Source organism: Massilia polaris, from assembly GCF_012927275.1.
GTDB classification, from domain to species: domain Bacteria; phylum Pseudomonadota; class Gammaproteobacteria; order Burkholderiales; family Burkholderiaceae_D; genus Telluria_A; species Telluria_A polaris.
In genome coordinates this window covers 337,661-394,819 of record NZ_JABBGG010000002.1, presented here as the reverse complement: position 1 = coordinate 394,819, position 57,159 = coordinate 337,661, and the positions used below count along the sequence as shown (strand labels likewise).

51 protein-coding genes and 2 pseudogenes (2 of these 53 only partly in view) are annotated in these 57,159 nt (G+C 62.8%); 24 read left to right on the top strand and 29 right to left on the bottom strand.

Annotation, left to right across the window (positions count from 1 at the left end; genetic code table 11):
- The 7 genes from HHL21_RS05645 to HHL21_RS05615 form a co-directional block, all read right to left on the bottom strand.
- Positions 1-2,558: the 5' portion of a glutamate synthase-related protein gene (locus HHL21_RS05645; RefSeq protein WP_169464263.1), read on the bottom strand. It extends 2,158 nt beyond the left edge of the window; the window shows 2,558 of its 4,716 coding nt (coding positions 1-2,558); it begins with the start codon at positions 2,556-2,558; its stop codon lies off the left edge, out of view.
- 247 nt (positions 2,559-2,805) lie between these two features.
- Positions 2,806-3,900, bottom strand: a complete 1,095-nt coding sequence (locus tag HHL21_RS05640; RefSeq protein WP_229496064.1) for a sensor histidine kinase — start codon at positions 3,898-3,900, stop codon at positions 2,806-2,808.
- A gap of 160 nt (positions 3,901-4,060) precedes the next feature.
- On the bottom strand, positions 4,061-4,759 hold the full coding sequence (locus HHL21_RS05635) for a transposase (RefSeq protein WP_169464261.1): 699 nt from the start codon (positions 4,757-4,759) through the stop codon (positions 4,061-4,063).
- Between the two features lie 105 nt (positions 4,760-4,864).
- On the bottom strand, positions 4,865-5,548 hold the full coding sequence (locus HHL21_RS05630) for a response regulator transcription factor (RefSeq protein ID WP_169464260.1): 684 nt from the start codon (positions 5,546-5,548) through the stop codon (positions 4,865-4,867).
- Positions 5,549-5,617: 69 nt separating this feature from the next.
- Complete coding sequence (locus tag HHL21_RS05625) at positions 5,618-6,739, bottom strand: PAS domain-containing sensor histidine kinase (RefSeq protein ID WP_169464259.1); 1,122 nt, start codon at positions 6,737-6,739, stop codon at positions 5,618-5,620.
- A gap of 100 nt (positions 6,740-6,839) precedes the next feature.
- Positions 6,840-8,024: a YbfB/YjiJ family MFS transporter gene (locus HHL21_RS05620; RefSeq protein WP_169464258.1), complete on the bottom strand. Its 1,185-nt coding sequence runs from the start codon at positions 8,022-8,024 to the stop codon at positions 6,840-6,842.
- A gap of 108 nt (positions 8,025-8,132) precedes the next feature.
- The gene (locus HHL21_RS05615; protein WP_169464257.1) at positions 8,133-11,240 is read right to left on the bottom strand and encodes a DEAD/DEAH box helicase; all 3,108 of its coding nucleotides are present in this window, start codon (positions 11,238-11,240) and stop codon (positions 8,133-8,135) included.
- A gap of 266 nt (positions 11,241-11,506) precedes the next feature.
- Between HHL21_RS05615 and HHL21_RS05610 the strand changes: the two genes are divergently transcribed.
- The 3 genes from HHL21_RS05610 (at position 11,507) to HHL21_RS05600 (ending at position 14,827) form a co-directional block, all read left to right on the top strand.
- On the top strand, positions 11,507-13,849 hold the full coding sequence (locus HHL21_RS05610) for a Tex family protein (protein WP_169464256.1): 2,343 nt from the start codon (positions 11,507-11,509) through the stop codon (positions 13,847-13,849).
- Positions 13,850-13,926: 77 nt separating this feature from the next.
- The gene (gene grxD / locus HHL21_RS05605; RefSeq protein ID WP_169464255.1) at positions 13,927-14,238 is read left to right on the top strand and encodes a Grx4 family monothiol glutaredoxin; all 312 of its coding nucleotides are present in this window, start codon (positions 13,927-13,929) and stop codon (positions 14,236-14,238) included.
- Positions 14,231-14,827: a UbiX family flavin prenyltransferase gene (locus HHL21_RS05600; protein ID WP_169464254.1), complete on the top strand. Its 597-nt coding sequence runs from the start codon at positions 14,231-14,233 to the stop codon at positions 14,825-14,827. Before grxD ends, HHL21_RS05600 begins: the two co-directional genes overlap by 8 nt.
- A gap of 37 nt (positions 14,828-14,864) precedes the next feature.
- Here the strand turns inward: HHL21_RS05600 and HHL21_RS05595 are convergent, their stop codons facing one another.
- From HHL21_RS05595 to HHL21_RS05585, 3 genes are all read right to left on the bottom strand, one after another.
- Positions 14,865-15,035, bottom strand: a complete 171-nt coding sequence (locus HHL21_RS05595; protein WP_169464253.1) for a hypothetical protein — start codon at positions 15,033-15,035, stop codon at positions 14,865-14,867.
- A 337-nt stretch (positions 15,036-15,372) separates the two neighbouring features.
- Complete coding sequence (locus HHL21_RS05590) at positions 15,373-15,783, bottom strand: hypothetical protein (RefSeq protein WP_206085595.1); 411 nt, start codon at positions 15,781-15,783, stop codon at positions 15,373-15,375.
- A 273-nt stretch (positions 15,784-16,056) separates the two neighbouring features.
- Positions 16,057-17,109, bottom strand: a complete 1,053-nt coding sequence (locus HHL21_RS05585; protein ID WP_169464252.1) for an MBL fold metallo-hydrolase — start codon at positions 17,107-17,109, stop codon at positions 16,057-16,059.
- Between the two features lie 128 nt (positions 17,110-17,237).
- Here HHL21_RS05585 and HHL21_RS05580 point away from each other — a divergent pair, with 128 nt between their 5' ends.
- From HHL21_RS05580 to HHL21_RS05550, 8 genes are all read left to right on the top strand, one after another.
- Positions 17,238-17,630, top strand: a complete 393-nt coding sequence (locus HHL21_RS05580; protein WP_169464251.1) for a MerR family transcriptional regulator — start codon at positions 17,238-17,240, stop codon at positions 17,628-17,630.
- Positions 17,631-17,721: 91 nt separating this feature from the next.
- Complete coding sequence (locus tag HHL21_RS05575) at positions 17,722-18,906, top strand: isovaleryl-CoA dehydrogenase (protein WP_169464250.1); 1,185 nt, start codon at positions 17,722-17,724, stop codon at positions 18,904-18,906.
- Between the two features lie 58 nt (positions 18,907-18,964).
- Positions 18,965-20,788: a bifunctional isocitrate dehydrogenase kinase/phosphatase gene (gene aceK, locus HHL21_RS05570; RefSeq protein WP_169464249.1), complete on the top strand. Its 1,824-nt coding sequence runs from the start codon at positions 18,965-18,967 to the stop codon at positions 20,786-20,788.
- Complete coding sequence (locus HHL21_RS05565; protein ID WP_169464248.1) at positions 20,781-21,980, top strand: acetyl-CoA C-acyltransferase; 1,200 nt, start codon at positions 20,781-20,783, stop codon at positions 21,978-21,980. Before aceK ends, HHL21_RS05565 begins: the two co-directional genes overlap by 8 nt.
- A gap of 99 nt (positions 21,981-22,079) precedes the next feature.
- Positions 22,080-22,748 (top strand): SDR family oxidoreductase, encoded by a 669-nt coding sequence (locus HHL21_RS05560; protein ID WP_169464247.1) that lies wholly within the window; start codon positions 22,080-22,082, stop codon positions 22,746-22,748.
- Positions 22,749-22,769: 21 nt separating this feature from the next.
- Positions 22,770-23,897 carry an acyl-CoA dehydrogenase family protein gene (locus HHL21_RS05555; protein ID WP_169464246.1) on the top strand — a complete coding sequence of 376 codons (1,128 nt, stop codon included), beginning with the start codon at positions 22,770-22,772 and terminating at the stop codon, positions 23,895-23,897.
- Positions 23,894-24,112, top strand: a complete 219-nt coding sequence (locus tag HHL21_RS22100) for a hypothetical protein (protein ID WP_370659675.1) — start codon at positions 23,894-23,896, stop codon at positions 24,110-24,112. The genes HHL21_RS05555 and HHL21_RS22100 overlap by 4 nt, the downstream gene beginning before the upstream one ends.
- Complete coding sequence (locus HHL21_RS05550; RefSeq protein WP_370659674.1) at positions 24,030-24,383, top strand: GNAT family N-acetyltransferase; 354 nt, start codon at positions 24,030-24,032, stop codon at positions 24,381-24,383. Before HHL21_RS22100 ends, HHL21_RS05550 begins: the two co-directional genes overlap by 83 nt.
- A gap of 3 nt (positions 24,384-24,386) precedes the next feature.
- On the opposite strand, the gene HHL21_RS05545 is transcribed toward HHL21_RS05550, so the two are convergent.
- The 4 genes from HHL21_RS05545 to HHL21_RS05530 form a co-directional block, all read right to left on the bottom strand.
- Positions 24,387-24,779, bottom strand: a complete 393-nt coding sequence (locus HHL21_RS05545) for a YciI family protein (RefSeq protein ID WP_169464245.1) — start codon at positions 24,777-24,779, stop codon at positions 24,387-24,389.
- 38 nt (positions 24,780-24,817) lie between these two features.
- Positions 24,818-25,885, bottom strand: coding sequence for a S66 peptidase family protein (locus HHL21_RS05540; RefSeq protein ID WP_169464244.1), 1,068 nt, complete (start codon positions 25,883-25,885; stop codon positions 24,818-24,820).
- Between the two features lie 98 nt (positions 25,886-25,983).
- On the bottom strand, positions 25,984-28,827 hold the full coding sequence (locus HHL21_RS05535) for a TonB-dependent receptor domain-containing protein (protein WP_169464243.1): 2,844 nt from the start codon (positions 28,825-28,827) through the stop codon (positions 25,984-25,986).
- A 166-nt stretch (positions 28,828-28,993) separates the two neighbouring features.
- Entirely contained in the window at positions 28,994-30,787 is a 1,794-nt protein-coding gene (locus tag HHL21_RS05530) for an ABC transporter substrate-binding protein (protein WP_169464242.1), read from the bottom strand.
- 195 nt (positions 30,788-30,982) lie between these two features.
- Between HHL21_RS05530 and HHL21_RS05525 the strand changes: the two genes are divergently transcribed.
- From HHL21_RS05525 to HHL21_RS05515, 3 genes are read left to right on the top strand one after another with little or no spacing between them, the layout of a single operon-like run.
- On the top strand, positions 30,983-32,218 hold the full coding sequence (locus tag HHL21_RS05525; protein WP_169464241.1) for a spore maturation protein: 1,236 nt from the start codon (positions 30,983-30,985) through the stop codon (positions 32,216-32,218).
- Between the two features lie 8 nt (positions 32,219-32,226).
- Complete coding sequence (gene dacB / locus HHL21_RS05520) at positions 32,227-33,690, top strand: D-alanyl-D-alanine carboxypeptidase/D-alanyl-D-alanine endopeptidase (RefSeq protein ID WP_169464240.1); 1,464 nt, start codon at positions 32,227-32,229, stop codon at positions 33,688-33,690.
- The gene (locus HHL21_RS05515) at positions 33,680-34,045 is read left to right on the top strand and encodes a translation initiation factor Sui1 (RefSeq protein WP_169464239.1); all 366 of its coding nucleotides are present in this window, start codon (positions 33,680-33,682) and stop codon (positions 34,043-34,045) included. Before dacB ends, HHL21_RS05515 begins: the two co-directional genes overlap by 11 nt.
- A 56-nt stretch (positions 34,046-34,101) precedes the next feature.
- Here HHL21_RS05515 and HHL21_RS05510 read toward each other — a convergent pair whose 3' ends face one another.
- The 3 genes from HHL21_RS05510 to HHL21_RS05500 form a co-directional block, all read right to left on the bottom strand.
- Positions 34,102-34,491, bottom strand: coding sequence for a hypothetical protein (locus tag HHL21_RS05510; RefSeq protein WP_169464238.1), 390 nt, complete (start codon positions 34,489-34,491; stop codon positions 34,102-34,104).
- 62 nt (positions 34,492-34,553) lie between these two features.
- Positions 34,554-35,024, bottom strand: a complete 471-nt coding sequence (locus HHL21_RS05505) for a type II TA system antitoxin MqsA family protein (RefSeq protein WP_169464237.1) — start codon at positions 35,022-35,024, stop codon at positions 34,554-34,556.
- A gap of 18 nt (positions 35,025-35,042) precedes the next feature.
- Positions 35,043-35,435 carry a hypothetical protein gene (locus HHL21_RS05500; protein WP_169464236.1) on the bottom strand — a complete coding sequence of 131 codons (393 nt, stop codon included), beginning with the start codon at positions 35,433-35,435 and terminating at the stop codon, positions 35,043-35,045.
- 218 nt (positions 35,436-35,653) lie between these two features.
- Between HHL21_RS05500 and HHL21_RS05495 the strand changes: the two genes are divergently transcribed.
- Positions 35,654-35,833 carry a translation initiation factor gene (locus HHL21_RS05495; RefSeq protein WP_370659673.1) on the top strand — a complete coding sequence of 60 codons (180 nt, stop codon included), beginning with the start codon at positions 35,654-35,656 and terminating at the stop codon, positions 35,831-35,833.
- Here the strand turns inward: HHL21_RS05495 and HHL21_RS05490 are convergent.
- Positions 35,830-36,747 carry a LysR family transcriptional regulator gene (locus tag HHL21_RS05490; protein ID WP_169464235.1) on the bottom strand — a complete coding sequence of 306 codons (918 nt, stop codon included), beginning with the start codon at positions 36,745-36,747 and terminating at the stop codon, positions 35,830-35,832. The genes HHL21_RS05495 and HHL21_RS05490 overlap by 4 nt on opposite strands.
- A gap of 132 nt (positions 36,748-36,879) precedes the next feature.
- Between HHL21_RS05490 and HHL21_RS05485 the strand changes: the two genes are divergently transcribed.
- The 7 genes from HHL21_RS05485 (at position 36,880) to HHL21_RS05455 (ending at position 45,045) form a co-directional block, all read left to right on the top strand.
- Positions 36,880-37,077, top strand: coding sequence for a hypothetical protein (locus tag HHL21_RS05485; protein WP_169464234.1), 198 nt, complete (start codon positions 36,880-36,882; stop codon positions 37,075-37,077).
- The gene (locus tag HHL21_RS05480) at positions 37,074-37,922 is read left to right on the top strand and encodes an alpha/beta hydrolase (protein WP_169464233.1); all 849 of its coding nucleotides are present in this window, start codon (positions 37,074-37,076) and stop codon (positions 37,920-37,922) included. Before HHL21_RS05485 ends, HHL21_RS05480 begins: the two co-directional genes overlap by 4 nt.
- 129 nt (positions 37,923-38,051) lie before the next feature.
- Positions 38,052-39,254 (top strand): efflux RND transporter periplasmic adaptor subunit, encoded by a 1,203-nt coding sequence (locus tag HHL21_RS05475; protein ID WP_169464232.1) that lies wholly within the window; start codon positions 38,052-38,054, stop codon positions 39,252-39,254.
- A gap of 3 nt (positions 39,255-39,257) precedes the next feature.
- Complete coding sequence (locus HHL21_RS05470) at positions 39,258-42,434, top strand: efflux RND transporter permease subunit (protein WP_169464231.1); 3,177 nt, start codon at positions 39,258-39,260, stop codon at positions 42,432-42,434.
- Positions 42,434-43,864, top strand: coding sequence for an efflux transporter outer membrane subunit (locus HHL21_RS05465; RefSeq protein WP_169464230.1), 1,431 nt, complete (start codon positions 42,434-42,436; stop codon positions 43,862-43,864). The genes HHL21_RS05470 and HHL21_RS05465 overlap by 1 nt, the downstream gene beginning before the upstream one ends.
- 294 nt (positions 43,865-44,158) lie before the next feature.
- Positions 44,159-44,668 (top strand): DUF1697 domain-containing protein, encoded by a 510-nt coding sequence (locus HHL21_RS05460; RefSeq protein WP_169464229.1) that lies wholly within the window; start codon positions 44,159-44,161, stop codon positions 44,666-44,668.
- 2 nt (positions 44,669-44,670) lie between these two features.
- Positions 44,671-45,045 (top strand): NUDIX hydrolase, encoded by a 375-nt coding sequence (locus HHL21_RS05455; protein ID WP_169464228.1) that lies wholly within the window; start codon positions 44,671-44,673, stop codon positions 45,043-45,045.
- Between the two features lie 142 nt (positions 45,046-45,187).
- Here HHL21_RS05455 and HHL21_RS05450 read toward each other — a convergent pair.
- Both HHL21_RS05450 and HHL21_RS05445 read right to left on the bottom strand, forming a co-directional pair.
- A pseudogene (locus HHL21_RS05450) lies at positions 45,188-45,987 on the bottom strand (pirin family protein).
- On the bottom strand, positions 45,984-46,568 hold the full coding sequence (locus tag HHL21_RS05445; protein WP_169464227.1) for an NADPH-dependent FMN reductase: 585 nt from the start codon (positions 46,566-46,568) through the stop codon (positions 45,984-45,986). The pseudogene HHL21_RS05450 and the gene HHL21_RS05445 overlap by 4 nt, the downstream one beginning before the upstream one ends.
- Before the next feature lie 44 nt (positions 46,569-46,612).
- Here HHL21_RS05445 and HHL21_RS05440 point away from each other — a divergent pair.
- A pseudogene (locus HHL21_RS05440) lies at positions 46,613-47,341 on the top strand (substrate binding domain-containing protein); the annotation flags it as partial.
- Positions 47,342-47,436: 95 nt separating this feature from the next.
- Here HHL21_RS05440 and HHL21_RS05435 read toward each other — a convergent pair.
- The 9 genes from HHL21_RS05435 to HHL21_RS05395 form a co-directional block, all read right to left on the bottom strand.
- A complete protein-coding gene (locus tag HHL21_RS05435; protein WP_169464226.1) occupies positions 47,437-48,054 on the bottom strand; it encodes a M15 family metallopeptidase in 618 nt (205 codons plus the stop codon).
- The gene (locus HHL21_RS05430) at positions 48,045-48,947 is read right to left on the bottom strand and encodes a LysR family transcriptional regulator (RefSeq protein ID WP_169464225.1); all 903 of its coding nucleotides are present in this window, start codon (positions 48,945-48,947) and stop codon (positions 48,045-48,047) included. Before HHL21_RS05430 ends, HHL21_RS05435 begins: the two co-directional genes overlap by 10 nt.
- A gap of 82 nt (positions 48,948-49,029) precedes the next feature.
- On the bottom strand, positions 49,030-49,911 hold the full coding sequence (locus tag HHL21_RS05425; protein ID WP_169464224.1) for an N-acetylmuramoyl-L-alanine amidase: 882 nt from the start codon (positions 49,909-49,911) through the stop codon (positions 49,030-49,032).
- A gap of 18 nt (positions 49,912-49,929) precedes the next feature.
- On the bottom strand, positions 49,930-50,844 hold the full coding sequence (locus tag HHL21_RS05420; protein ID WP_169464223.1) for an N-acetylglucosamine kinase: 915 nt from the start codon (positions 50,842-50,844) through the stop codon (positions 49,930-49,932).
- A 115-nt stretch (positions 50,845-50,959) separates the two neighbouring features.
- Positions 50,960-52,573: a glycoside hydrolase family 10-like protein gene (locus HHL21_RS05415; RefSeq protein ID WP_229496060.1), complete on the bottom strand. Its 1,614-nt coding sequence runs from the start codon at positions 52,571-52,573 to the stop codon at positions 50,960-50,962.
- 37 nt (positions 52,574-52,610) lie between these two features.
- Positions 52,611-53,750 (bottom strand): acyltransferase family protein, encoded by a 1,140-nt coding sequence (locus tag HHL21_RS05410; protein WP_169464221.1) that lies wholly within the window; start codon positions 53,748-53,750, stop codon positions 52,611-52,613.
- 3 nt (positions 53,751-53,753) lie between these two features.
- Positions 53,754-55,022: an MFS transporter gene (locus tag HHL21_RS05405; RefSeq protein WP_169464220.1), complete on the bottom strand. Its 1,269-nt coding sequence runs from the start codon at positions 55,020-55,022 to the stop codon at positions 53,754-53,756.
- A gap of 38 nt (positions 55,023-55,060) precedes the next feature.
- Complete coding sequence (locus tag HHL21_RS05400; protein WP_169464219.1) at positions 55,061-55,942, bottom strand: N-acetylmuramic acid 6-phosphate etherase; 882 nt, start codon at positions 55,940-55,942, stop codon at positions 55,061-55,063.
- 139 nt (positions 55,943-56,081) lie between these two features.
- Entirely contained in the window at positions 56,082-56,822 is a 741-nt protein-coding gene (locus tag HHL21_RS05395; RefSeq protein WP_169464416.1) for a GntR family transcriptional regulator, read from the bottom strand.
- 201 nt (positions 56,823-57,023) lie between these two features.
- Between HHL21_RS05395 and HHL21_RS05390 the strand changes: the two genes are divergently transcribed.
- Positions 57,024-57,159: the 5' end (the start) of a serine hydrolase domain-containing protein gene (locus tag HHL21_RS05390; protein ID WP_169464218.1), read on the top strand. Its footprint extends 1,211 nt past the window's final position; the window shows 136 of its 1,347 coding nt (coding positions 1-136); it begins with the start codon at positions 57,024-57,026; the stop codon falls past the right edge of the window.

Sequence of the window (57,159 nt, the reverse complement as noted above, 5' to 3'; positions counted from 1 at the left end):
AGCTGCGCGTACTCCTTATAAGTCGAGAAGTTGTTGCTGCGGGTCGAGTGCTGCAGCTTGGCGATCGCGTCCGGCGTCCACATGTGGTCTTCGCCACGCACGCGGAAGGCGTATTCGCCGCCGGTGTCGAGCGATTCGGCCAGCAGCGGATCGTCGCCGAAGGCCAGCGCGTGCAGGCGCAGCGCTTCGTCGGCCACGTCGAACAGGCCGATGCCTTCGACATTCGACGAGGTGCCCTTGAAATACCTGTCGACCAGCGACTTGTTGAGACCGACCGCTTCGAAAATCTGCGCGCCGCAATACGACATGTAGGTCGAGATGCCCATCTTGGACATCACCTTCAACAGGCCCTTGCCGACTGCCTTGGTGTAGTTGTAGATCGCGGTCTCGCCCGACATTTCGCCGGTCATGCCCTGCGCCAGTTCGACCAGGGTTTCCATCGCGAGGTAAGGGTGGACGGCTTCGGCGCCGTAGCCAGCCAGCAGCGCGAAGTGGTGGGTTTCGCGCGCCGAGCCGGTCTCGACGACCAGGCCGGTGGACGCGCGCAGGCCGCGCATCACCAGGTGCTGGTGGATGGTCGAGGTGGCGAGCAGGGCGGGAATGGCCACCTGCACCTCGGACACGTTGCGGTCCGAGACGATGAGGATGTTGTGACCGGACTTGACTGCATCGACCGCTTCCGCGCACAGCGAGGCCAGCGATGCTTCAATACCTTCCTTGCCCCACGATACCGGGTAGCAGATGTTCAGTTCGTACGACTTGAACTTGCCGCCGGTGTGCTGGCTGATATTGCGCAGGCGGATCATGTCGTTGAAGCCGAGTACAGGCTGGGACACTTCGAGGCGCATCGGCGGGTTGACGTTGTTGGTGTCGAGCAGGTTCGGCTTCGGTCCGATGAAGGACACCAGCGACATCACCATGCTTTCGCGGATCGGGTCGATCGGCGGGTTGGTCACCTGGGCGAACAGCTGCTTGAAGTAGTTGTACAGCGGCTTGAGCTTGTTGGAAGTCACGGCCAGCGGCGAATCGTTGCCCATCGAGCCGGTTGCTTCCTCGCCCAGCAGCGCCATCGGCGCCATCAGGAACTTCAGGTCTTCCTGGGTGTAGCCGAACGCTTGCTGGCGATCCAGCACGGAGGCCATTTCCTTTTCACCCTGGGCGGCCATGTCCTTGCCGCGGTTGCGCAGCAGTTCGCTTTCGGCCAGCTTGATTTCGCCCAGCTTGATGCGTACGGAATTGATCCACGCCTTGTACGGCTTGGCGTTGGCGTAGGTGTCCTTGAGTTCCTTGTCGTCGATGATGCGGCCCGCTTCGAGGTCGATCAGGAACATCTTGCCCGGCTGCAGGCGCCATTTCTGGATGATTTTCGATTCCGGGATCGGCAAAACACCCGATTCGGAGGCCATCACCACCAGGTCGTCATCGGTGACGATGTAGCGCGCCGGGCGCAGGCCGTTGCGGTCAAGCGTGCCGCCGATGTGGCGGCCGTCGGTGAACGCCATCGCGGCGGGGCCGTCCCACGGCTCCATCATCGACGCGTAGTACTCGTAGAACGCCTTGCGGTTGTCGTCCATCATGGTGTGGTTTTCCCATGCTTCGGGAATCATCATCATCATGGCCTGGGCGATCGGGTAGCCCGACATGATCAGCAGTTCGAGCGCGTTGTCGAAGCAGGCGGTGTCGGACTGGCCTTCATAAATCAGCGGGAACAGCTTCCGCAGGTCGTCACCCAGCACGGCGGATTTCATCACGCCTTCGCGCGCGCGCATCCAGTTGAAGTTGCCCTTGACCGTGTTGATCTCGCCGTTGTGGGCGATCAGGCGGTACGGGTGGGCCAGCGGCCATTCCGGGAAGGTATTGGTCGAGAAACGCTGGTGCACCAGCGCCAGCGCCGAGATGCAGCGCGGATCCTGCAGGTCTTTGTAATAGACGCCGACCTGGTCGGCCAGCAGCAGGCCCTTGTACACGATGGTGCGCGCCGACATCGACGGCACGAAGAATTCCTTACCGTGGATCAGCTTGAGCGCCTGGATCGCGTGGCCGGACGACTTGCGAATCACATACAGTTTGCGCTCGAGCGCGTCGGTCACCATGATGTCCGGGCCGCGGCCGATGAAGATCTGGCGGATGACCGGTTCCTTGTCGCGCACGGTGGGCGACATCGGCATGGTTTCGTCCAGCGGCACATTGCGCCATCCGAGCACGACCTGGCCTTCGATGCGCACGGCGCGTTCGATTTCCTGTTCGCAGGCGATGCGCGACGCGTTCTCCTTCGGCAGGAACACCATGCCGACGCCATATTCGCCCGGCGGCGGCAGGGTCACGCCCTGTTTCGCCATCTCATCACGGAAGTACTGGTCGGGAATCTGGATCAGGATGCCCGCACCGTCGCCCATCAGTGCATCGGCGCCGACCGCGCCCCGGTGGTCGAGGTTTTTCAGGATCATCAAGCCTTGCTCGATGATCGAGTGGCTCTTGTTGCCTTTGATGTGGGCAATGAATCCGACGCCGCAAGCATCGTGTTCGTTGGACGGGTCGTACAAACCTTGGGCAATCATGAGCGTTCTCCGCAGCTTTTTTTGAAGTCGAGGGACAAGATTAGTGCAATGCACAAGAAACTTCAATGAGAACAATTAGGGTCGGAGTCGCATTAATTTTATTTGCGTCTCCCATAAAAGCAAATAGGGACATAGTCATGCCGGTTTTACTGAAAGTGCGGCATCGATGCCCTGCACGCAGGATTTCGTCAATGTCGGAGCGAAAAAAATGCCCTTGCGGGCATCTTTTGGAACGATTTGGTTCGGACTAGGGGTGCGGCAACTTGACGGTAAAGGTCGTCCCGGCGCCCTCGGCGGATTCGACCTCAATACTGCCGTGATGCGCGTGGATGATCTCGCGCGCGATAAACAAGCCAATGCCAAGGCTGCCGTGAGCGGGATACTCCTCCGCGTCCTCGCGCGCGAGGCGCACCAACGGTTCGAAGATGGACACCAGTTTCCTCGCGTCGATCAGCGGCCCCGGATTGTTCACCGTAATGACGATCCCGTCGTCCTCGTCAGCCAGCGTCACCACCACCGGACCGTCGGCGGCGCCATACTGAATCGCATTGCCGATGACGTTAGACAGCACTTGTGCGATACGGTCGCTGTCGAACCGCGTGTACAGGGTATGCGGGCCGGACAAACGAATCACCCGTTCCGGATGGAAGGTGCGTAACTCATCAACAACATTGGTGCAGAGCTGGCCGATATCCGCGTGCTTGGGCCGGACCGGCAGGCCGGCGCCGAGATGGGTCCGCGTGAAGTCGATCAGGTCATTGATCAGCTTGGTCATGCGCTGTCCGCTGTTAAAGATGCGGGTCGCCACGACGATGTATTTCGACGGAATGTCGATCGCCCGCGTAATGACGCTGGCGCCGGTAATGACAGTGCCGAGCGGATTGCGCAAGTCGTGTCCCAGTATCGCCAGGAACATGTTCTGCGACCGCTTGACCATTTTTGCGTAGCGCGCGACCGACTCGGCCAGCGCCTGGTCGACGGCTTCATTGAAGCGGGTGACGTCGCCCATATCGGAAATCATCCCCGTCTTCGCGCTTGCCGCCCAAAGCCCCAGTACGCTGGAGCGCACTGCCCGGTACTCGGAGACCAGTTGCTCGACCGTGTAGCCCGACTGCAGGCGCGCTTCGGCATGGACTTCCGCGGCCGTATCGCGGGACGTGCGCGGACCGTTGCCCTTGGATTTCTCCACCTGCTGGTGGTCGCTCTGCGGCGTTTGCAGGTCCGCCGCGATAACCTGGAGCATCTGGCGCGCGTGGTCGCGCAGCTCGACGTCGTCCATCGTCAGCGCGGGAGGTTCGATTGTCCGGGCGAACTCTTCCCACGCCTGGAGGATCACCTCCATATTGTTTAGTATGAAATCAGATAGCCGTACTGTGTCGTTCTGTGGCATATATCCCTAATTGACCCACGCGGCAAACCGCGCATGGATTCAGGCAGCTTACCACCATACCCCCGCGCGCCTGGCACACGCTGCTAATTGAGAGACGGACAGCAACAAAGGTCTAAGCGACCGGCTTCGCCTTGAACGGCCGGCCGCGCTTGGCCGGAAGCACCTGGCGTTTGGCTTTCTGCTGCAACTGGGTCTTGAAGGCATCCGATCCCAGCGGCCAGCCTTTCAAAACGGCCTGGTTAATGCTGTCGAGTTCTTCGGACGACAGAGGCTGCCGGGCCAACTCGATGTAGGCGGCTTCGCGCTGGAACGGAGTATTGCCCAGCCCCCAATAGAGGGCGTGGTCGATGATCAGCGAATCCTGGCGCACGCCGGCATGGTGGGCGTAGCTGGACCATTGATAGTCGGCAGGATCGCTGGCGACGCCGTTTCGGACCGGATTGAACTCGATATAACGGCTGCACACCATGAAATAGCGCTCGGAATCGATCAGCGAGGTCTTGAAGCGCCCGCGGAACAGGCCGCCCAGACGTTCGTATTTCTGGTTGAACCAAGGCACGTAGTAGCGCCCAACCCTTTGCATCATGCGCGCCAGCCCGTCTTCTGTCGTCGGTGACGCCAGCAGGTGCAGGTGGTTCGGCATCAGCGCATAGGCGTGGACGGACACCTTGAATTCGCGCGCGCTTTCCTTCAGCCAGCCCAAAAAACGCTGGTAATCCTCATCCTCGCGGAAGATCAGCTGGCGATCGTTGCCTTCCTGGATGATGTGGTGAGGATGATTGGGAAGGACAAGGCGGGGCAGGCGGGCCATAAACAGGGCGAAAATGATCGGGATCTGCGTATTCTAGCGGATTCCCGTCACTCTGTCCCTATTTAAAAAATGCAGAGGCCGATGCGCGTTTGACTCTGTCCCTTTTCACGAAGACAGGTTGAATCCGGCAGACAGGCTGTAGCCTTCGCCATAGGCGCTGCGCAGCGGCAGGTCTTGCCCGAGGCCGAGGCGGGCCTTCTTGCGCAGGCGGTAAACCAGCATGTCGACCCGGCGGCTTGCCTCAGGATCATCGCCGCCCATGCGGGCCACGATCACCTGGCGCGGCACCGGGCGCGTGTTCATGGTCAGCAAGTGCAGGAAGTTCCACTCTTTTTCCGTCAGGTCGATGACCTCGCCCATCAGTTCGAGTTGGCGGGCGGTCACTTTCAAGGTCCACTTGCTCAGGGCCGGCGCCGGTTCCTGCGGACGGACGCGGCGGTCGAGCGCCTCGATGTGCGCGGCCAGCTCGGGAAACTTGATCGGCTTGGTCAGGTAATGGTCGGCGCCAAGGCGCAGGCCCATGATGCGGCTGTCGAAGGCGACGCGGCCGGTCAGCACCAGCAAGCCGATTTCAGGATACAGCTGGCGCATGCGCGGGATGACGTTGAAGCCATCCTCGTCAGGCAGGCCGAGGTCGAGCACGACAACTGCATGGGGATTGCGCGTCAACGCGGCCCACATGTCGGCCGCGGAGGTGGCAACTTCCACCTGGTGGTCGAGTCCCACAAGGAACTCGGCCATGTCGGCGGCATAATCGCCGTTGTCTTCAACGATAAGAATTTGCGTCATAGGGCGCGCCATTGTTGGTGATTCATTAAAACAGGCTAGTGTTACTTACAGTCGAGCGCATACCCTTGGTTAATCGGGTGAATTATCACTGCTGCCCCCGCCCGGTGCAACCTTTTTCCCGGGGAAGTCCTTGTGCGGCAGCCACAACCTGAAGATGGCGCCACATTCATCGTGGTTATTTACCGACAGGCTGCCGCCGTGGACTTCGACCACCGAGCGCGCCATGTACAGGCCTAACCCGGAGCCGGGCCGTGTGCCGGCATTACTGCCACGATAAAATTTGCCGAATACGCACGCGAGGTCGGCATCCGGCACGCCCTCGCCTTTATCGCGCACCAGCAACGCAATGCCGCCCTCGGCAGGTGCGCCGGACAGCTCGATAACGGCATCCTCCGGCGAATACTGAATGGCGTTTTCCACTAACACTTTCAGGGCCAGCCGCAAACCATCGGGCGCGCAGCGGATCTTAACCGGCAAGCCGGCGGCGGCAACAGTTGCGGTGCGCCCGGCGGCTCGCGCAATCCCGGCCGCCTCATCGAGCAGGCGCAGCGGCTCGGCCTGGTGTTCCTTGCGCTTGTGCCCGGTGGCGTCCAGGCGGTCGGGTGACAGGTATTCGTCCAGCATGGCGATCATCCGGTCGACTGCGCCGGCAATCTTGCGGTAACGCTGGCGCGTGGCGTCGTCCGCATCAGTGCCGGCCGCTTCAAGGCGCTGGATGGCGCCGTCGATGGTGGACAGCGGCGTGCGGAACTCGTGATTGAGCATGCTGGCGAAACGGCGCTGGCCAGCCTCGAGCTCGCGCCGCGCGCTGAGGTCGCGGATGGTACCGACGACGGAGTGCGCCGCGCCGCCAGCGGTCACCAGCAAGGTCGAGGCAACTTCGACCGGCACCGGACGCGGGCGCGTGGCGTGGGGGATGTCGAATTCGCGGGTGATGCTCAGCCGGGTGCTGTCGCCGGAAGCGAAACGGCGCAGCCGTTCGTCCAGTCCTTCGCATAGCCGCGCCAGCGGACCGTCACCGCCATTGGCCAGCTGCGCTCGGAAACGGGAAGGAGGATAGCCAAGCAAGCTAGCGGCGGATGGGCTGATATATTCCAGTACGCCGGTACTGCAGTCGACAATCCACACGATATCGCCACGCAGCTCGGCAATGGTGCGGAAGCAATCGGCCAGGGTGAAACTGCTGGGCATTACAAGCTTCCCGTTGAAAAGAACCGGGCAAGTATAAGCCTTGCATTGTCAGTCTGTATATATAACTTGGACGTATGCATGATGCATTGGCGCAACGTCGTCACGCGCGGCCGGGAGCCGCTTCCGGTTCGACCAGCTTCAACGCCAGCAGCAATAATGTCCCAATCACCATGACACCCGCCGCCAGGTAGAGCCCGACTTCATAGCTGCCAAAATTCGTGGCAAGCGCGGCGGTGACGAGCGGGGCGGCGATTTGCGCGGTGCCGTAGGACAACGTCATCTTCCCCATCATCTTGGCGGGACGGGTCGGATAGTAGCGGCCCGCCATTGTCATGACCAGGCTGACCATGCCGACAAAGGTGGCGCCGAAAAGCAGCGCGCCGACGAGGGTCATCGCCAGGCCGCCGGCCAGGACCGGCAGCAGGATCCCGATCACCTGCAGGCCGGCGGCCAGGATCAGCGCGTTCACGTCGCCGATACGGCGCGCGACGAAATCCCAGGCGATGCAGGCCGGCGCCGCGCCAATACCGATGGCAAGGAAAGCGAGGTTTCCCTGTCCAGCCAGGTTCGGCAACTTGTTGACGATGGCCACGATGAAGGTGGTGCTGATGACGAAACCGACACCCGCGCAGAAATAGGCGGCCGTAAAAATCCGCAGGTACAACTTGCCCGGAGGATGGTCGGCCATTTGCTGGCTGTTGGTCGGCAGGCCGCTGGTGTCCGGCCTGGGGAGCCAGCGCAGCGCGGGAACCAGCAGGAAGAATCCGACGGCGGTAAAGGCGAACCATTGCTCACGCCAGTCCAGCCACGGCGTCATGAACTCGACCAGCATGGCGCAGCCGGCGATGCCAAGGCCGATCCCCGCGAAGTGGATGCCGAGTTCGCTGCGATGGCCATGCCGCATCAGCCAGTTGAGGATCAGCCCGGTTCCGAGCAGCATGCTGGCCGCGCTGCTGAGGCCGGCGAAGAAGCGCGACACCGCCCAGACGGCCACATCGGTGCTCAGGCCCATCACGACCGTGCTGGCCAGCGCCACCACCATCCCGATCCGGTAGAGGCGGTCCTTCAGGACCAGGTCGCTGATCAGGGAAGCGGTCAGTGCGCCGCCCAGGTAGCCGGCGTAGTTGATGGCCGCCAGCCAGCCCGCCTCGGCGATACCGAGTCCGGCCTGGCTCTGCATCAGGGGCAGCAGCGGCGTGTACGCGAAGCGGGCGACGCCGAGCGCCAGCAAAAGGCTGAAGATCCCCGCGCTGAGCACTTTGACACGCTGTCCCTGATCATGCATTGACCGACTCTCCAAACATGGATGAAAGCCATCCTTGCTTGAAGAGTAACATGTGGGGGAAAAGTTGGTTCCCGACAGGCGATGAACCTGCCGGGAGTGCTTGGGTCCTTACTCTTCCAGCGGCGCGAAGATCGCTTGCAGGTCTTCCTGCGTCAGCGCCAGCTTGTGCGACTCGCCTTCGGCCAGGATCGAATTGGCGAGGTCCGACTTCTTCTGCTGCAGCAGCTGGATCTTTTCTTCCAGCGTGCCCTTGGCGATCAGCTTGTACACGAACACCGGCTTGTCCTGCCCGATGCGCCAGGCGCGGTCGGTGGCCTGGTTCTCGGCCGCCGGGTTCCACCACGGGTCGTAGTGGATCACGGTGTCGGCCGCGGTCAGGTTCAGGCCGACGCCGCCCGCTTTCAGGCTGATCAGGAAGATCGGCACCGCGCCTTGCTGGAATGCCGCTACCTGCGCGGCGCGGTCGCGCGTCTCGCCGGTCAGCAGCGCGTACCGGATGCGGCGCGCGTCCAGTTCGATCTGGATCAGTTCGAGCATGCTGGTGAACTGCGAGAACACCAGGATCTTGCGGCCTTCCTCGAGCAGGTCGTCGACCATCTGCATCAGGTCGATCAGCTTGGCAGATCCGCTGTCCTTCTTGCGCGCAGGCAGCGCCTTGACCAGCCGCGGGTCGCAGCAGACCTGGCGCAGCTTGAGCAACGCTTCGAGGATGACGATCTGGCTGCGCGCCACGCCCTTCTTGTCGATTTCATCGCGCACCTTCTTGTCCATCGCGAGGCGCACGGTTTCGTACAGGTCGCGCTGGGCGCCCGCCAACTCCACCTTGCGCACCATCTCGGTCTTGGGAGGCAATTCCTTCGCGACATTGTCCTTGGTCCGGCGCAGCAGGAACGGGCGGATACGGCGATTCAACAGGGCGCGGCGGAGCGGATCGTCCTGGCGCTCGATCGGGTGGCGGAACTGGCTGTTGAAGGTCTTTTCGTCACCCAGCAGGCCCGGCAGCAGGAAGTGGAACTGCGACCACAGCTCGCCCAGGTGGTTCTCCAGCGGCGTTCCCGACAGGCACAGGCGGTGGCGCGCATTGAGCAGGCCCGCGCTTTGCGCCGCCTTCGAGCGGGTGTTCTTGATGTAATGCGATTCGTCGAGGATGACCAGGTGGTATTCGTGCTCGCGCAGCTTTTCCTCGTCGCGCGGCAACAGCGCGTAGGTGGTCAGCACCAGGTCGTGCTCTTCGATCTTGTCGAACAGGTCCATCCGCTCTTTGCCCTGCAGCAGCAGCACGCGCAGGCTCGGCGCGAAGCGGGCGGACTCTTCCTGCCAGTTGGTCATCAGGCTGGTCGGCGCGATCACCAGCGCCGGCTTGGTCATGCGGCCCGATTCCTTCTCGACCAGGATGTGGGCCAGCGTCTGCACGGTCTTGCCCAGGCCCATATCGTCGGCCAGGATGCCGGCCAGGTTGTATTCGCGCAGGAACTGCATCCACGCCAGGCCGTCGGCCTGGTAGTCGCGCAAGGTTGCCTGCAGGCTGGCCGGGGTCGGCACTTTCTGCACCGAACCAAACTGGCTCAGCTTGCGGCCGGTTTCGCGCAGCTGCTCGCCGCCGGTCCAGCGCAGCTCGGTGCCGCGCGCCAGTTCCTCGAGGCGCGCAGCATCCAGCGTCGACAGCCGAACCCTGGTCTTGATCTTGTCGTTGAAATACAGCTCACCCAGCGTGCCGAGGATCGGTTTCAGGCGGCCCCACGGCAGCGCCACGCGCACGCCATCCGGCAAGGTGGCCAGCATCTGGTCGATGTCGGCATGCGCGGCCAGCACCTCGGCGTCGAAATCGCTCGGTGCGCTGCGGATCAGTTGCACCAGGACCGGCAGCAGCGGCACCCGCACCTGGTTGACCACGATGCCCAGTTCAAGTTCGAACCAGGCGTTGCCTGCTTCGGCAGGCTCGTCGATGTCGGCGTACCAGTCTTCGACTGCGACCACGTCGTAACGGTATTTCGGTGACCTGACCACTTGCCAGCCGTGATCGGGAAGGGTATCGAGGCCATCTGCGGCGAAGCGCAGCCAGTGCGCCTGGCTTTCAAGCTGAAGCGCGCCGGCCAGTCCGTTCAGGGGCGGCGTGGCTGGCTTGTGGAAACCAAGTCCGGTGAGTTCGGCCAGTACGGCGGCTTCGGCGGCGGAGTCGCGCGCGATGATTTCGGTAACCTCGCCAATCTGGCGCACCACGCGCTGGGCCGGGTCGAACGAGACGCGCTCGCCATCGTAATCATAGGAAAGCACGGCGAAATCGTGCCAGCGCGTGGTGGTGCCATCCGCCAGCGAGACGCTGTCCAGCAACAGGACAGGTCGCGGCTTGACGTCGTCGCGCAGGCGCTGGGTCAGCGGCTGCGGCAGCGGCATCAGCTGTTGCAGGCCATGCGCCAGCAGCAGCTGGGACACGCGTTTCTTGTCGTTGCCGGCCAACGCGGGCGCCTGGGCAACCAGCGCCTGCAACTCGGCCAGCGAGATGTCGACGCCGCCGCGGTTCAGCGCCAGCGGCCCGCACGACAGGTTGTCGATGTACCACGGCGGGTCGGTCGGCAGCATGTAGTCGATCTGGTCGGCGGCCGTGTGGGTCGCGCCGGATGCAGGCTGGACCTGCCAGCCGAGGCGGGCCGTGCGGCCTTCGTCGCGCCACACCAGGTTGGCTTCACGCACCGCGCCGGCGTTCAGCGGGTAAATCAGGCCGTTGGCCATGTCGGTCCACGAATTTGCCCACAGCAGTTTGTCTTGTTCAAGCAACATTTGAAGCAGGATCGCGCCAACCTTGCCCTTGGGCTCGGTCGCGCCGCCGCCGGCCGAGGCCGCGCCGCTGCGCATTGCGATAAAGAAGCGCACCAGGTCTTCGTCGTCGCCTTCCAGGTAGGCCGGTGGCGCCGACAGCAGCGAGAACACTTCGCTGACCGGGCTGGCCGCGGCCACGTCGCCGGTCGGGCGCAGGCGCGCCTTGCACAGGCACAGGGCGACATGGCGGCCGCCGCTGGTCGGGGCGAGCACGTACACGAAGCGGTACTGGGTGACCTTCGGATCCTTGAGCTCCGCCGTCAGCGTCGGCTGCGGGTGGGCGGCAGCCTCGACCCGCTGCAGCCAGCTGGCCACAGGCGCAGGAAGGCCGGGCGCCGGGCTGGCGGCGCGGGGGGCCGCCGTCGATATTTCGCGGTGTTCTTCGCGCGTGAATTCCATCGTCTGTATTGTTCTGAAAAGGCCGTATCAAAAACGACAACAACCGATATTATCTAACATCGGAGCAATTGTGGTCTGTTCTCTTTCACACCTATAAATCGTTGACGCAGGCAATTCCTTGCCTTAGATCAATCGATGTTAAATCAAATCGGGAAGATCGTGTTGCTCGATTGACAACCGTGCACACGCACCCGACCCTGTCAAGACTGGCGCATTCGCGGCGATTGCGTAATCATTCCGGGCTTGACTCACCTAAGACTGTCCCAATGCTGCCTTCTATCGAACAACGTCTCGCCCTCGAACTTGCCGCCAAGCCGGTGCAGGTTGCCGCCGCCATCGCCCTGCTCGACGAAGGCGCAACTGTCCCATTTATCGCACGTTACCGAAAGGAAGCGACCGGCGGGCTGGACGACATCCAGCTGCGCCTGCTCGAAGAACGCCTGCGCTACCTGCGCGAGCTGGAAGACCGCCGCGCGGCGATTATTTCGTCGATCACCGAACAGAACAAGATGACCCCGGCGCTGATGCAGGCGATCGCGATGGCCGAGGACAAGACCCGTCTGGAAGATTTGTACCTGCCATACAAGCAGAAGCGCCGCACCAAGGCCCAGATCGCCATCGAGGCGGGCCTGGCGCCATTGGCCGACGCGCTGCTGGCCGACCCGGCCCTGACGCCCGATACCGAGGCGGGCAAGTTCCTGCGCGAAGCATTTTCCACCGACGATGGCAACAATCCTGGCGTGCCGGACACCAAGGCGGCGCTCGATGGCGCGCGCCAGATCCTGATGGAACGCTTCGCCGAAGACGCGGCCCTGCTGCAGTCGCTGCGCGAATACGTGCAGGAACACGGCGTGGTGGAATCGAAGGTTGTCGCAGGCAAGCAGGATGAAGGCGAGAAGTTCGCCGATTACTTCGATTACTCGGAAACCATTTCCACCGTGCCGTCGCACCGCGCGCTGGCGCTGCTGCGCGGCCGCCGCGAAGGCATGCTCGATGTGACGCTGCGTCTCGACACCGAAGCCGAAAAGCCGAAGTGGGACGCGCCCCACAACCCGTGCGAAGGCCGCATCGCCGCCGCCGCCGGCATCAAGAACCTGGGCCGCCCGGCCGACAAGTGGCTGGCCGACACCGCGCGCTGGACCTGGCGCGTGAAGAGCTTCATGCACCTCGAAACCGAACTGATGGGCGCCCTGCGCGAAAAGGCCGAGCTCGACGCGATCAACGTGTTCGCACGCAACCTGAAGGCGCTGCTGCTGGCGGCCCCGGCCGGTCCACACGCGACCATGGGCCTCGACCCTGGCCTGCGCACCGGCGTCAAGGTCGCGGTGGTCGACGCCACCGGCAAGGTGGTCGACACGGCCGTCATCTACCCGCACCAGCCGAGAAACGATTGGGATGGGTCGCTGCACCTGTTGGGCAACCTGGCTGCCAAGCACAATGTGTCGCTGATTTCGATCGGCAACGGCACCGCGTCGCGCGAGACCGACAAGCTGGCCCAGGACCTGATCAAGCAGCGCCCGGAACTGACACTGACCAAAATCGTTGTCTCCGAAGCAGGCGCATCGGTGTACTCGGCGTCCGAGTTCGCTTCGCGCGAATTGCCGGACATGGACGTGTCGCTGCGCGGTGCGGTGTCGATTGCGCGCCGCCTGCAGGACCCGCTGGCCGAACTGGTGAAGATCGATCCGAAGTCGATTGGCGTCGGCCAGTACCAGCACGACGTGTCGCAAACCCAGCTGGCGCGCTCGCTGGACGCCGTGGTGGAAGATTGCGTGAACGCGGTCGGCGTGGACGTCAACACGGCGTCGGCGCCGCTGCTGGCGCGTGTGTCGGGATTGTCCGGCAGCGTCGCGCAGGCGATCGTGTCGTACCGCGACATGAAGGGCGCGTTCACCTCGCGCGCGTCGCTGAAGTCGGTGCCGCGCCTGGGCGACAAGACGTTTGAACAGGCGGCAGGTTTCTTGCGCGTGATGAACGGCGACAATCCGCTGGACGCCTCGGCGGTGCACCCGGAATCGTACCCGGTGGTCGAGAAGATCCTGGCCGACATCAAGAAAGAGATGAAGGCGGTGATTGGCGACGCTGCGCTGCTCAAGACGCTGACGCCGTCGCGTTATGCGGATGAGAAGTTCGGCGTGCCGACCATCACCGACATCATCAAGGAACTGGAAAAGCCCGGCCGCGACCCGCGTCCTGAATTCACCACCGCGACCTTCAAGGAAGGCGTGGACGAGATCGGCGACCTGCGTCCGGACATGATCCTGGAAGGCGTGGTGACCAACGTGGCGGCGTTTGGCGCCTTCGTCGACATCGGCGTGCACCAGGACGGCCTGGTGCATATTTCGGCGTTGTCGAACACCTTCGTCAAGGACCCGCACACGGTCGTCAAGGCGGGGCAGGTGGTCAAGGTGAAGGTGCTGGAGGTCGATCCGAAGCGCAAGCGCATTGCGTTGACGATGCGTTTGACCGACAGCGCGCCGCAGGCCGGTTCGAAGCCGGAGCAGCGCGGCGACCGCACCGACGGAAAGCGCTTGTCGCAGCATCAGAACAAGCAGCCGGCGCCGATCGCGGGCAGCATGGCGGCGGCGTTTGCGAAGTTGAAGGGCTAAGACGCCGGTTCGCGGTCACGTTCGTCAATTTCTTATAAAATGCACGCCATCCATTCATTTTTTTCACTGAGGCAGCCATGAGCGACGTACAAACCTGGATTAAAGAAACCGTGACCAGCACCCCGGTGGTGCTGTTCATGAAGGGCACCGCCCAGTTCCCGCAATGCGGCTTTTCCGGCCGTGCAATCCAGATCCTGAAGGCGTGCGGCGTCGAGAACATCGCCACCGTCAACGTGCTGGAAGATCCTGAAGTCCGCCAGGGCATCAAGGAATATTCGAACTGGCCGACCGTTCCCCAGCTCTACATCAAGGGCGAATTCATCGGCGGTTCCGACATCATGAACGAGATGTTCGAATCGGGCGAACTCAAAGCCCTGATCGATGGCTGATAAGCCCCGGCGGCTGGTCGTCGCCATCACCGGCGCCACCGGCGCGGTGTATGGCGTGCGCCTGCTTCAGCAGCTGGCCGCCACGCCCGGCGTCGAGACCCACCTGGTGGTCACCGACGCCGCGGCACTCACTTTGCACCAGGAGATGGGCATGCAGCGGCGCGATGTCGAGGCGCTGGCCCACGTGGTGCACAAGAACCGCGATATCGGCGCCTCGATCGCCAGCGGTTCGTTCCAGTCCGACGGCATGATCGTCGCCCCTTGTTCGATGAAAACGCTGGCCGCCGTGGCCCACGGCTTGTCGGACAACCTGGTGGCGCGCGCCGCCGACGTGGTGCTCAAGGAGCGCCGCCGGCTGGTGCTGATGGTGCGGGAAACGCCGTTCAACCTTGCGCACTTGCGCAATATGACGGCGGTAACGGAAATGGGCGGGATTGTGTTCCCGCCGCTGCCGAGCTTCTATCACAAGCCGGCGAGCATCGAGGAGATGGTCGACCACACCGTGGGACGGGTCATCGACTTGTTTGGCCTTGAACATGGCCTGGCGCCACGCTGGGGCGGGATGAAGGCGTCCACCGACGCCGAATAAGCCCGGCAGGCGCGCTCCCGCGCTGATTGGTACAGCCTCAGCGTTTGTCGTACTGCCAGGCCTCCGCTTTTTTCAAATCTTTCGCTTCTTCAACCATACGACGGTGCTGGATCCGCTTGCGCATGACTTCGGCATGCTGCTCGGCGGTCATCGGCGGAGCGGTCATCAGGTCCTTCAGTTGCGCGGTATTGGCGTAGTTGCTTTTCATAAGACGGCTAATCCTCGGCTTCGTTGCAGAACAAGGTGAAAATACGGCGCGGTGCTGTTTGATTATGAGCCACTATCACCGTTTTGTGCACTTTCTACGTGCAAAAAATTGCTCGAAGGTATTTACGTGCAGGGGGCGACCCGGACATTGTGCATGACGGCGCCTGTTTCGGCATGACAAATGCTAATCCCACATCCGGGAGGACGTGGTATCGGAGCGGTTCGAAAGGGGTTCGAAGGTCGGGTCAGGCCCGGGAAACAGGCACGCGGGGCAACAAAATGAACGGCAAAAGTACCGGCGCGGGGACGCCGGCCTGGCTGCAACAATATGAAAAAGGCTACTTCTGGTTATTCATCCGGACCAGCATGCGGATAAATTCTCGCGCAATCTGTCGATGATGTTCGTCCAATCTTTGCAAATCGGCGATCAATTTAACGTCCGCCGACTCAAACCGGGCCGTGCCGCTGGCTGGTTCGCCATGGCTGCCGGCGTCGCCGTCGGTGCCGCCGAAGCGCAGCCACTCGGCAGGAACGCCGAGCCAGTGGGCAATCATGCGTAACTTTTCCTGGGTAGGAATCGCCTCGCCTACCAGCCATTTCCGAGCGGCATGTACTGTAATCGGGCGTCCGTCAAAGCGAATGTTAAATTCGCGGGCCAGCCGGGTAGGACTATCGGGAGAGTAATGGGCGTTCTTCAGGGCCGTTTGAAGGCGCTCGCTAAAGCTTTCCCGTTCGTTAGATGAATTCATTATGGCACTATTTCATGCTAAGCCATGAAAGTCAGTCTCTGGGAAGATGAGACCATATGTGACGAAACTGGAAATTATCCGTAACAATGTTTCCAGACGGTTCTCCCGCGATCGCGAGTAATGGAACTTTCGACAACAATGTTACATTCTTTGCCACAAGGTCAATGGTCCGGCATTGGCTCCGGCATTCGTTCCCGCGCTTAGCCAGCTTTTCGCCTACCCTTCCAGCTTAGTATATCGACAGCGGCGGCACACGGGAAGCGTGTCATTGGCCTAGCTCAGACGGAAGCGGATCACGCCATCGGCCCCGATTGTGCGGTGCAAGGCGCCGTCGTACCAGAGGAAATGCAGGTGGGCCAGCGCCTCGCCCAGCGCGAAGGTCAACTGGTGGGTGTCGAGCTTCCTGCGGAACATGACTGGAACGATCTCCGCCGCCGACTGCGGTTGCTGGCAGGCCTCAAGCACTTCGGCGAGGCGGGCGGCATGATGCGCGCGCAACTGCGCGATACGCGTATGCAAGCCGCGGAACGGCCGGCCATGGGAAGGCAGCACCAGCGTATCGGCAGGCAAGCTGGCGAATTTGTCGAGCGACGCCAGGTACTGGGCCAGCGGATTTCCCTCCGGCTCGACGGCGAACACCGACACGTTGGTGGAAATGCGCGGCAACACCATGTCGCCCGAGATCAGCACGTTCAGGGATTCGCAGTACAGGGCTGCATGTTCCGGCGAATGGCCGAAGCCGGTGATCACGCGCCATTGTTGCGGGCCGACCTGGATCAGGTCGCCATCCTGCATCCGCGTGTAGGCCTGCGGTACCGCAGGTACCAGCGACGGGTAATAATTGCGGCGCTCGCCCATGCGTTCGATCAGCTCCGGGTCGAGCAAGCCGTGACGCTGGAAATGCGGCAGCGCGGCAGGCCCGTCGACACCCGGCAGGGCCGCGGCCATCATGCGCGCGAAGCCATATTCGCCCGTCGTCATCCACAGCGGCGCGCCGAAACGGGCGCACAGCCAGTCCGACAAGCCCATGTGATCCGGATGGCAATGGGTGGCGAAAACGCGCAGCAGGGGTTCGGAGCCGGCGCCCTGCGCCAGCACCTGGTCCCAGGCCGCGCGGGTCGTGTCGTTGGCCACGCCGCAATCGACCGTGGCCCAGCCGCTGCGGCCCTGGAACTCATCGCGCAGCAGCCACAGGTTGATATGGTCGAGCGCAAACGGCAGCGGCATGCGCAGCCAGCACAGGCCGGGTGCCAGTTCAGCCAGGGCGCCCGGCGGGGGCAGCATGTCGCCAAGTGGATAGTCCAGCTGCGATTCGGAATGATTCATCAAGCTCTTTCATGGCCGTACGGCCAGTGGCGCGCTACAATACACTTTACGTTGACGTAAACGGAAACCACAGCGCTGTACGCGATTCGTGTGAGCGCATTTTACCAATAGCAGACAGAAACCTGATCATGGTCACATATACGATCGCCGAGCTGGCGCGTGAATTCGACATCACCGCGCGCGCCATCCGTTTTTACGAAGACCATGGGTTGCTGAGCCCGTCACGGGAGGGCGCGGGCGGACGCAACCGCGTCTACACGGCGCGCGACCGCACCCGCCTCAAGCTGACCCTGCGCGGCAAACGGCTCGGGCTGACCCTGTCCGAAATCAAGAGCATCGTCGACATGTACGAATCGCCCAAGGACACCGTCGCCCAGACCAACCGTTTCCTCGCCGTGCTCGCCCACCAGCGCGAAACGCTCGAGCAGCAACGCGCCGACATCGAGATGGCGCTGGCCGAAGTGGCCGCCCACGAAGACGAGTGCCGCCGCATGCTGGCGCACAGCACCGAAACGGCCTGAGCCGGCCTGGCCCGGGCCACCTTACGTTTACGTAAACGTCAAACATGCGTATGATTGACGATTCCAATTCCGCACTTTCCATGAGGACGACATGCTGCATCTTCCAGGCTTGACCTTTGACCACGGCGAAGACATCGCCGCGCTGCGCGAAGCAGTCCAACAATTTGCAGCTGCCGAAATCGCGCCGCGCGCTGCCGAGATCGACCGCAGCGACCAGTTCCCGATGGACCTGTGGCGCAAGATGGGCGACCTGGGCGTGCTCGGCGTCACCGTTGGCGAAGAATACGGCGGCGCCGGCATGGGCTACCTGGCCCACATCGTCGCGATGGAAGAAATCTCGCGCGCCTCGGCGTCGGTCGGCCTGTCGTACGGCGCCCACTCGAACCTGTGCGTCAACCAGATCAAGCGCAACGGCACCGAAGAGCAGAAGCAGAAATACCTGCCGAAGCTGATCTCGGGCGAGCACGTCGGCGCGCTGGCGATGTCCGAACCGAACGCCGGCTCCGACGTCGTCAGCATGAAGCTGAAAGCCGAATTCAAGGGCGACCGCTGGGTGCTCAACGGCACCAAGATGTGGATCACCAACGGCCCGGACGCCGACACGCTGGTTGTCTACGCCAAGAACGACCTCGAAGCGGGCCCGCGCGGCATGACCGCCTTCCTGATCGAAAAAGGCTTCAAAGGCTTCTCGATCGCGCAAAAGCTCGACAAGCTCGGCATGCGCGGCTCGCACACCGGCGAACTGGTGTTCGAAGACTGCGAAGTACCGGCTGAAAACGTGCTGGGCGGCTTGGGCAAGGGCGTCAATGTGCTGATGTCCGGCCTCGACTTCGAGCGCACCGTGCTGTCGGGCGGCCCGCTCGGCATCATGGCTGCGTGCATGGACGCGGTGCTTCCCTATGTGCATGACCGCAAGCAATTCGGCCAGCCGATCGGCGAGTTCCAGCTCATGCAAGGCAAACTTGCCGACATGTACTCGACCATGATGGCCTGCAAGGCCTACGTCTACGCGGTCGGCCAGGCCTGCGACCGCGCCACGTCGCCGGAACAGGTCCGCAACCTGCGCAAGGACGCCGCCGGCGCGATTTTGTACAGCGCCGAGAAAGCGACCTGGATGGCCGGCGAAGCGATCCAGACCTTGGGCGGCAACGGCTACATCAACGAATACCCGGTCGGCCGCCTGTGGCGCGACGCCAAGCTGTACGAGATTGGCGCCGGCACCAGCGAAATCCGCCGCATGCTGATCGGCCGCGAACTGTTCGCCGAAACCAAGTAATTCCAGAAGCGGGGACAGACCGGGTCTAGAACTTTTGGTGGAGTTTAGGTCCTATACGATGAAACAAGCTGCGTTTCCTAAGCTGCTGTCTTCGCAGATCGCGTTCGATATCGCGCGCACGATCCTCGATGGCTTCGATAAGCACTATCGCTTGTTTCGCCAGGCTAGCCAGGTCGCGCGCCGCCATTTTGAAACCGCCAACTGGTCCGTCGCCCAGCAGGCCGCGCGCGAACGCATCGACTTCTATGACAAGCGCGTGCTGGAGTGCGTCCAGGTGCTCGAGGACGAGTACGACGACAGTGAACTGACCGACAGCGTCTGGCGCGAAACCAAACTGCATTACATCGGCCTGCTGTCCGGCCATAAGCAGCCGGAGCTGGCGGAGACCTTCTTCAATTCGGTTTGCTGCAACATCTTGCACCGGACATATTTCCACAACGATTTCATCTTCGTGCGCCCGGTCATCTCGACCGAGTACATCGAAAACGACGAGCTGCTGCCGGCCTACCGCGTGTACTACCCGGCCACCGATGGCCTGATGTTCGCGCTCAAGCGCATCGTCACCAACTTCCAGCTCAACTGCAAGTTCGCCAACCTCGACCGCGACATCGCCCAGCTCGAAACCTGCCTGCTGCAGAAGCTCGGCGACGATGCGTTCGAGCCGAACTACCAGATCCAGGTGCTGTCGAACCTGTTCTTCCGGAACAAAGGGGCGTACGTCGTCGGCAAGGTCATCAACGGCACCCAGGAATTTCCTTTCGTCGTGCCGATCCTGCACAACGGCAATTGCCAGCTGGTGATGGACGCGGTCCTGCTCGACCACGCCCAGATCACGATCCTGTTCTCGTTCACGCGCGCCTATTTCATGGTCGACATGGAGGTGCCGTCGGCCTATGTGCAGTTCCTGCGCTCGCTGTTGCCGCGCAAGCCGCGCAGCGAGATCTACACCATCCTCGGCTTGCAGAAGCAGGGCAAGACGCTGTTCTACCGCGATTACCTGCAGCACCTGAAGCACAGCGCCGACCGTTTCGACAGCGCGCCCGGCATCCGCGGCCTGGTGATGCTGGTGTTCGCGCTGCCCTCGTTCCCGTACGTGTTCAAGGTGATCAAGGATTTCTTCCCGGCGCCAAAGGACACCACGCGCGCGCAGGTCAAGGAAAAATACCTGCTGGTGAAGCACCACGACCGCGTGGGACGCATGGCCGATACGCTCGAGTATTCGAACGTCGCTTTCCCGGTCGAACGCTTCTCGGAAGAGCTGATCGCCGAGCTGCTGCACCACGCGCCATCGCTGGTCGAGTTCGAAGGCGACCGCATCGTCATCCGCCACCTGTACATCGAGCGCCGCATGGTGCCGCTGAACCTTTTCCTCGTGAGCGCGGAAGCGGCCGGCAACGATGCGTTGATCGAGCACGGCATCATCGAATATGGCAACGCCATCCGCGAGCTGGTCGCGGCCAACATCTTTCCCGGCGATATGCTATACAAGAACTTCGGCGTGACACGTCAAGGACGCGTGGTGTTCTACGACTACGACGAGATCGAGTACATCACCGACTGCAATTTCCGCGACATCCCGCAGCCGCGCAACGAGGAGGACGAGATGTCGGCCGAGCCGTGGTATTCGATCGGCAAGCACGACGTGTTCCCCGAGCAGTTTGGCGCCTTTTTGCTGGGCAATGCCAAGATCAAGAAATATTTCATGAAGCATCATGCCGAGTTGTTGACCAAAGATTTCTGGCAGTCGTGCAAGCAGCGCATCATGGACGGCTTCATCGACGACGTGTTCCCGTATCCGCAGCACATCCGTTTCCGTAACCAGGCACCGGCATCCGCGCCGGCCTATACCCCACCTCTTTTGGAGAACCTTAACAATGAATGATCCAGTCGTAATCGTCGGCGCCGCGCGCACTCCGATGGGCGCCTTCCAGGGCGATTTCTCCTCCAAGACCGCCAGCGACCTGGGCGCCGTTGCGATCGCCGCGGCCGTCGCGCGTGCGGGCGTCGATCCGAAGCTGGTCGAACACGTCTACTTCGGTAACTGCCTGATGGCGGGCCAGGGCCAGGCGCCGGCGCGCCAGGCTGCAATCAAGGGCGGCCTGCCAATGTCGACCGGCGCCGTGACCCTGTCGAAGATGTGCGGTTCGGCGATGCAGTCGGCGATCTTCGCGCACGACACGCTGATGGCCGGCAGCGCCGACGTCGTCATCGCGGGCGGCATGGAGTCGATGACCAACGCGCCTTACCTGATCCCGAAAGCACGCGGCGGCTACCGCATCGGCCACGGCATGATGTTCGACCACATGATGTACGACGGCCTCGAAGACGCTTACTCGCGCAACGAGAAGACCGGCGAAGGCCGCTCGATGGGCACCTTCGCGGAAGAATGCGTGACCACCTACTCGTTCACGCGCGAGGCGCAGGACGCGTTCGCGATCGAATCGGTCAGGCGCGCGCAGAACGCCACCAACGAAGGCCACTTCAAGTGGGAAGTCGCACCGGTTACCGTGACCGGCCGCACCGGCGACACCGTCATCGAAAAGGATGAAGGCCCGCTCAAGGCCAAGCTGGACAAGATCCCGACGCTGCGCGCCGCTTTCAAGAAGGACGGCACCATCACCGCCGCATCGTCGTCGTCGATCAACGACGGCGCGGCCGCACTGGTGATGATGCGCGAATCGAAGGCACGCGAGCTGGGCCTGACCGTGATCGCCAAAATCGTCGGCCATGCGAGCCACGCGCAGGAACCGAACCTGTTCACCACCGCTCCGATCGGCGCGATGCAGAAGCTGATGAAGAAGACCGGCTGGACCACCAAGGATGTCGACCTGTTCGAGATCAACGAAGCGTTTGCAGCGGTGCCGATGGCCGCGATGCATGACCTCGACATCCCGCACAGCAAAGTCAACATCCACGGCGGCGCCTGCGCACTGGGCCACCCGATCGGCGCATCGGGCGCACGCATCATCGTGACGCTGCTTGGCGCGCTGAAGAAAACCGGCGGCAAGCGCGGCGTGGCCACGCTGTGCATCGGCGGCGGCGAAGCGACCGCGATGGCGATCGAGATGGCGTAAACCGTCGCTCAACGCAAGCGCAGCATGGGTTCCCGCCTGCGCGGGAACCCATAACCCGCTTCCTTACCACCATCGCCGATCGAACCTGAAACGCAAACCATGCCCACCGCACTGATCATCGGCGCCTCGCGCGGCATCGGCCGCGAACTGGCCCGCCAATACCTGGCCGACGGCTGGCGCGTCATCGCCACCGCCCGCAAGCCTGAAGACTGCGCATCGCTCGCCGCGATGGGCGCCGAGCCGCACCAGCTCGACGTCACCAATGCCGATGCGATCGCCGCCATCGGCTGGAAGCTCGACGACGATCGCATCGACGTGGCTTTCCTGGGCGCCGGCCTGTACGGCCCGCGCCACGACGGCTTCCCAACCGAAGCCGATTTCGACGCCGTCATGCGCACCAACGTGCTGGCCGCGATGCGCCTGCTGCCGATCATCGGCCCGCTGGTCGCATCGACACACGGCAAACTGGCGGTGATCTCGTCGCGCATGGGCTCCATGGGCCTGCGCCACAGCTCCATCGGCACCCTGTACCGCGCCAGCAAAGCGGCGCTCAACTCGGTGCTTGCCGATACCGCGCTGAACTTCGGCCCGCAAGGCGCCACCTGCGTGGCCTTCCACCCGGGCTGGGTCAAGACCGACATGGGCGGCGACGAAGCCGACCTGTCCGTCGAACAAAGCGTCACCTGCATGCGCACCACGCTTGCCGGCCTTACCGCTGCCGACAACGGCAGATTCCTGAACTACGATGGCACGCCGCTTCCCTGGTAAGCCACCCAACCTCCTGCGACCATGATACTGAACGAAGAACACCAGATGATCCGCGACGCGCTGCGCGCCTTCTCGCAAGAGCGCCTGGCGCCCAACGCCGCCCGCTGGGACAAGGAAGCCTACTTCCCGAAAGACGAACTGAAGGAACTGGCCGCACTCGGCGCCTTCGGCGTGGCGGTACCGGAACACCTCGGCGGCGCTGGCCTCGACTATGTGTCGCTGGCGCTGGTGCTGGAGGAAATCGCGGCCGGCGACGGCGGCACCTCGACCATCATCTCGGTCAACAACTGCCCGGTCTGCAGCATCGCGATGATGTATGCGAACGACGCGCAGAAGGAAAAGTGGCTGCGTCCCTTGGCACAGGGCGAGATGCTGGGCGCCTTCGCGCTGACCGAGCCGCACACCGGCAGCGACGCATCGGCGCTGCGCACCACCGCCACGCGCGATGGCGACCACTACGTCATCAACGGCACCAAGCAGTTCATCACCAGCGGCAAGAACGGCGACGTGGCGATCGTCATGGCCGTCACCGACAAGGCGGCCGGCAAGCGCGGCATCAGCGCATTCTGGGTGCCGACCAATACCCCGGGCTACATCGTGGCCGGCCTCGAACACAAGATGGGCCAGCATTCGTCGGACACCGCGCAGATCCTGTTCGAGAACTGCCGCATCCCGCTGGAAAACCTGATCGGCGAAGAGGGCCAGGGCTACAAGATCGCGTTGTCGGGCCTCGAGGGCGGCCGCATCGGCATCGCCTCGCAATCGGTCGGCATGGCGCGCGCCGCATTCGACGCTGCGCTGGCGTATGCCAGGGACCGCGAAAGCTTCGGCAAGCCGATCTTCGAACACCAGGCGGTGCAGTTCAAGCTGTCCGACATGGCCACCAAGATCGAAGCCGCGCGCCAGCTGATCCTGCATGCGGCCTCGATGAAGGATGCCGGCCTGCCGTGCCTGAAAGAGGCGGCGATGGCCAAGCTGTTCGCATCCGAGATGGCCGAACGCGTGGTGTCCGACGCCATGCAGGTGCTTGGCGGCTACGGCTACGTCAGCGACTTCCCGGTCGAACGCATCTACCGCGACGTGCGCGTGTGCCAGATCTACGAAGGCACCAGCGATATCCAGAAAATCCTGATCGCGCGCGCACTGTGATCTCGATCCGTGCCGCGGTCCACACCGACCTCGCCGCGCTGTTCGCCTACCTGAACGACCACCTTGCCGACAACGGCAAGGGTGGCACGCCGCTGTTCCAGCCGATGGCGCGCAGCGAGTCGCGCCTGCCGCCTGAAAAAGAGGCAGGCTTTATCACTGGACTCGGGACGCCGGTCGGCGATCGCCGGCCATATCGACCTGCGCGCACGGCCTGAACGCGCTGCGGCGCACCGCGCGCTGCTCGGCATGGGCGTTCACCGCGACCAGCGCAGGAAGGGCTTGGGCGTGCGCCTGATCGACGCTTCGATGGCATGGGCTCGCGACGAGACCGGCATCGACTGGATCGACCTCGAAGTCTTATCGAACAACCGCGCGGCGCGTGACCTTTACGCTCGCACCGGCTTTGCGACAGTCGGCGAAATGCCTGACATGTTCCGCATCGACGGCGAGCAGCACGCCTACACCTTCATGACGCGCAGGCCGTAAGCCTTACTTGCGCTGCAGCGCTACCGAGTAGGGATGCAAGGTAGCTGTCATCACACCGGCCGCCACGGCCGGATCGGTTTCCATGAAGACCCGCGCGGTCTTTTCGTCTTCCGCCTCGAACACCACCAGCCCGAAGGTCTTGTCCAGCTGCTCGGTCGTGCGGCCGGCCAGGATCACCTTGCCGGCCGCCGTCGCTTTTTTCAGCCGCTCGAAGTGGCGCGAGGTCGCGGCCTTGTCCTTGTCGCTCCACTTCGCCTCGTCGTGCAGGTGCGGCGCCACGCGCAGCATGTACAGGAACTGCTGCGGCTTTGCCGCCACCGGCGTCGCGGCAATGGCGGCGGGCGCGATCAGAAAAGCCGCAAGGGCGGCGGCCAGAAGTTGTTTCGGACGGTGCATGTCGGTTCCTTGTTTAATTCTTAAACTGATATGAAGCGTTAAAGTACAGCCGGCTCCAGCAGCGTCAGCGTCTGGCGCTCGGTATCGAGGCGCGCCATCACGCCGACCGGAATCGTGAACTGGTGCCGGATATGCCCGAACGAGTAGCCGCTCACCGCCGGCACAATCAGTGGTTTCAGGTGCAGGTCGAGCGTCTCCTGCAGCGTCAGCGACAGCTCCGGGTCTTCCGGCCCGCATTCGTCGCAAATCCCGATCATCACCGCCGCCGCTTTCCTGAGACCGACCGCCAGCTCGAGCTGCGTCATCCAGCGGTCGATGCGGTACGGCTCCTCGTTCACTTCTTCGAGGTACAGGATCGCGTCCTTGAAATCGGCTGCGTACGGCGTGCCCGCCAGCGCGCTGACCAGGCTCAGGTTCCCGCCGATCAGCGGTCCGGTGGCCTGCCCGTGCGTGGCAGTGCGCATCGCGAAATGCGGCTCGTCGAGCGCGCGCCGGCTGTTCTCCAGCGCCATCGGGATCGTGTAGGTCGGCTGCGGGTCCATCAGCACGGCCAGCATGTGCTCACGCGAGTAGTCGGACGGGCCCGAAATCGCTACCGGTCCGTGGAAGGTCACCAGGCCGGCGTGGCGCAGGAACGCCAGGTGCAGCGCCGTGATATCCGAGTAGCCGAGCAAGACCTTCGGATTCGCGCGCACCAGCTTGTAATCGAGCGACGCCAGGATCGAGATGCAGCCCGAGCCGCCGCGGATGCACCACATCGCCTTCACTTCAGGGTCGGCGATCATCGCGTGCAGGTCGGCCACGCGCTGCTGCACCGAGCCGGCGTAGTTGCCGTGCACGGCGCGCAGGTTGGCGCCGAGCTTGACCCGGAAGCCAAGCGCTTCGATGTTGCGCACCGCCTTCTCGATCGAAGCGTCGTTGGTGCGTCCGCCCGGTGCAATCAGGCCGACAAGGTCGCCCTCGTGCAGGCGCGGTGGTTTGATCAGTGCTTGTTTCATCGTTCGTGAAGGACGCTTGCCCCGTGCGTGGGCCGAGGCGGGAAGCGCGACGGCTGCGGCCATCAGGGCGCCGAAACTACGCCGGCTGATCTTGTCGCTTGGGGCCATGTGAATCCAAATCCAGTTAATCGTCGGGCGGATAAAAGCAAAAAACCCGTTGAGGGGAAGCTTACGCCTCCCCCCAACGGGCCGCTACGTCGTCGTTATCAGAGGAACTTGTAGTTCGCGGTGAAGGTGAACGAACGGCCGCGCGGATCGGCTACACGTGGTTCCCACGAGCTGCCTGCGCCGGTGTTGCCGTCGTAGGTGATCGCGAACGGTGGATCTTCGTCGAAGATGTTCTTGACGCCCGCGGTCAGCGTCAGATTCTTGAAGCCAGCGTACGACACGCTGGTGTGGAAGATCGAGTACGGATCAACCTTGGCGTCGTAGTTGCTAGGCGTAACCTTGCCGCTGGCGACACCTGGCAGTACCTGGTCCGTGTAGCCGTGACGGTATACGTTCTGGAACAGGCCGCTCCAGTCACCCTTCTTGAAGCCGACGTACGCGGTGTGCTTCCACTTCAGGCCGAGGTCGCCGGTGAAGGTGAACAGGCCCACTTCGCTCTTGCCGAACTCTGCGCCTGGCAGTGGACGGCTCTTCTTTTCCAGCAGCTTGGAACCATCGATACCGGCAGTCCATGCGCCGTCCCAGATCTTGCCGCTGGTACGTGCACCGACTTCGAGGCCGCGCGTGACGGTTTCGCCGGCGTTGACCCAGCGCTGGTCGACAGCAAACAGCGCGCCGCTTGGATCGCGCAGGAACTGGTCGGTGAACAGGCCGTAGTTGGCCAGCATGTCGCTCAGGCTGACCGACTTGATGGTGTCGTAGCGGCGGATTTCCCACACGTCGAGGTTGACCGAGAAGTTGCGCATTGGCTCGAACACCACACCGACGGTGCCTTGCTTGGCGGTTTCCGGTCCGAGCGATACCTTGCCGCCAGTGAAGATGACTGGCGTGATCGATTCGCAGCCTGGCTTGGCGCTGTCCGCTTTTGCGCCTGGGCACTTGGCCGGGTCGGCCAGGTCCTTGCCTGCGTACGGCGATTCGGTGACGTTGTTGAACAGCTGGTTGAACGCCGGTGCACGGAAGCCTTCGTTGTACGAACCGCGGAACAGCAGCTGTTCGGTCGGCTGGTAGCGGAACGAGGCCTTCGGGTTCACGGTGTGGCCGAAACCGGAGTAGTTATCGCGGCGAACCGCAAGGTTGATTTCCAGAGCCTTGGTCACAGGCACGATCACCTCGGCGTACACAGCTTTGATGTCGCGGCTGACATTCGGCAGCGCATTGGCGTCGTCGAATGCGGCGTTCAGGATGGCTGGACGGGCAGCGGCTTCACGGCGGTCGCCGTTGAACTTGTACTCTTCCTTGCGGATGTCGGTACCCACTGCCATCAGCACAGGGCCGGCTGGCAGGTTGTAGATTTCACCCGACAGGGCTGCGTCGAACGCTGTCAGCACGGTCTTGCCGCCGTACAGGACAACGCCAGCCGCCGATGCGCTGTTGATCAGGTTGAGCGCTGCCTGCGACTGGGTTGCGCCACCCTTCAGGAACGGGTTGATGATGCCGGTGCCCAGCGCGTCGCGCAGTGCCGCGGTGTAGTGATAGCCGGTACCCAGCGCCGATTCGGACTCGCTGAACGAGCGTGCCAGGCCGACCTTGTAGTCGAATGCGTAGCTGCCGATGGCCAGCGGACCGTCCGCGCCCAGTTGCAGGCGGCCGGCTTTGGTTTCGGTGACGATTTCGCGGTTGCCGCACTCCATGCAGCGCCAGCGGTAGGCGATAGGCAGGCCGCGGTTCGCTTCGATCGACGGGAACACCTTGGCGATGCTGTTGAACACCTCGTTGTAGGCCGCGCCGGTGCTTGGGTAGAACGAGCGCGCGTCGAAGGTGCTGGCGCTCGGCGAGACCTGGTTTGGCGAGAAGCTCTTGGCCACTTCGGTGTTCGAACCGAATGCTTCGGCGAACAGTTCGTGGTTGCCGACGCGGACGGTGCCGCGCGCAACAAAGTTGTCGTTCTTGACTGGCTGCTGCAGCACTGCCGCGCGGCCGGTGTCGTACGCGCAGCCAAGGCCGGCGCTTGGGGTGTCCCACAGTTTTTCGTCGTACGCGCCCATGCCGTCGACCGACGCGCAACCGGCGCCGCCCGGCAGGTCGAGGATGCTGATGCCGCTGTAAGCGATGTTGGTGCCTGGCAGGACCGGGCCGGTGTTGCTCCTGCGGCTCAGGATGGTGTCGCCCAGCGAGGTGGCGAACACGTTCGCGTGCGGTGCGCCGCGGGTGTCGACCGACAGGCCACGGTCAGGCTGGAAGGTATTGACGAAGTCGCGCTGGCTGCCGCGCAGTGCCTTGTTTTCGTTGGTCGCCGCCGAGAACAGGAAGTTGTAGCCCTGCTCCGACAGGTCGCCGAAACCGCCGGTGACCTGCAGGCGGCCGATTTCGCCGCCGCCGGCTTCGGTGACGTCGGTGAATACCTGGGCTTCCAGGCCTTTGTAATTCTTCTTGAGGATGAAGTTGATCACGCCGCCGATGGCGTCGGTGCCGTAGATCGCGGAGGCGCCGTCCTTCAGCACTTCGACGCGGTCGACCGCTGCGAACGGGATCGAGTTCAGGTCGACTGCCGAGCCCTTCATGCCGTGCGGCGCGACGCGGCGGCCGTTCAGCAGGACCAGCGTGCTGTCGGCGCCCTGGCCGCGCAGGTTGGCCGACGATGCGCCGTTGTTGCCGCGCTGCGAACCGGAGGTGACGTCAGCGTTACTTGCGAGGTTGTCGGAACCGTTGCCGTTGACGTTCAGACTGGCGATCAGCTGCTCGGCGTTGACGATCCCCTGCTCTTCGAGCTGCTTGCGGGAGATGACTTCGACCGGCAGTGCGCCTTCCTTGGCGATGCGCTTGATGCTACTGCCTGTGATCTCGACACGCTGGATATATTGCTGGGGTACATCCTGCGCTAGCGCCGGGCTTACGGCGCCGATCAGGGCGATCAATTGCGCAATCTTCTTCAACTTCACGGTTCTCTCCTCGATTGGTCTCACACCTGCCGTACAGGCATGCGTTTTAAGTAATGTGCTTGGCATTACATTATTGGTCGTTTCAGAGTACGCGCAGCAATCCACGGCGAGCCAATGAAATTACCGGCGGCAACCATAACTTGCGGGCATGTATTGCCTTACAACATTAGCGAGCTATTCTACCGAGGCGGTCGCGTTGTGCAAGGTCTAGCTGAAGATAGCGCCATGGAGTGAACTCCACGGGGTGGCGCTTGTAGTTTTTAAGCCACGGGTGGCGGATATCGGCGGAAATCGGGTGGGTCAGCGGCACCCACGGGTTATATGCATGGATCAGCTGGTTCATCTCGCGGTACAGCTGCTGGCGCTCGGGCGAATCGGGCAGCTTGCGCGCCTTTTCATAGCGTTCGTTGTAGGCCGGCAGGTTGAAGCGCGAATAGTTGGCGCGTCCGCTGTTGGGGCCGTACAGCAGCTGGTAGAAGTTGTCGCCGTCGGGGAAGTCGGCGATCCAGTTACTCTCGAACATCTGCACCGTGCCCAGGCGCGAAGCCTTGATGATTTCGGTCTTCTTATCGCTGCGGAACACCACGCGCAGGCCGATCGCCGTCAGGTTCTTGCGCCACAGTTCGTCGCGCAGGCGGCCGCCCACCGTCGCTTCGCTGTGCATCGTCAGCGTCAGAGGCTGGCCGTCCGGGCTGCGCCGAAAGCCGTCCGGGTCGCGCTTGCGGTAGCCGAAGCGGTCGAGCAGGGCGTTGGCCAGCACCGGGTTGTAGCCGACCGGGCTGCGGTAGCCAGGGTCATGCCCCAGCACATTCGGCGGCAGCGGTGATTCGGCGCGGATCGCGAAACCTTTCTTCAGCAAGGCAATGTCTTCCGGACTGTTGTAGCTGAGCGAAATCGCGCGCCGCAACGCCACCTTTTCCTTCGAATAGCCGCCGATGACCGGATTTTCCGTGTTCATCCACATGTAATAGGTCTGCAGCACTGGGAAACGGGTCAGTTCCATGCCACGCTGCACCAGCGACTCTTTCAACTGGCCGTTCTGGATGACCATGTCGGTCATCGATTCGGGCACCTGCTCGATGTAGTCGTATTCGCCACTGAGGAAGCCCAGCATGCGGCCCTGGAACTCCTCGGCGATCTTCACTTCGACCCGGTCGAGCAGCGGCAGGCGCTTGCCATTGAGGGCTGCGGCGATGGCCTGGTCGGCCGGACTGTCGCCCGGCGTGCCCTTGAACACGGCGGTCGAGTCCGGATTGGCCAGCAACACGATGCGGTCGCTGCGCTTCCATTCGCCGATCATGAACGGACCGGTGCCGACCGGGTGGTTGCCGACCTGGCCCGGGTAAGCCTCGACCACTTCGCGTGCGACCACGCCCGACGCCGGCGTGGTGAGATACAGCAGGAAATTGTTATCCGGCGCGCTGAGGCGGATGCGCAGCGTGTAGCGGTCAGGCGCCGACAGGCCGGGGATAGCGGTGGAATAGCTGAAGTTTTTCTTCAGCACAGAGTCGCCGGCGATTTTTCCCTCGAACAGGAACAGCCATGGCGACTTCAGCGCCGGGTCGTACAGCCGCGTGAAGGTGTAAACATAGTCGGCCGCCGTCATTTCGCGCTTCTTGCCCTTGAAAGCGGAGTCGGGCGTGAAGTAGATGCCAGGGCGGATCCTGAACGTGTAGCTCAGCCCGTCGCTTGACACCTCCGGCATCGCGGTCAGCGTGTTTTCGCGCAGTTTCAAGGGGCGCGCCAGGTAATCGTAGCGCAGCAGCGGGTCGAACAGGTTTTCCAGCAGGCTGAGGGTGGCGATATCGGACGCCACCGCCGGGTCGAGGCCGGTTTCGCTGGTCGACAGGAAAGTATGCAGCACCTGCGGCCGCGCCGGGGCGGCGGCCGCCGTCGCGCCATCGGCGCCGAAACAGGAGGCTGCAAGCAGGGCGGCGGCTACGGTTTTGCTGAATTTCATCGGGATCGTCCGGATTGTACGATGCGTATCATATGCGAGCCCAGGCGCCGGCGAGCACTTTTGCAGATGAAATCAGCTGGGCGCTGCATAACTTTTTTGCATACTCATGCTGCATTCTTTCATCATTTCGGCACGGCCTGCGCCTATACTCTCGCTGCACAATCTTCATATATCCCACACGCAAGTAGAGTACACATGCTGAATTACATTTGGTCCGGATTTTTCCTTGTAGGTTTTCTGGCGGCGTTGGCCCAATGGGTTTTCATGGGCGACACGGAGATCTTCAAGCGTGTCATCGATGGCACGTTCGAATCTGCTAAAAGCAGCGTGATGGATATTGCCCTACCGTTGGCAGGGGTGATGACGCTGTGGCTGGGCATCATGAACATTGGCGAGAAGGCGGGTGCGGTCGGCTTTATCGCGCGCGTCATTGCGCCATTCTTCTCGCGCATCTTCCCCGGCGTCCCGAAAGACCACCCGGCTACCGGCCACATGGTGATGAATTTTTCGGCAAACATGCTCGGCCTGGACAACGCGGCGACGCCGTTCGGCCTGAAGGCAATGGAAAGCCTGCAGGAACTTAACCCGAACAAGGATGAGGCCAGCGACGCCCAGATCATGTTCCTCGTCATACAGACGTCGGGCCTGACCGTGATTCCGCTGTCGATCATGGCCCAGCGCGCCATCCTTGGCGCGGCCGATCCGTCCGACATCTTTATTCCTTGCCTGATCGCCACCTACATCTCCACGCTGGTCGGCATCATTGCCGTTTCGATCCGCCAGCGCATCAACCTGTTCCACCCGGTCGTGCTGGCGTGGCTAGGCGGCGGCACTGCCGTCATCGGCGGCCTGGTCTGGTACATCGCCGCGTTCATGAGCAAGCCTGAAATCGAACTGATGTCGAAGGTGTCGGCCAACCTGATCCTCTTCTCGATCATCGTCACGTTTATTTTTGCCGCGCTGCGCAAGCGAGTCAATGTGTACGAGGCTTTCATCGAGGGCGCGAAGGGCGGGATCCAGACCTCGCTGAACATCATTCCCTACCTGGTCGGCATGCTCGTTGCCATCAGCGTGGTGCGCAATTCCGGTGTGCTGGGCCTGATCGTGGATGGCGTCAACTGGGTGCTGGCGGCGCTTGGCCTGCGCAACGACTGGACTGGCGCACTGCCGACCGCGCTGATGAAGCCGTTGTCGGGCAGCGGTTCGCGCGCCATGATGATCGATGCGATGAAGACCTACGGCGTCGACTCCTTCGTCGGCCGTCTGGCCAGCATCATGCAAGGCGCGGCGGACACCACCTTCTATGTCATCGCCCTGTATTTCGGCTCGGTCGGCATCCGCAGGACGCGCTACGCGATTTCGGCCGGCATGACCGCCGACGTCGCCGGCATGATCGCCGCCGTATTCGTTGCTTATCTCTTCTTCGGTTAAGGAGCCTTATGCTGCGTCGCCCCGTCCTCGTTACCCTGCTCGCGTGGAGCTTCGCCGCCCACGCGCAGCTGCCGCAGCCTGTCAGCGGCGTGCTCGCCGCCAACGGCATCCCGGACGACGCGATGAGCGTGCTGGTCATTCGCGGCAACACCATCCTGGTGTCGCAGCAACCTGGACGGCCGATGGCGCCAGCGTCGACGATGAAGCTGGTGACCACGCTGGTGGGCCTTGAAGAACTGGGCCCGGTGTTCAAGGGCCGTACCGAGCTGCTCAGCAACGGCGAGATCGTGGCAGGTCACCTCAAAGGCGACCTGATCCTGCGCGGCGGCGCCGATGCCGACCTCGACGGCGACGTGCTGCGCCGCATGCTGCAGGCGCTGCGCAACCAGGGCATCCGCAAGATCGACGGCAAGCTGATCATCGACCGCAGCCTGTTCAATCCGTCGCGGATGGATGTGGGCGTGCCGCCGTTCGACGAATCGCCCGAGGCGTATTACAACGTGATTCCGGACGCGCTGCTGGTCAACAAGAACATGCTGCAACTCGACATGCGCTCCACCGCCAAAGGCATCAAGCTGGCGATTGAACCTGCGCTGGACCGGGTCAGCATCGAGTCCGCGATGACCCTGATCGATGGCGAGTGCGCCAAATGGGAAGACGGCTGGAAACTGCCGGAAGTGAAGAAAGATGCCGACGGCCGCATCCGCGTGGTGCTGAACGGCACCTTCCCGAAAGACTGCGCGCGCACCAACAGCATCAACGTGCTCGACCGCCAGGACTATGTCGAGCGCCTGTTCCGCCTTACGTGGAAGCAGCTGGGCGGCGGCCTGAAAGGGCAGGTCGTCGAAGGCACCGCGCCGCTCGACGCGAAGGTACTGGCCGCGCACGTGTCGCGTGCGCTGCCCGAAGTGGTCCGCGACATCAACAAGCCGTCCGACAACGCGCTGGCCCGTACTGTGTTCCTGAGCCTGGGCACGCTGGAATCCGACACAGTCAACGGCAGCCGTCCGATCGCCGGGATCAATACGCAGACCACGTTCATCCGTTCCGACCTCGCCGTGCGCGACTGGATGCGCCGGCAGGGCATCGACGACACCGGGCTGGTGATGGAAAACGGCTCCGGCCTGTCGCGCCTGGAGCGGATCACTCCGCAGCAGATGGCGGGCCTGCTGCAAGCCGGCCTGCGCAGCAAGTGGGCGCCGGAATTCCAGGCCAGCCTGCCGATCGTCGCGGTTGACGGCACGATGCACCGCCGCCTGCCGGACAGCCCGGCCGCAACGCGCGCGCGCATGAAAACCGGCACCTTGCGCGACGTGGTTGCGCTGGCCGGCTACGTGCCGGACGCGACCGGCCAGATGTGCGTGGTCGTCGCAATGATCAACAGCGACGAGGTCAAGGACGGAAAAGGGCGCGCCGTGCTCGACGCGCTGGTCGACTGGGTAGCCCGTTCGGGCAGGGTGGATGGAGCGTAGCGCAAGCCGCCGGGGCGACTCGGGCGGCCTCGTTTATTCCACCGAAACCGGGCGCATGTGCCCGGCATGCCGGAACGCGCTCTCTGCGTGTACGTGCAAGTCCAAAGCGGCCCCCGTTGGCGATGGCCAGGTGCGCGTGATGCTGCAAACCAAAGGACGTGGCGGCAAAGCAGTCACGCTGGTCAAAGGCCTTCCCCTCGATGCCGACGCGCTGAACGCGCTCGGCAAACAGCTGCGCTCCGCCTGCGGCTCCGGCGGCACTGTCAGGGATGGCGTGCTCGAAGTGCAGGGCGACCACTGCGACCGCATCATCGCCGACCTGGAAAGCCGCGGCTTCAAGCCGAAACGCGCGTAGGGTCGCGCTCGAATGTTCTTAGAAATTATACTAATAATATATCGTTTTTTTCTCACTCAGACAGGTGTCTGTCCAATTGCCGTCTGATCATCGTTCGAATCTTCCAATGGCGGCAGCGGAAAGGTTTCATCCATGAAGCTCATCGTTGGGAGTATAAGCGTTCCCTTTCGCATACGACTGGTGAGACCCGAAAGTCGCTCCCGAATCTGACCGTAGAGCATGGTATATCCATACTTTACCGCCATGTCATCAATTTCACGAACTTGATCTCGGGCTTTACGATTTATCGAAATAATACCGTTGATAATTATTTCAAATTTATACGGAAGCACATCTCCTCTATCCAAATCTGAGCGAATACCGAGGACTACGGCATAGTGTCGTTCAGACTTAGTATTTTCATCCTGAGGAGGAGGGATGTACGCGATATGACTGATGTGCTCCATTGCAAGTTCATGTTCACCCTCTAAACTATCATCGTGCGAATCATTAATATCAACTGAAACTTTTACGAGATAGGACTCGACATTGTGGGATGCACATCGCTAAAATCGATTTGCATATTAGCTTCATCGGCTAATAGGCGAACAACCTCTGGGTAAGTCAAGGCCGCCCTGATTAGCTTGGCCGTCGGCGCCGAAAGATTTTCCCCAGACTCATACTTACCAAAAGCTCCTTCGCCAGCACCAATCAGCTTGCTCGCCTCACGCTGAGAAAGATTGTATTTCATTCGAAATTCGCGAAGCGTTCCCAAGGAGACAAACGATGGCGAAGCGCTCTTTGCTAGTTCGATCAACTCGCTGTTATGCTCCAATTGGCTTGGCTTTACCATAATCGAAGCGCAGTGGTTGCAACGGAAACGAACAAGACCTTCTACGGCCAATGACGATCGACCGAACTTAAATGTCTCGTTATAAAACTCTTGAGACATTTTACCTTCATGGCAGTACCGGCAAGCGATCTGCATATCGGTTCTCACTATATTCTCCAATTATTTTCAAAGCTCATCAGCAGGACGAATAGAAAAAATTTCTACTGTCTGATCGTCGGAACAAAATCCGAACTTAAAGTAAATCCAAGGTGGCTCGGCTGCTTGTCTCTCCGATTTCGTAAACCGGTTGTAACCCATAATATATGCGTCAGTGGCAAACGGGACCTTGGGGGTTCCTGAGCCATAGCACCACTGCGAGCCGTGATAACGATGACTTCCAAGGGAAAGAATGAAGCCGCACACGTCCGAGGGCTTCCAATTCAACTTTAGCAGCAAATCTTCAGTGGCTTTATCTGCCGCGAAATTGAGCGCGTCTATCCCGAACTCGCGAATGTGGTCTTGAACTTCTGACAAAACGAAAACAGATCCACCCGCAATCCTCCGCTCATCATCGGTCATGTTCCCCCCGAGCTCACTCGGGGCATGCGATAAGCTTGGGCGGAAGGCGATTGCCATGGAACGACATCATACCTTAAAGATAGCACGCGGGTGAAGATAAACAACTGACGCGCGTTGAGCGTGCTCAAGGTTAGGACCTAGTGCATGGGCTTCGGATTTCAGTTGGCGAGGCAATTTGTGCATCATGCTGATGACGAAAAGGTGGCGGCGACAACGTCATCACTACGGCTAAACGTCTTGTCGCCGACACCGACGCGTTGAACGCGCTCGGCAAGCAGTTGCGGGGCTCCGGCGGCACCGTCAAGGATGGCGTGCTCGAAGTGCAGGGCGACCACTGCGACCGCATCATCGCCGAGCTGGAAAGCCGCGGCTTCAAGCCGAAACGCGCGGGCGGCTAATCCTTCCCCTTTGCCTGCTCCGGCCACGCCAGGAACAAGTCCGCAACCCACTCCACGAACACGCGCACCTTGGCCGACAGATGCCGGTTCTGCGGGTACACCGCATTGACCGGCAACGGCTCCGTCGTCCAGCCAGGCAGGATGATTTCCATCTGCCCCGATGCGACCAGCGGATCCCCAACCATGGTCACCATCTGCACGATGCCCAGCCCCGCCAGCCCCGCGCTGGTATAGACGGTCGAATCGTTCACCGCCAGGCAAGCAGGCGTTGCGATGTTGAGGGTTTCGCCATCGCGCGAGAAATCCCAGTCGTAAATCTTGCCGGTCTTCGATGAAAAATAGTTCACGCACTGGTGGTTCATCAGGTCGTTCGGGTGGTTCGGACGCCCACGCTTGGCGAGATAGGCGGGACTCGCACATGTGACGAATTCGAGCATGCCCAGCCGGCGCGCGATCAGTCCCGAATCGGGCAGTATGCCGCCGCGGATGGCGCAATCCACACCCTCTTCGATCAGGTCGACCGGCCGGTCGCCGCAACCCATGTCCACGCGGATGTCAGGATAGCGTGCGAAAAAATCTGGCAACATCGGAATCAACATGGCGTTCGCGAGTCCGGTGGAGACGTCGATACGCAGGCGCCCGCTCGGACTGAGCCGGTTGGTCGACAGCGACTCCTCCGCTTCCTTCACGTCGGACAGGATACGCACGCATCGTTCATAATAGGCGGCGCCATCGCTCGTCACCTGCACCTGCCGCGTTGTGCGGTGCAGCAGCTTGACCGCCAGCGCCTGTTCCAGCGCCTGTACCAGGGTGGAAACCGTGGCCTTCGGCAGCTGGAGATGTTCCGCCGCGCGGGTGAATCCACCTGCGTCCACCACCTGTACAAACACTTCCATTGCCTGCAGTTTATTCATAAATTCCCTTATTGTTCAGATTCCTGAACAATCAATTCGGTTTTTGCATCTTTATCAGATTGTAGAACGAATATACAGTGCACGGACTGCGTCGATTAATGCAGCCATATCTGAACCGAGGGAGAGTCGATCATGCGTCATCAAAATGGAATCGTTGCTGTAGCAACCGTCCTGCTGGGCGCATTGCTGTTGACCGGCATCCTGTTCAGCGGCCACTTCCCGCAAGCGACGCGCGCCGAGGCGCTTGGATTTGACGCACTTGCACATGACCTGTTCGGTGCCGCACCGGCGGGCGAACAAGGGCAAGGCAAGAAAGGAGGCCTGCGATGAACAAGCCCGTTGAAATTCCACTGCAGGTAGCGCACCGCCAGATCGAGGTACACGGCGCGGAGGGTCCGCTGGAAGCACGCGTATATTCGCATGGCGCCAACCGCAAAAAGGCGGACCGGCTGATGGTCTACTTCCACGGCGGCGGCTTCGTCGGCGGCGACCTTGATGAAGACGACGCATTCCTGTGCCGCCTGGTGCAGGCGCTCCCTGAGTACGTCTTGCTGTCCTCGCACTACACCCTGGCTGGCGAAAAGCCCTTCCCTGCCGCTATCGAAGACGCGCACGCCGTCTTGCTGTGGGCCAAAAAGAACAAGGCCCGCATCGGTTGGAGCGGCAAAACCCTGGTGGTGGCTGGCATCGAGGCTGGCGCCAACCTGGCTGCGGTGTGTGCGCTGATATCGCGCGACCGCGGCGCACCGAAGCTGGCCGGGCAGGTATTGATCATGCCGATGCTCGACCCTGGTCTTTCGACGTGCTCGATGCGCGAAGTGGCTGCTGGCGATGAAACGCTCGAAGTGGCCAATAGCTGCGCCGCCAGCTACCGCGGCTACCTGCCGAACGCCGCAGACCGCAGCCACCCGTACGCCTCACCGCTCCAGTCCAGCCGTTTGCGCAACCTGCCGCCGGCGTTGATCCTGTCGGTGGAAGACGACCCATTACGCGATGAGGCTGAACAATACGGCGCCAGGCTCACCAGTTCCGGCGTCTCGACGACGATGAAACGGCTTGAGGCTGAATCCATCGTGGACGCCGCCGCCCGCAGCGAATGCGCGTGCGAGGCAGCCGTGCTTACCGAAATCTCACGCTTCCTGGCGACGCTCGACGGTCCGCTGACCGCATCCTGATTTAACTCCGCTTTCAACCCCTGCGACGCCTTTTTCAAGGCGTCCGGGGACCGCTTTACCCGCAACTTTGCGCCTGGCCCTTCGCATGGCCGGGCCGGGGCCTCTTTTCGACTAAAAAAGGAAAACATCATGAAAACCACGCATCGAATCTCCGTCCATGCCAAGCCGCTGGTGGCCGCCATGGCCATCGCCGGACTGGCCGCCGCGATGCTTTCCGGCTGCGACAACGCCACCGCGAACAGCGCTGCCGCCGCACCAGCCGCGCCGCCGATCACCGCGGCCACCGTCATCGAAAGGCAGGTCATCGAAACGCAGGAGTTCTCCGGCAGGCTGGAAGCGGTCGAACGTGTCGACATCCGCGCCCGCGTCGGCGGCTTCATCACGCAGGTGCACTTCAAGCCGGGCAGCATGGTGAAGAAAGGCGAGCTGCTGTTCGAAATCGACCCGCGTCCGTTCCAGGCGGAGGCCAGCCGCGCCGAAGCCGCCGCCAACTCGGCAACGGCGCGCGCCGAACTGGCCAAGCTCGAACTCGATCGCGCCCAGCGCCTGCTGGCCGACAAGGCCATCGCGCAGCGCGAGTTCGACGAGAAAGCGTCGGCGTTGAAGGAACTGGACGCCAACGTGCGCGCCGCCCAGGCCTCGCTGCAAGCGGCCCGCCTGAACATCGCGTACACCAAGGTGCAGTCGCCGATCAGCGGCCGCGTATCGAAAGCCGAGATCACGACCGGAAACCTGGTCGATCCGACGGCGATCCTGACCTCGGTCGTATCGAACAATCCGATCTACGCCACTTTCGATGGCGACGAAGCGACCTACCTGCGCGTCGGCCGCGATGCACATAAAGGCGCAGCGGTCGCCGTCAAGGTCGGCCTTGCCAACGAAACCGGCTTCCCGCACGAAGGCAAGCTCGAATTCGTCGACAACCGCCTCGACACCGCGACCGGCAGCGTGCGCATGCGCGCCACTTTTAACAATGACGACAACACGCTGGTACCGGGCCTGTTCGCGCGGGTCCAGCTGGGTGGCAGCGCGGGCGGCCGGTCCAACGCAGTGCTGATCAGCGACCGCGCTGTCGGCACCGACCAGAACCGCAAGTTCGTCTACGTGATCAGCGCCGCCAACAAGGCCGAGTACCGCCCGGTCGTGCTGGGTCCGACCATCGACGGCCTGCGCATCGTGCGCAGCGGCGTCAAGCCGGGCGAGAAGATCGTCGTCAATGGCCTGCAGCGCGTGCAGCCGGGCGCACCGGTCAATGCGCAGATGGTCGCGATGGATGCCGACCGCAAGGCCGAACTGAAAGTGGCCGCAGTCGCGGCCAAGGGCAAGGAATAACTTATGAACTTCTCCAGATTCTTCATCGACCGGCCGATTTTTGCGGCCGTCCTGTCGATCATCATTTTCGTCGCCGGCCTGCTGTCGATCTTCAACCTGCCGATCTCGGAATACCCGGACGTGGTGCCGCCTTCGGTGGTGGTGCGCGCGCAGTTCCCGGGCGCGAACCCGAAGGTGATCGCAGAAACCGTCGCCGCGCCGCTCGAAGAGCAGATCAACGGCATCGAAAACATGCTGTACATGTCATCGCAATCGACCTCCGACGGCTCGCTGGCGCTGACCGTCACGTTCAAGGTCGGCACCGATGTCGAGCAGGCCGAGTCGCAGGTGCAGAACCGCATCCAGCGCGCCTTGCCGCGCCTGCCGGAAGAGGTGCGCCAGATCGGCGTCACCGCGGTAAAAAGCTCGCCGAACCTGACCATGGTGGTGCACCTGGTATCGCCGAACGGCCGCTATGACGACGTCTACCTGCGCAACTACGCGGTGCTGAACGTGAAAGACCAGCTGGCGCGCATCAACGGCATGGGCGAAGTCCAGCTGTTCGGCGCGGGCGACTACGCCATGCGTGTCTGGCTCGATCCGCAAAAGGTCGCGGCGCGCGGCATGACCGCCTCCGACATCGTCGGCGCGATCCGCGAACAGAACGTCCAGGTGGCAGCCGGCGTCATTGGCGCGTCGCCGTCCAAGGACGCCGACTTCCAGCTGACCGTGAACACCCAGGGCCGGCTTACCTCGGTCGAAGAGTTCGGCGGCATCGTCGTGCGTACCGGCGCCGATGGCGCGATCACGTACCTGAAGGATGTGGCGCGGCTGGAACTGGGCTCCAGCTCTTACTCGCTGCGTTCGCTGCTGAATAACAAATCGGCTGCGGCAATCGCCGTGTTCGAAGCACCCGGCGCCAACGCGCTGCAACTGTCGGCCGATGTGCGCGCCACCATGGCAGCACTCAAGAAGGACTTCCCGGAGGGCGTCGACTACAGCGTCGTCTACGACCCGACCCAGTTTGTGCGCGAATCGATCCGCGCCGTCATCACAACGCTGCTGGAAGCAGTGGCGCTGGTGGTACTGGTGGTGATCGTGTTCCTGCAAACCTGGCGCGCATCCATCATTCCCCTGCTGGCTGTTCCTGTATCCATCGTCGGTACTTTCGCGGTCATGCTTGGGCTGGGCTTTTCAATCAACACGCTGTCGCTGTTCGGACTCGTGCTGGCAATCGGTATCGTCGTCGATGACGCCATTGTGGTGGTCGAAAACGTCGAACGAAACATCGAGGGCGGCCTGACGCCGCGCGAAGCGACGGTACAGGCCATGAAGGAAGTCAGCGGCCCGATTATCGCGATTGCGCTGGTACTGTGCGCAGTGTTCGTGCCAATCGCTTTCGTCTCCGGCCTGACCGGCCAGTTCTACCGCCAGTTCGCGCTGACCATCGCCATTTCGACCGTGATCTCGGCATTCAGCTCGCTGACCCTGTCGCCTGCACTGGCTGCGGCGCTGCTCAAACCGCACGATGCGCCAAAAGACGCGCTGACTCGCGGCATGGACAAAGTGTTCGGTCCGTTCTTCGGCTGGTTCAACCGCTTCTTCGGCCGCGCATCGACGCGCTATGAAGGCGGCGTCAAGACGGTCCTCAAGCGCAAGAGCATGTCGGTGGCGGTGTACGTGCTGCTGACCATCGCTGCGGTATTCATGTTCAAGGTGGTGCCAAGCGGGTTCGTGCCGGCGCAGGACAAGCAGTACCTGGTCGGCTTCGCACAACTGCCTGACGCGGCTTCGCTCGACCGCACCGACGCAGTCATCCGCCGCATGTCCGATATCGCAACCACTGTGCCAGGTGTCGAATCGTCGATCGCATTCCCGGGCCTGTCAATTAACGGCTTTACCAACGCCCCGAACGCGGGCATCGTGTTCACGGCGCTCAAACCGTTTGACCAGCGCAAAGGCAAGGGCGAGTCGGGCCCGGAAATCGCACAGGAAATCAACAAGCGCCTTGGCGAGATCCAGGATGCCTTCATCATGGTGTTCCCGCCACCACCGGTGAACGGCCTTGGCACCATCGGCGGCTTCAAGATGATGGTGGAAGACCGCGGCAACGTCGGCTACGACGAGTTGTACAAGTCAGTGCAGGCGCTGCAGGGCAAGGCGTGGCAGGACCCACAGCTGGCAGGCGTGTTCTCCAGCTTCCAGATCAACGTGCCGCAGCTGTTCGCGGACGTCGACCGCGTCAAGGCAAAGCAGCTTGGTGTGCCGCTCGCGACGATTTACCAGACTTTGCAGATCAACCTCGGCTCGCTGTACGTGAACGACTTCAACCAGTTTGGCCGCACCTACCAGGTGAAGGTGCAGGCGGATGCGCAGTTCCGTTCGCAGCCCGAACAGATCGCGCAGCTGAAGGTACGCAACGACAAGGGCGAAATGATCCCGCTGTCGTCGCTGATGACCGTCAAAGACAGCTACGGCCCGGACCGCGTGCAGCGCTACAACGCCTACGTCTCGGCCGACATCAACGGCGGACCGGCGCCAGGCGTGTCGTCGGGCCAGGCGCAAGCCGCGCTCGAAAAGATCGCCGCCGAGGTGCTGCCGAAAGGCGTCACCTTCGAATGGACCGACCTGACCTACCAGGAGATTTTGTCCGGTAACACGATGACGCTGGTGTTCCCGCTGTGCGTGCTGCTGGTGTTCCTGGTGCTGGCCGCGCAGTATGAAAGCTGGACCCTGCCGCTGGCCGTCATCCTGATCGTGCCGATGTCGATCCTGTGCGCGCTGATCGGCGTAAAGCTGACCGGTGGCGACAACAACATCTTCACCCAGATCGCGCTGTTCGTATTGGTGGGACTGGCGTCGAAGAACGCGATCCTGATCGTCGAATTTGCGCGTGAACTTGAAGACCATGGCCGCACCATCGTCGAAGCCGCGCTGGAAGCCTGCCGCCTGCGCCTGCGTCCGATCCTGATGACGTCGATCGCTTTCATCATGGGTGTGGTGCCGCTGGTGTTCTCAAGCGGTGCTGGTTCCGAGATGCGCCATGCGATGGGCGTGGCGGTATTCGGCGGCATGTTGGGCGTGACGTTCTTCGGCCTGTTCCTGACGCCGGTGTTCTACGTGCTGCTGCGAACATTCGCCGACCGCATTGGAAAGAAAACCCCTGTGGCGGCCGCTGCAAAACTGGAAGGGACCGTGTAATGAACAAGCTGACAAAACGACTCTCACCGCTGCTCGCCGCCTTGCTGCTGGCCGCATGCTCCACGGTGCCGGAACTGAAGGCGCCGCAAGTGGATGTCCCGCAGGCCTTTAAGGAAGTTCAGGCGCCGGACGGCACGCAGTGGAAGCCGGCGCAGCCAGCCGAAGCGCAGGCGCGCGGCCAGTGGTGGCTCGCCTTCGACGACAGCATCTTGACTGGCCTGATCGATGAAGCGACCCGCGCTAATGCCAGCCTGGCAATGGCGGCAGCGCGCGTGAAGCAGGCGCGTGCCATCGCCGGCATCACCGATGCAAGCCGCAGCGTGCAGCTAGGCGCTGGCCTGGGCGCTCAGCGCGGTCGGGCCTCCGCCGTGTCGCTCGGACTCCCGGAAGGGACGCCTGTCGCGGCGGCGACTTCCTACCAGGCTGCGCTGACTGCCAGCTATGAGGTCGACCTGTTCGGCCGCCTCGCGGCTGGCAGCAGCGCGGCGCAGGCCGATGCGCAGGCATCCGAAGCCACGTACAAATCCGTGCTGCTGGCCTTGCAGGCCGACGTGGCGCAAACGTGGTTCCGACTGCGTGCAGCGAACGCCGAGCTGGAAACGCTGAACCGCACGGTCGACCTGCGCGCCCAAAGCGTCAAGGTCAACCAGAGCCGTTACGACAATGGCGACATCGGCGAATTCGACCTGGCCCGCGCGAAGACGGAACTGGCGACCGCGAAAGCGGAAGCCATCGGCGTCCAGCGCAAGCGCACGCAGAACGAGCATGCGCTTGCTGTCTTGCTGGGCAAGCCTGCATCGTCGTTCACGGCGGACGACAAGCCGCTGGCCGACGCCGCGCAGCTGCCTGCTATTCCGGCCGGCCTGCCATCGAAGCTGCTCGAGCGCCGTCCCGACATCACCGCTGCCCAGCGTGCGATGACAGCATCGAACGCGCGCATCGGCGTCGCCAAGTCCGCGATGTTCCCGGCGCTGGCGCTGACCGGCAGCGGCGGGGGCGAGTCGGCCAGCCTGTCGGACGTCTTCAAGTGGAGCAGCCGCTCGTGGGTACTGGGCGCGCTGATGTCGATGCCGATTCTCGATGGTGGCCGCAACAAGGCCAACATCGCGCGCAGCGAAGCGGTGCTGGAGGAATCGGTTGCCTCGTATCGCCAGAGCGTGCTGGTGGCGTTCGCGGAAGTCGAGGACAACCTCGCGGGGCTGCGCATCCTGGCAGGGCAGGCGGAGCAGATCGATGCGGCCGTAGTGTCGGCCCGTCGCTCGGCGGACCTCGCGCAGAAGCTGTACGACGCGGGTCGCTCGAGCTATCTGGACCTGCTCGACGCGCAGCGCAACCTGTCCGCCATAGAACGCAACGCGGTCCTGCTGCGCGGCGACCGCGCGGTGACGACGGTGGCGCTGATTCGTTCGCTTGGCGGCGGTTGGGAGTAAAGCTGAAGTAGTCCCACCTAGCAGTTGAGATAGCGCACCACCTCTACATTTTCCTGGATAATGTCTCGATGGCATGAGTTTATCGACCGTGTCCGCATTGGCGGACGCAGGTGAAATTATCGTGGCCGAGTGTGGCGGGGTGGTCGTGGGTGCAGTCGCATACATCGGCCCCGGGGAAGGAGAAGGCGAGCTTCTTCCGCCCTGAATGGCCGGTGATGAATGGCTCGCTCCCGCGCCGGACATCCACGGCGTCGAATATGGTGTGTATCTCAAAGATTTGAATAAGGCTGACATATGACTACGTTCATCGCCCTCCTTCGCGCCGTCAATGTTGGCGGAACGGGAAAGCTGCCAATGACCGAGCTGAAGGCGATGTGCGAAGCGGCCGGCTTTTCGAGCGTCCGCACCTACATCGCAAGCGGCAACGTTGTTTTCGACAGTGCACTGACGGAGAAAGCGGTCGCAAAAAAACTCGGGGCCAGCCTTGAAGAATATGCCGGCAAGCCTGTCGGTGTAATGGTGCGCACCGGGCCGGAAATGGCCGCGGTGCTTGTAGCGAATCCGTTCAAGGATGCTGCACCGAACCTGACGTTTGCCGTCTTCCTCGACGCCGCGCCGCCCGCTGACACAATCGATAAAGTGCGTGGCCAGCAGGATGAAGCGCTTTCGCTGGGCGAACGGGAAATCTATGTGACTTACCCAAGCGGCAGTGGATCATCGAAGCTGAACATACCAGCTGCTGCGACCGGGACCGCCCGCAACATGAATACCATCGCAAAGCTCGCGGAAATGGCGGGCGCGTAGCCATGTTCACAGTGTCGATCAAAGGCGTATTTTGCACAGAGGCGGGCGAGGTTGTGTTGCTGATGAATGAGCGTGGCGAGTGGGAGCTGCCAGGCGGTCGCATCGAAATCGGCGAGCGCCCGCGTCAGTGCGTTGAGCGCGAGATCCGGGAGGAACTTGATGTCACGGTGACTGCCGGCGACCTGCTCGACACTTACCTATTCGAAGTCGTGCCAGGGAAGCATGTCTTCATCGCGACGTATGCTTGTGTCCTGACCAGTTCGTTTGTCCCGCGCATCAGCGAAGAGCATCAGCGAATCGGATTGTTTGCGCCGGGCAAGCTGCCCGAGAACCTTCCGCACGGCTACCGTACATCGATTGCGGCGTGGCGGTGCTGAACAGGTGTTACTTGCCCCAGTCCTGCACGACCCGGTTGGAAGTCTTGTTTTGGCCCACGTCGCGAACTTGGTTGAATGCGGCAGCACCTCCCTACAGGGGACGCTGGGCCGCATCACTCGATAAAACCGCCTGCGGCATCGATCAGCCGAACCGCCCTTCTTCCCTCAGCCCCGTGCCGATGCGCTGAATCTCAGCCTCGCCCTGTGCGAGCGCCGCCTTGCTGGTATGTACTGAGTAGTTGCCCATCACCAGCTCGTGCGGATGCTTGACGGCCAGGACGAAGGCCGTGTCGCCGTGCGCCACGAGGTCGATGGCGTGCCCGGATTCCTCGAACACCGCGAGTTCGCCCGTGTCGATCGGGCCGCCACCCAGCCCACCGTGTGGCCGGCCGGTGGCGTGTAGCGCCAGCGCTCGCCGCCCTTCAAGCGCACGGCCAGGTAGTTGATTGGCGCGGGGGACTCGATGGCGCTCGATGCAGCGCCGTGGCTGCCCAGCAGGACGCGCGCCGGACCATCTTCCTGCACGTCGTCGGGAGACTGGCAGATGGTTACAGTCGGACCCAACTCGAGTTCCGGCGGCAAGGCGACCCACAGCTGGAAGCCGCTGGTCCGGCCTGCCTTGTCGATGCCACCGCCGTGCCACATGCCGCGTCCGGCCTGCATCCACTCGACGCCGCCGGCCGCCAGCGTGCCCCGGACGTTGTCCGGGTCGATATAGCTGATCGCGCCTCCCGCGACGTAGGTCAGGGTGGCAATACCAGAGTGCGGGTGGAGGGCCCCGTTGAACGCCGGCCCATCATGGTCGAACAGGTCGAGAAACACGAAGGGCTTCAGGAACTTGCCCAGGTCGCCCGGGCTCATCAGCCGGGTGATCGGCCCATGCGCGCTGCCGCGCGTGCGGTAGACGATGGGGCGGGCTGCTGCCGCAACCAGGGTCGTCATACCGTTTCCCTCGGTGTCTTGAGCGCCGTGGCCCACCAGGCCATGTCGTTGAGCAAGCCAGTGGCGGCCTCCCCCAGGTGCGGAAAATCGTCAAAGCTCTTGCCCTGCTGCCAGATGCCGAGGAATTCCACCATGCCGATGTGCACGGCATTGCGCACCGGCGCCATCTGCAGCTCGATGCTCACCAGTCGCAGCTGCTCCACGGCACGTGCCGCGCCCACGCCGCCATAACCCACGAAGCCGATGGGCTTGCGGTTGAACTCCTGGTAGGCGTAGTCCAGGGCGTTCTTCAGCACCGCGCTCGGGCCGTGGTTGTACTCTGGCGTGACCACAATCAGGCCGTCGAGCATGGCGAGCTTGTCGGCCCAGCGCCGCGCTGCCTCGTTCTTCGCCGGCGCGTAAAGCAGCGACATCGACTCATCGAAAAAAGGCAGCGGGTGATCGCGCAGGTCGATCAACTCGAAGGCAAGGTCGGTGCGCTGCCTTGCGATCTCGTCAATCCAGTACGCGGGCTTCTCGCTGAAGCGGCCTTCACGGGTCGAGCCAATGACGATGCCGATGCGGGGTTGTTGTGAAGTCAAGGGATGCTCCTGAAAAAAGGCCGGTAGAAAGGGAAAGGGGCGCGCGCTGCGCAGGCCTGGTCGACGGGCTGGTCGAAGCCGGGCAGGCGTTGATGACGGGCAGCCACGAACCCAGCGGCTTGGTGCGTGTGGCGGCGACAGCTGATTTCTTCGACTTCTTCCCGATGGAGTGGGTGGCCGACTTTCTGGCCGCGCATCCGCTGGTGCGGCTCGACTTCGTGCTCAGTGATGCCAAGGCCGATTTGATTGCCGAGCAGATCGACATCGCGTTTCGCGGCGGGCCGTTAACCGATTCGGGCTACGTCGGCCGCCAGCTGCTGGGCGTCAGCAGCTACGGCCTGGTGGCAAGCCCCGCCTACATCGCAGCGCGCGGCGCACCCGGCACGCTGCAAGACCTGGCGAATCACGACTGCGTGACCTCCGCCCACGCCAGCGGCCGCACCACCTGGCGCCTGACCGGCCCCGACGGGGTGGAGGAGGAAGTGCAGGTGGCCGGCCGCTTCACCGGCAACACCGCTCAGGCACTGCGCAAAGCAACCCAGGCCGGCCTGGGCATCGCGCTGCTGCCGCCCCCCATAGCCAGGCTCGAGGTTCAGGCCGGCCTGCTCATGCCGGTGTTGCCGCAGTACCAGTGGACGAGCCAGGGCATGAGCGTGCTGTACCCGAGCCGGCGGCATTTGCCGCTGGCGGTGTCGGCGTTTATTGGGTTAGTGATGGAGAAGCTGAGTGCGGTGGAGGCGTTGCCGGAGGTGCTACGATCTGGGCGGAGCTGACAGAGGACATGCAACCCTCTGGCCGGGTCAGGTTTTTGGCTTGGCTTGTTCGAGGTAGCGTAGAACCAGCATGGGCTTCGTCGCCGTTAGCGTCGTCAGAGTACGCGCTTGAACGTACGGCGCACGGCTTCGCGGTCGCCGCAGTCGAAATGCCACCACTCGCTGTTGATGCCAACGAAGCCGGCGTGCGTCATCGCATCGCGCAGCAGCTGGCGATTGGCGATGTGTTGGTGCGTGATCTCGCCGCGTTCCAGCAACTTCGATTCCAGCGCCGGATGCGACTTCTCGCTCAGGTCATCGAAACCCGTGCCCATATCCAGCTCGCGGCCTTCCGCGTCGAGGATCGTGATGTCGAGCGCCATGCCGAACGAATGAATCGAGCCGCGCTCCGGGTTGGCCAAATACATGCGCAGGTCGGTGCCATCAAGCGCATCCCATAATTGCTGCTGCACGCGCTGCGGACGCAGCGCGTCGAGGATCAGTGCCTTGTGGCGGGGACGCTTTTCTGCCAGCCATTCCACCACTTTTTCCAGCGCGGCCGCCGCGTCGCGGTGCAGCCAGGCGCAGTCAAACGGCGAGTACAGGTCGCGGCCGACAAAATTGTCGGGCGTGCCATAACGTAAATCAACAGCGATTCCCTCTATCGTCGACAGGTGCCGGAAGTCCGGGCTGCTTTCGATATCCTCGCTGGCAATACCTTGAATCACTGACATCCCCTCTCGAGACATTTGCGCGCGGTCGCGCCGATACTGTTGGCTAATTCACGCGCGACATGCGACAGCGGCGAGTGGCTCGCCGTCAGCAGGTAGAGCTGCACCGGGATCGCCGGCGCCCATGGACGGCGCTGCAGCTTGTCGCTCGCCGATGCGGCGGTAAACGGGTCGACCACGGCCATGCCGGCGCCGGCTTCGACCAGCGAACGGGCAATCTGATACGTCTGCACCACCGTGTTGAAGACCGGAGTGACGCCCTGCGCTTCGCACGATGCGACCAGCAGTTCGCCGAGCGGGTCGTTGTCGGTCATGCCGATCAACTCGCCGGCGAGGCCGTCCGCGGATACCGGCATGCGGCATTCTTCCTCGGTCCAGCTGCCGGCTGGCGCGATCACTGTCATCACGCCATGCGCGATCGGTTCGGCGACGATGCCGGGATGGCGCGGGTCTTGCAGCGACAGCGCGAGGTCGGCTTCGCCGAGCCGCAGTGCATTGACGATTTCGCTGGTGTGATGGGTGCCGAGTTCGCAACGGGTTTCCGGATACTCGCGGCGCCACGACGTCATCGCTTCGGGCAGCACGCTGAGTGCGATGGTCGGCGTCGACACCAGGCGCACCGTCTCCAGCGCGCGGCCCTTGAGGCTGGCGGCGAGGCGGCGGATGCCCTGCAGGTCGCGGTGCAGCTTTTCGGTTTCGACAAACAGGCGGTGCGCTTCCGGCTTCGGGTACAGCTTGCCGCGCACGCGCTCGAACAGCGGCATGCCGAGCTGGAGCTCGGCGTGCTGCAGCACCTTGGTGACCGCCGGTTGCGAAATGTGCAAGACCTGGGCGGCGCCACTGATGGTGCCGACCTGCATGATGGCGTGGAACACTTCTATATGACGCAGCCGCATCGCTTTATCCCTCAGTTGGTGGAAGCGCGCCGATGCGCGATTGCTTCGCAGGATAGCGCAAAAGCCCGGCCACCGTGATTTATCACTTCTGCGCCGGAACGACCGGCGCCGGTTCAGGTGCAGGCGCCGGTTCAGGCGCCGGCACGGCCGGTACCGCTGGCGCTGGGACGACAGCTGGCAGGGCCGGCGATGGCACCAGCGCTTCCAGCATTGCCGCCGTTTCCGCATCCGGGGTGCCGTCGATCGTCATCGGACGATAGCGCATCTGGAAGGCGGTGATGACGTTGCGTGTTTCCTTGTCCAGCTGGCCGGTGCGCGGCACCGCGTAGCCGAAGGTGGCCAGCTTTTCCTGGAACCACACTGCATCAGGCAGCAGCTGCTCGAAGCCAGGCTTGGCAGCGGCGACCCTGGCGGCGTCCGGCCATACGGTCAGGCCATGTTCCGCCAGCTCGTGCCACGGGAACATCGGACCCGGGTCCTGCTTGCGTTGCGGCGCGATGTCGGCGTGGCCGATGATGTTTTCAGGCGGGATGTTGTGCTCTTTGACGATCTTTTTCAGCAGCGGGATGAGTTCGTCGATCTGCTCTTTCGGGAACGGATACCAGATGCGCTTGCCGTCGGCGGACTCGGTAAAGCCAGGGTTGACGATTTCGATGCCGATCGAGCTGGTGTTGAGCAAGGAATAGTTCTTCCAGTTCGACACGCCCGCGTGGTTGGCCTGGCGCGTTTCGTCGACCAGTCCGTAGATCACCGGCTTCTTTTCGTCGGTCAGCAGGTAATGGCTGCTGACGGCCTGCTCGGTCAGGATCTTGATCGAGCTTGGCAGGTTGGACACGGTGTAATGCAGGACGACGAACTTGACGCGGCTGCTCTGGCTTTTGGCGGTCAGGGATTGGTCGATGCGCGGCCCGGTGGCGCAGCCAGCGAGCAGGGCGAGCAGGGAGAGGGCGAGCAGCTTCTTCATGTGTCGTTTCCGGTAGTGTTAAGCGTTGGCGCGTGCTGCGATGCGGGCAGCCGCGTGATGCGCGCGCCCGACGGTGTGGGTGAACTGGACTTCGGCCGGCAATGCGGCGCGCATCGCTTCGGCGATGGATGGATGCAGCGACGATGCGCGGCCGGCCAGCACCACGGGGCGCGGGCCGAACCGGCGCGTCAGCGCATTTGCGAGGCGCGCGAGTTCGCGGCCTGCTTCTTCGAGGATGTGTGCGGCGACCGGGTCCTGCCCGGCGCTCGCGGCGACCACCAGCGCCAGCGTGCCGACTTCGCCGCGCTCCTGGCCGTAGATGAACTGGCGCGACAGCGACCAGTCGCTGCCGCCGATATGGTCGAACACGGCGCGCGCCATCGCGGATTGTTCCCAGCAGCCCGGGTCTTCGTCCTCGGCGCGCCAGATGTGGCGCAGCGCTTCGCGGGCGATCCAGAATCCGCCGCCGCCGTCATCGAGGACAACGCCGCGTCCGCCAGCGCGGTGGAATTCGCCGCCGCGGTCGATCCAGGCGCCGATCGAGCCGGTGCCGGCGTAGACGAGGTAGCCTTCGCCGCGCTTGAAACTGTCCAGGTAAGCGATCTCGATGTCGTTGCAGAGGGTGATGGCGGTGGGATCGAGGCCAAGCAGTTCGCCCAGCCAGCTCTGGAGCAGTTCGCCGTCGCCGCCGAAGCCGGTCAGGCCGGCGGAGACGCGGCTTGGGCGACCGTGCGCCAGCGCTGCTGCGGCCAGTTCGCTGAAGTTCGCATGAACGCGTTCGCGGCCGTCGGTGCTGCTCATCTGCAAGGCAGACAGGCCGGCGACCTGGCCTTCAGCCACGATGCTGCCGTCGTGCCGGGCCAAAGCCCAGCGCGTCTGCGTGCCGCCTGCATCGATGCCAAGGCCGAGGCCGTTTTCAGGTTCGCCGTTCAAACTGTGATTTCCTGAGTCAAAGAGTAAGCTGCAAGTGTAGGGCCAAGTATTTCTCCATGCGAATGAAAGCTTGGCCCGTATTCATGACAAAAGGTTATACGGAGGTAGTTTCCGCTTATTTTGCCGCCGCGCCCAGCACCGAAATTCGCTTGCCTTCGTTGCCGAGACGGTCGATGCCGCTGACCACCACCGCGCTTGCCGGGCCATGCTTTGCATCGTCGGCAACCGTGAAATCGCTTGCCGACGATGGCGCGACTGCGAACTTCCACTGCTCGCCATGACGCGACCAGATCGCATACTGCGCGTTGGCCGTGCCCGCGGAGAGTCTCAAGTTGACACCGCCTGTTGCGCGGGTGGCGCGCACCGATGGCGTGCCTGGTTCGGTGTTGCCCAGCCATGGCGTCGCCGGTATCAGCGCCGGCGTCGTGTAGTGCACCGCCTTGAGCTGGTCGCCGATGCCCTGGCGGTTTTCCATGATCGCGGCCATGCTGAAGTGCACGTGGCCGGTAGCGGCAGGGCGCTCGCGCGTGATCTGGATCTGTTTCAGCACTTCTTCCGGCGCGTACGATTTGGCCGGCGCCCCGATGCGGCTGGTGAACAGGCCCGGCCAGATGTGACGGCCTTTCGGGTTCTGCGCCAGCCAGTAGTCGAGCAGCGTGTCATATGCTTGCGGCGTCTGCGAGATCGGCCAGTACAGCTGCGGCGTGAAGTAGTCGAGCCAGCCTTTTTCAAGCCACAGCTCGGCATCCGCGTACAGCTTGTCGTACTGGCTGAAGCCGGAAATGGTGGCCGGACGGCGGTCAGGACGGCCGATGCCGAACGGGCTGATGCCGAAGCGCACCCAGCTTTTCTCGCGGTGGATGCCCTTGTAGATGTCTTCGATCAGGCGGTTGACGTTGTCGCGGCGCCAGCTGGCGCGGTCGAGCTTGCCGCCGCCCTGCACATAACGGTTCCAGGCCGGCTGGTCCGGGAAATCGAGCTCGGTTTTGGCGGCGGCGCCATCCAGCGCGGCGGCTTCGGCGCCGGTCGCGCCCGGCGCTTCGATCGGATACGGGTAGAAGTAATCGTCCAGGTGCACCCCATCGATGTCGTAGCGGCGCACCACGTCGAGGATAACGTCGAGGGTCTGCTTCGATGCCGATACCTCGCCCGGGTCCATCCACAGGAACTTGCCGTACGATCTCACGGCGGACGGGTTGCTGCGCGAAATATGCGAGGCGACGCTGGCCGACTTGGCGGTGGCATGGCGCGCGCGGTAAGGGTTGAACCAGGCGTGCAGCTCAAGGCCGCGCGCGTGCGCTTCCGTCACCCAGAATTTCAGCGGGTCGTACCACGGCTTCGGCGATTCGCCCTGCGCGCCGTTCAGGTATTCGGTCCACGGTTCCAGCTTGGACGGGTAGATCGCGTCGGCGCTCGGGCGCACCTGCAGCACGATCGCGTTCATGTTCAGCGCCTTGGCGCGGTCCAGGATGGCGATGGCTTCGGCCTGCTGCTGCGCGGCGCTGAGGTTCTGTTTGGTCGGCCAGTCGATGTTGGCGACGGTCGACACCCAGGCGGCGCGGAATTCACGCGGCGCCGCAGGCGGCTCGATCTCGTTGGCCGGTGCAGGCACGACAACCGGCGTTGCGGCGACCGGCGCGGCCGGCTTCACCGCGGTACAGCTCGTCAACAGACCACCCAGCGCCATCGCGCCGGCCACACCTGCAAGCGCAAACGCGCGTTTTTTCATATTAGGCTGCAAAACCATTCCCCAAATATTCTAGTTTTTAAACTTTTACGAACCACTTCTTGCGCCACATGAACCATGCGATCGCGAACATGGCGGCGTTAAACAGTAAAGCATAAAGCAAAGACGTGTTGACCGGCGCTATCGGAAGCGCTTTGATCGGTGCATACAGGCTCTTGCCGAGCGACAGGGTGCTGCCGTCCGGCTGGGCAAATTTGATGAATCCGAACATCTTCGCGACCAGTCCCGAGAGCGCGAAAATGAACAGCGCGTTCATGCCGTAGATGACGAACGGCTTTGTCCAGCGTGCCGCGGCTTCGCGAACGGCGGCGTGCGGGTTGACGTCGAGCAGCCAGTAGAACGCGGCGAAAATGAGCGTCGCCCAGCCAGCCGCAAGCAGGCTGTACGAAGGCGTCCACAGGCTTTTGTTGATCGGCATGAGGATGGCGTCGAAGATCACGCCTAGCCACACCATCAAGAGCCCGGCGAACACCATCCATACGGTCTGGTCCGTACGCGCTTGCCGCGACAGCAGCCAGCGGCCGGCCAGCACGCCGAGCAACTGGCTCGCCACCGCTGGAATTGTGCTGAGCATGCCTTCCGGGTCCCAGGTTTTGGACTGCACCCACATGTGGCCGTCGAGCACCATGCGGTCGAGCCAGGCGCCGAAGTCCTGTCCCGGTTCCAGTACGCCCGCGCCGATGCCGGGAACCGGCACGGTCAGCATCAGCACGCTGTAGGCGGCGTACAGGCCGACGATCCACGCAAGCTGGGCGCGCCAGCCGAACCAGACGACGATGGGCGCGGCCAGCAGGGTGCACATGGCGATGCGCTGCAGCACGCCGGGAATCCGAACGCTAGCGAAATTGAAATTCGGGATCAGGTTCAGCAGGAAGCCGATCAGGAAGATCAGCGCCGCCCGTTTGGCCAGCTTGGCCAGCAGCTGCGGCTTGTTTGCGCCGGCCGCAGCGAGGCGGCCGAGCGACAGCGCCATCGAGACGCCGCCGATAAACAGGAAGAACGGGAAGATCAGGTCCGTGAAGGTCCAGCCGTGCCATTTGGCATGCGCCAGTTGCGGATACAGCTCGGACCAGTCGCCCGGGTTATTCACCAGCACCATGGCGGCGATGGTGAAGCCGCGGAATGCGTCGAGCGACGTGAGCCTGCCTGCCGGTCCCATCCCTTATTGCTTCTTCCCGAATTCCGGATCGATCTTGACCAGGCCGGCCATGATGAATGCCGGAATCGTCGCCACGCACACCCAGATGAAGAAGTTCTGGTAGCCCATGTATTCCTGGATACGGCCGCTGAACATTCCCGGCACCATCATGCCCAGTGCCATCAGGCCGGTGCAGATCGCGTAGTGCGCCGTTTTGTGCGCGCCTTCGGACACCATGATCATGTACAGCAGCATCGCGGTGAAGCCGAAGCCGTAGCCGAACTGCTCGATCGCGAGGGCGGCAGACACCACGTAGATGTTCTGCGGCTGCTCGGTGGCAAGGTAGACGAACACCAGGTCGGGCAGGTGGACGGAGAACACCATCAGCCACAGGCAGCGCTTCAGGCCCAGGCGCGAGATCAGGTAGCCGCCGGCCAGGCCGCCGAGGGTCAGCGCGGTGACGCCGACGGTGCCGTAGGCGATGCCGACCTGCGAGGTGGTCAGGCCGAGGCCGCCTTTGGCCAGCGGGTCCATCAGGAAGGGCGTCACCAGCTTGATCAGCTGCGACTCGCCCAGGCGGTAGGTCAGGATGAAACCGAGGATCAGCCAGATGTCCTTGCGACGGAAGAAGGTGGCGAAGGTGGTGAAGAACTCTTTCAGGTAATTGTCGCCCTGCTCCACGGCGCGGTCGGATTCCGGCCGCGGCAGGATGACGTGGTGGTACACGAACAGTGCAATGAACATTGCGGCAAGAACGAAGAACACCACCGACCATGCATAGGCGACGTCGCCGGTCGACTTGATCAGTTCGCCGGCGAGGTAAACCAGCAAACCCTGGCCGGCAATGTTGGCCAGGCGGTAGAAGGTACTGCGCACGCCGACGAACGCGGCCTGCTCGTGCTGCTTGAGCCCGAGCATGTAGAAGCCGTCGGCGGCAATGTCATGGGTTGCGGAACTGAAGGCCATCAGCCACAGCACGGCCAGGCTGACCTGGAAGAACGACGGCATCTGGATCGTGAACGCCACCAGCGCCAGCGAAGCGGCGATGATGCCCTGCAAGCCGACCACCCACCAGCGCTTGGTGCGGAACATGTCGACGAAGGGAGACCACAGCGGCTTGATGACCCACGGCAGGTACAGCCAGCTGGTATACAGCGCAATGTCGGCATTCGAGATGCCGAGATTTTTGTACATGGTGACCGACAAGGTCATCACGACAACGTAAGGAATGGCCTGGCCGAAATACAGCGTCGGAATCCACGACCAAGGATTTCTCACTTGCGCTTTTTGCATAGATCTTTCTGGATGAGGGCCCTGCGCCTGCCAAGACTTTATGCGGCGAGTGCCCGGCGCACGCTGCCGCGCGCCGTTTCAAGCAGGGCCCTGGCCTGGGTGACATCGGTCTTCCGCTTCAGCGCCACGACGGCAACCTTGACATGGAAATCGCATTGTTCCAGCAGCGCCCGCGCTGCCGCTTCGTCGGCGCCTGTGGCAAACATGGTCAGGCGGACCGCGCGCAGGATCAGCTTGGCGTTGGTGGGCTTCAAGTCTACCATCAGGTTGCCATAAACCTTGTTCAAACGCACCATTAATGCGCTCGAGAACGTGTTCAGCGCGATCTTCTGCGAAGTGCCGGCTTTCAGGCGGGTACTACCGGAAATGATTTCGGAACCGGTATCGAGCGTCACGCCGATTTCCGCTTCGTTGGCGACTGGCGCATCGGTGTTGTTGGCGAAGCCGACCGTCAGCGCGCCGAGCTTGCGCGCCGCGCGCAGGGCGCCCAGCACATACGGCGTGCCGCCCGACGCGGCGATCAGCAGCACCACGTCGTTCGGCCCGACATCGGCCGCGCGCAGGTCGGCGTCGCCCTGGACGATGTCATCCTCGGCGCCTTCGACGGCGACGAACATCGCCTTGGCGCCGCCGGCCAGCAGCGCGACTGCGCGCTCGGTTGGCCACGAGAAGGTCGGGTACAGCTCGACGCTGTCGAGCACGCCGAGGCGGCCGGAGGTGCCGGCGCCGACATAGATCAGCCGCCCGCCCGCTTCGATACGCGGCAAGGCCGCGGTAACGGCCGCCGCGATGCGCGGAGCAGCGGCGCGAACCGCGTTGACGGCGTTGATCTGGTCATCCACCAGGGTATTGACTAGTTCAACGGTCGGATACTGGTCGAGTTCGGCGTGCTGCTGATCTGGGGTTTCGGTTTTTAACATCGGGGGCTCGGTGCGGGCGTCGCATTTGTCGGATGGATTGGTCAAGCGAAATCCGCCCGATAGCAATCCGATAAAACCAGTGTAATACCAAATTCGCGGCCTTCCCCATGAAAGGATTGGCCGTAGTTATTCCGAAAAGTTATGCAACACGCCGCATCTCGGCGACGAAATCGTAATGATCGCTGCGGCAATACGAATGGGTCAGCTCGACAGCCTGGCCCGATTCGAGGTAGCCGATGCGGGTGATGAACAGCACCGCCTTGCCCTCCGGGATGCCCAGCTGCCCGGCCAGGGTGGCCGGGGCGTTCATCGCGCGGATGTGCTGCAGCGCGCGCACCGGCATGTGGCCGGTCTTGTCCAGGTGGGCATACAGGGAATCGCCGACGCCTTCCGGGCGCGGCAGGATGGTGGCGGGAATCACGCTCACTTCATACGCCATCACCACCTCATCGGCCAGGCGCAGGCGCTCGAGGCGGGCCACGCGCGTGTTCGAGGACAAACCGAGGCTGAGCTGCTCGTCGGCAGCGGCCACGGCGATCGCGCGCTTGAGCCACTGCGAGCCGGCGCGGTAGCCGCGCTGCTCAAGCTGTTCGGAAAAACTGGACAGGTTCGACAGCGGCTGCTCGATGCGCGGCGCCACATAATTACCGGAGCCGCGGCGGCGCACCACCAGGCCCTGGTCGACCAGCTGGTCGATGGCCTTGCGCGCGGTGACACGGGAAATATCGAGCTGGTCGGACAGCAGGCGTTCGGACGGCAGCGCCTGGTCGACGCGGTAGCGGCCCTCGCGCACATCCTGGATCAGCTTGCGCGCGACCTGCATGTACAAGGGGGAATTGTCGTTCAGGTCCACCCTGAATTCGTTGATGCTGTTGCTCATTGCGGTTCCGCTCATGCTTGAGAGTCCGGTAATGGTGCTGTGCCCTCAGTGTAAATGCAATAACAAACTGTGAATATTCACATTCGCATGAAAGAAAGGCGGATCAATATACTAAAAGGTTATGGAGCGAGACGCACATTTCATTAGCAGCGGCGATAATGCCAACTTATCCTCGCCGGACAATAATTTGAGGGAGACAGCATGAAACAAGGCAGGCGGGCAGTGCTTGGGATGGCGTTACTGGGCGGCGTCGGACATGTTTTCGGCGGTTCGCCGAAGCCGATGGTGTCCGGGCCGCCCGAATCGCGGACTGCGCTCGACGCGGAACTGACTGCCA

Bases quoted from the DNA above. Each gene is read 5' to 3' on its own strand.
- HHL21_RS05640 (WP_229496064.1), bottom strand. From the start codon at position 3,900: ATGGAGGTGATCCTCCAGGCGTGGGAAGAGTTCGCCCGGACAATCGAA.
- HHL21_RS05635 (WP_169464261.1), bottom strand. From the start codon at position 4,759: ATGGCCCGCCTGCCCCGCCTTGTCCTTCCCAATCATCCTCACCACATC.
- HHL21_RS05630 (WP_169464260.1), bottom strand. From the start codon at position 5,548: ATGACGCAAATTCTTATCGTTGAAGACAACGGCGATTATGCCGCCGAC.
- HHL21_RS05625 (WP_169464259.1), bottom strand. From the start codon at position 6,739: ATGCCCAGCAGTTTCACCCTGGCCGATTGCTTCCGCACCATTGCCGAG.
- HHL21_RS05620 (WP_169464258.1), bottom strand. From the start codon at position 8,024: ATGCATGATCAGGGACAGCGTGTCAAAGTGCTCAGCGCGGGGATCTTC.
- HHL21_RS05615 (WP_169464257.1), bottom strand. From the start codon at position 11,240: ATGGAATTCACGCGCGAAGAACACCGCGAAATATCGACGGCGGCCCCC.
- HHL21_RS05610 (WP_169464256.1), top strand. From the start codon at position 11,507: ATGCTGCCTTCTATCGAACAACGTCTCGCCCTCGAACTTGCCGCCAAG.
- grxD (WP_169464255.1), top strand. From the start codon at position 13,927: ATGAGCGACGTACAAACCTGGATTAAAGAAACCGTGACCAGCACCCCG.
- HHL21_RS05600 (WP_169464254.1), top strand. From the start codon at position 14,231: ATGGCTGATAAGCCCCGGCGGCTGGTCGTCGCCATCACCGGCGCCACC.
- HHL21_RS05595 (WP_169464253.1), bottom strand. From the start codon at position 15,035: ATGAAAAGCAACTACGCCAATACCGCGCAACTGAAGGACCTGATGACC.
- HHL21_RS05590 (WP_206085595.1), bottom strand. From the start codon at position 15,783: ATGAATTCATCTAACGAACGGGAAAGCTTTAGCGAGCGCCTTCAAACG.
- HHL21_RS05585 (WP_169464252.1), bottom strand. From the start codon at position 17,109: ATGAATCATTCCGAATCGCAGCTGGACTATCCACTTGGCGACATGCTG.
- HHL21_RS05580 (WP_169464251.1), top strand. From the start codon at position 17,238: ATGGTCACATATACGATCGCCGAGCTGGCGCGTGAATTCGACATCACC.
- HHL21_RS05575 (WP_169464250.1), top strand. From the start codon at position 17,722: ATGCTGCATCTTCCAGGCTTGACCTTTGACCACGGCGAAGACATCGCC.
- aceK (WP_169464249.1), top strand. From the start codon at position 18,965: ATGAAACAAGCTGCGTTTCCTAAGCTGCTGTCTTCGCAGATCGCGTTC.
- HHL21_RS05565 (WP_169464248.1), top strand. From the start codon at position 20,781: ATGAATGATCCAGTCGTAATCGTCGGCGCCGCGCGCACTCCGATGGGC.
- HHL21_RS05560 (WP_169464247.1), top strand. From the start codon at position 22,080: ATGCCCACCGCACTGATCATCGGCGCCTCGCGCGGCATCGGCCGCGAA.
- HHL21_RS05555 (WP_169464246.1), top strand. From the start codon at position 22,770: ATGATACTGAACGAAGAACACCAGATGATCCGCGACGCGCTGCGCGCC.
- HHL21_RS05545 (WP_169464245.1), bottom strand. From the start codon at position 24,779: ATGCACCGTCCGAAACAACTTCTGGCCGCCGCCCTTGCGGCTTTTCTG.
- HHL21_RS05540 (WP_169464244.1), bottom strand. From the start codon at position 25,885: ATGGCCCCAAGCGACAAGATCAGCCGGCGTAGTTTCGGCGCCCTGATG.
- HHL21_RS05530 (WP_169464242.1), bottom strand. From the start codon at position 30,787: ATGAAATTCAGCAAAACCGTAGCCGCCGCCCTGCTTGCAGCCTCCTGT.
- HHL21_RS05525 (WP_169464241.1), top strand. From the start codon at position 30,983: ATGCTGAATTACATTTGGTCCGGATTTTTCCTTGTAGGTTTTCTGGCG.
- dacB (WP_169464240.1), top strand. From the start codon at position 32,227: ATGCTGCGTCGCCCCGTCCTCGTTACCCTGCTCGCGTGGAGCTTCGCC.
- HHL21_RS05515 (WP_169464239.1), top strand. From the start codon at position 33,680: ATGGAGCGTAGCGCAAGCCGCCGGGGCGACTCGGGCGGCCTCGTTTAT.
- HHL21_RS05510 (WP_169464238.1), bottom strand. From the start codon at position 34,491: ATGGAGCACATCAGTCATATCGCGTACATCCCTCCTCCTCAGGATGAA.
- HHL21_RS05500 (WP_169464236.1), bottom strand. From the start codon at position 35,435: ATGACCGATGATGAGCGGAGGATTGCGGGTGGATCTGTTTTCGTTTTG.
- HHL21_RS05490 (WP_169464235.1), bottom strand. From the start codon at position 36,747: ATGAATAAACTGCAGGCAATGGAAGTGTTTGTACAGGTGGTGGACGCA.
- HHL21_RS05485 (WP_169464234.1), top strand. From the start codon at position 36,880: ATGCGTCATCAAAATGGAATCGTTGCTGTAGCAACCGTCCTGCTGGGC.
- HHL21_RS05480 (WP_169464233.1), top strand. From the start codon at position 37,074: ATGAACAAGCCCGTTGAAATTCCACTGCAGGTAGCGCACCGCCAGATC.
- HHL21_RS05475 (WP_169464232.1), top strand. From the start codon at position 38,052: ATGAAAACCACGCATCGAATCTCCGTCCATGCCAAGCCGCTGGTGGCC.
- HHL21_RS05470 (WP_169464231.1), top strand. From the start codon at position 39,258: ATGAACTTCTCCAGATTCTTCATCGACCGGCCGATTTTTGCGGCCGTC.
- HHL21_RS05465 (WP_169464230.1), top strand. From the start codon at position 42,434: ATGAACAAGCTGACAAAACGACTCTCACCGCTGCTCGCCGCCTTGCTG.
- HHL21_RS05460 (WP_169464229.1), top strand. From the start codon at position 44,159: ATGACTACGTTCATCGCCCTCCTTCGCGCCGTCAATGTTGGCGGAACG.
- HHL21_RS05455 (WP_169464228.1), top strand. From the start codon at position 44,671: ATGTTCACAGTGTCGATCAAAGGCGTATTTTGCACAGAGGCGGGCGAG.
- HHL21_RS05435 (WP_169464226.1), bottom strand. From the start codon at position 48,054: ATGTCAGTGATTCAAGGTATTGCCAGCGAGGATATCGAAAGCAGCCCG.
- HHL21_RS05430 (WP_169464225.1), bottom strand. From the start codon at position 48,947: ATGCGGCTGCGTCATATAGAAGTGTTCCACGCCATCATGCAGGTCGGC.
- HHL21_RS05425 (WP_169464224.1), bottom strand. From the start codon at position 49,911: ATGAAGAAGCTGCTCGCCCTCTCCCTGCTCGCCCTGCTCGCTGGCTGC.
- HHL21_RS05415 (WP_229496060.1), bottom strand. From the start codon at position 52,573: ATGAAAAAACGCGCGTTTGCGCTTGCAGGTGTGGCCGGCGCGATGGCG.
- HHL21_RS05410 (WP_169464221.1), bottom strand. From the start codon at position 53,750: ATGGGACCGGCAGGCAGGCTCACGTCGCTCGACGCATTCCGCGGCTTC.
- HHL21_RS05405 (WP_169464220.1), bottom strand. From the start codon at position 55,022: ATGCAAAAAGCGCAAGTGAGAAATCCTTGGTCGTGGATTCCGACGCTG.
- HHL21_RS05400 (WP_169464219.1), bottom strand. From the start codon at position 55,942: ATGTTAAAAACCGAAACCCCAGATCAGCAGCACGCCGAACTCGACCAG.
- HHL21_RS05395 (WP_169464416.1), bottom strand. From the start codon at position 56,822: ATGAGCAACAGCATCAACGAATTCAGGGTGGACCTGAACGACAATTCC.